This window comes from Phycicoccus jejuensis, from assembly GCF_000720925.1.
In the GTDB taxonomy this organism is placed as follows: domain Bacteria; phylum Actinomycetota; class Actinomycetes; order Actinomycetales; family Dermatophilaceae; genus Phycicoccus; species Phycicoccus jejuensis.
Window position 1 is genome coordinate 56655 of sequence record NZ_JOEE01000010.1, and the last position, 56427, is coordinate 113081.

General features: G+C 74.3%; 56 protein-coding genes and 2 tRNA genes (1 of these 58 cut by a window edge). 26 read left to right on the forward strand and 32 right to left on the reverse strand.

Features of this window, described 5'->3' with window-relative positions:
• Positions 1–2: 2 nt before the first annotated feature.
• From IG69_RS0117255 to IG69_RS0117290, 8 genes are all read right to left on the reverse strand, one after another.
• On the reverse strand, positions 3–947 hold the full coding sequence (locus tag IG69_RS0117255) for a reverse transcriptase-like protein (protein WP_030529417.1): 945 nt from the start codon (positions 945–947) through the stop codon (positions 3–5).
• Complete coding sequence (locus IG69_RS0117260) at positions 944–1684, reverse strand: zinc ribbon domain-containing protein (RefSeq protein ID WP_030529418.1); 741 nt, start codon at positions 1682–1684, stop codon at positions 944–946. Before IG69_RS0117260 ends, IG69_RS0117255 begins: the two co-directional genes overlap by 4 nt.
• Entirely contained in the window at positions 1681–2529 is an 849-nt protein-coding gene (locus IG69_RS0117265; RefSeq protein ID WP_030529419.1) for a Nif3-like dinuclear metal center hexameric protein, read from the reverse strand. The genes IG69_RS0117260 and IG69_RS0117265 overlap by 4 nt, the downstream gene beginning before the upstream one ends.
• 1 nt (position 2530) lies before the next feature.
• A tRNA-Val gene (locus IG69_RS0117270) sits at positions 2531–2603 on the reverse strand.
• A gap of 83 nt (positions 2604–2686) precedes the next feature.
• On the reverse strand, positions 2687–3166 hold the full coding sequence (locus IG69_RS0117275) for a peroxiredoxin (RefSeq protein ID WP_030529420.1): 480 nt from the start codon (positions 3164–3166) through the stop codon (positions 2687–2689).
• Positions 3167–3239: 73 nt separating this feature from the next.
• On the reverse strand, positions 3240–3680 hold the full coding sequence (locus IG69_RS0117280; RefSeq protein ID WP_030529421.1) for a DUF3052 domain-containing protein: 441 nt from the start codon (positions 3678–3680) through the stop codon (positions 3240–3242).
• Between the two features lie 12 nt (positions 3681–3692).
• Positions 3693–5210 (reverse strand): PH domain-containing protein, encoded by a 1518-nt coding sequence (locus IG69_RS0117285; protein ID WP_051750702.1) that lies wholly within the window; start codon positions 5208–5210, stop codon positions 3693–3695.
• Positions 5211–5245: 35 nt separating this feature from the next.
• Positions 5246–5779, reverse strand: a complete 534-nt coding sequence (locus tag IG69_RS0117290) for a PH domain-containing protein (protein ID WP_245616188.1) — start codon at positions 5777–5779, stop codon at positions 5246–5248.
• A 247-nt stretch (positions 5780–6026) separates the two neighbouring features.
• Between IG69_RS0117290 and fdhD the strand changes: the two genes are divergently transcribed.
• The 3 genes from fdhD to IG69_RS0117310 all read left to right on the forward strand — a co-directional run bounded on the left by fdhD (position 6027) and on the right by IG69_RS0117310 (position 10176).
• Positions 6027–6866, forward strand: coding sequence for a formate dehydrogenase accessory sulfurtransferase FdhD (gene fdhD, locus IG69_RS0117300; RefSeq protein ID WP_036830541.1), 840 nt, complete (start codon positions 6027–6029; stop codon positions 6864–6866).
• 125 nt (positions 6867–6991) lie between these two features.
• Positions 6992–9775: a pyruvate dehydrogenase (acetyl-transferring), homodimeric type gene (gene aceE / locus IG69_RS0117305; RefSeq protein ID WP_030529425.1), complete on the forward strand. Its 2784-nt coding sequence runs from the start codon at positions 6992–6994 to the stop codon at positions 9773–9775.
• 98 nt (positions 9776–9873) lie between these two features.
• Complete coding sequence (locus IG69_RS0117310; RefSeq protein WP_030529426.1) at positions 9874–10176, forward strand: thiamine-binding protein; 303 nt, start codon at positions 9874–9876, stop codon at positions 10174–10176.
• A gap of 34 nt (positions 10177–10210) precedes the next feature.
• Here the strand turns inward: IG69_RS0117310 and IG69_RS0117315 are convergent, their stop codons facing one another.
• The 5 genes from IG69_RS0117315 to IG69_RS0117335 are packed head-to-tail and all read right to left on the reverse strand — an operon-like array spanning position 10211 to position 15579.
• On the reverse strand, positions 10211–11137 hold the full coding sequence (locus tag IG69_RS0117315) for a DUF4332 domain-containing protein (RefSeq protein ID WP_030529427.1): 927 nt from the start codon (positions 11135–11137) through the stop codon (positions 10211–10213).
• On the reverse strand, positions 11134–11556 hold the full coding sequence (locus tag IG69_RS0117320; RefSeq protein WP_030529428.1) for a hypothetical protein: 423 nt from the start codon (positions 11554–11556) through the stop codon (positions 11134–11136). Before IG69_RS0117320 ends, IG69_RS0117315 begins: the two co-directional genes overlap by 4 nt.
• Positions 11557–11558: 2 nt before the next feature.
• Positions 11559–12416 (reverse strand): hypothetical protein, encoded by an 858-nt coding sequence (locus IG69_RS0117325; protein ID WP_030529429.1) that lies wholly within the window; start codon positions 12414–12416, stop codon positions 11559–11561.
• Between the two features lie 15 nt (positions 12417–12431).
• Positions 12432–13484, reverse strand: a complete 1053-nt coding sequence (locus IG69_RS0117330) for a hypothetical protein (RefSeq protein WP_051750703.1) — start codon at positions 13482–13484, stop codon at positions 12432–12434.
• Positions 13485–13515: 31 nt separating this feature from the next.
• Positions 13516–15579 (reverse strand): S8 family serine peptidase, encoded by a 2064-nt coding sequence (locus tag IG69_RS0117335; protein ID WP_030529431.1) that lies wholly within the window; start codon positions 15577–15579, stop codon positions 13516–13518.
• 73 nt (positions 15580–15652) lie between these two features.
• On the opposite strand from IG69_RS0117335, the gene argG reads away from it, so the two are divergent.
• The 6 genes from argG to fabF all read left to right on the forward strand — a co-directional run bounded on the left by argG (position 15653) and on the right by fabF (position 22084).
• Positions 15653–17080 carry an argininosuccinate synthase gene (gene argG, locus IG69_RS0117340; RefSeq protein ID WP_030529432.1) on the forward strand — a complete coding sequence of 476 codons (1428 nt, stop codon included), beginning with the start codon at positions 15653–15655 and terminating at the stop codon, positions 17078–17080.
• 170 nt (positions 17081–17250) lie between these two features.
• Positions 17251–18429: a PucR family transcriptional regulator gene (locus tag IG69_RS0117345; protein ID WP_036830544.1), complete on the forward strand. Its 1179-nt coding sequence runs from the start codon at positions 17251–17253 to the stop codon at positions 18427–18429.
• Between the two features lie 102 nt (positions 18430–18531).
• On the forward strand, positions 18532–19446 hold the full coding sequence (locus IG69_RS0117350) for an ACP S-malonyltransferase (RefSeq protein ID WP_030529434.1): 915 nt from the start codon (positions 18532–18534) through the stop codon (positions 19444–19446).
• The gene (locus IG69_RS0117355; RefSeq protein WP_030529435.1) at positions 19443–20456 is read left to right on the forward strand and encodes a beta-ketoacyl-ACP synthase III; all 1014 of its coding nucleotides are present in this window, start codon (positions 19443–19445) and stop codon (positions 20454–20456) included. The genes IG69_RS0117350 and IG69_RS0117355 overlap by 4 nt, the downstream gene beginning before the upstream one ends.
• Before the next feature lie 65 nt (positions 20457–20521).
• Complete coding sequence (locus IG69_RS0117360) at positions 20522–20767, forward strand: acyl carrier protein (protein WP_030529436.1); 246 nt, start codon at positions 20522–20524, stop codon at positions 20765–20767.
• Positions 20768–20842: 75 nt separating this feature from the next.
• Entirely contained in the window at positions 20843–22084 is a 1242-nt protein-coding gene (gene fabF, locus IG69_RS0117365) for a beta-ketoacyl-ACP synthase II (protein ID WP_030529437.1), read from the forward strand.
• Positions 22085–22207: 123 nt separating this feature from the next.
• Here fabF and IG69_RS0117370 read toward each other — a convergent pair whose 3' ends face one another.
• The gene (locus tag IG69_RS0117370; RefSeq protein ID WP_030529438.1) at positions 22208–22711 is read right to left on the reverse strand and encodes a DUF3145 domain-containing protein; all 504 of its coding nucleotides are present in this window, start codon (positions 22709–22711) and stop codon (positions 22208–22210) included.
• 202 nt (positions 22712–22913) lie between these two features.
• On the reverse strand, positions 22914–23489 hold the full coding sequence (locus IG69_RS0117375; RefSeq protein WP_030529439.1) for a hypothetical protein: 576 nt from the start codon (positions 23487–23489) through the stop codon (positions 22914–22916).
• Between the two features lie 171 nt (positions 23490–23660).
• Here IG69_RS0117375 and IG69_RS0117380 point away from each other — a divergent pair.
• Positions 23661–23737, forward strand: a tRNA-Ile gene (locus IG69_RS0117380).
• Positions 23738–23821: 84 nt separating this feature from the next.
• Here the strand turns inward: IG69_RS0117380 and IG69_RS0117385 are convergent.
• The 5 genes from IG69_RS0117385 to IG69_RS0117405 all read right to left on the reverse strand — a co-directional run bounded on the left by IG69_RS0117385 (position 23822) and on the right by IG69_RS0117405 (position 28462).
• Positions 23822–24052, reverse strand: coding sequence for a hypothetical protein (locus IG69_RS0117385; protein ID WP_030529440.1), 231 nt, complete (start codon positions 24050–24052; stop codon positions 23822–23824).
• A gap of 157 nt (positions 24053–24209) precedes the next feature.
• Positions 24210–24593: a hypothetical protein gene (locus tag IG69_RS0117390; RefSeq protein WP_157577705.1), complete on the reverse strand. Its 384-nt coding sequence runs from the start codon at positions 24591–24593 to the stop codon at positions 24210–24212.
• Between the two features lie 556 nt (positions 24594–25149).
• Complete coding sequence (locus tag IG69_RS0117395; protein WP_030529442.1) at positions 25150–27396, reverse strand: hypothetical protein; 2247 nt, start codon at positions 27394–27396, stop codon at positions 25150–25152.
• Positions 27397–27515: 119 nt separating this feature from the next.
• Positions 27516–28178, reverse strand: coding sequence for a hypothetical protein (locus tag IG69_RS0117400; RefSeq protein WP_030529443.1), 663 nt, complete (start codon positions 28176–28178; stop codon positions 27516–27518).
• Between the two features lie 53 nt (positions 28179–28231).
• On the reverse strand, positions 28232–28462 hold the full coding sequence (locus tag IG69_RS0117405; protein WP_030529444.1) for a hypothetical protein: 231 nt from the start codon (positions 28460–28462) through the stop codon (positions 28232–28234).
• 149 nt (positions 28463–28611) lie between these two features.
• Here IG69_RS0117405 and IG69_RS0117410 point away from each other — a divergent pair, with 149 nt between their 5' ends.
• From IG69_RS0117410 to IG69_RS0117425, 4 genes are all read left to right on the forward strand, one after another.
• Positions 28612–29613: an SDR family oxidoreductase gene (locus IG69_RS0117410; protein WP_030529445.1), complete on the forward strand. Its 1002-nt coding sequence runs from the start codon at positions 28612–28614 to the stop codon at positions 29611–29613.
• On the forward strand, positions 29610–29960 hold the full coding sequence (locus IG69_RS0117415) for a hypothetical protein (RefSeq protein WP_030529446.1): 351 nt from the start codon (positions 29610–29612) through the stop codon (positions 29958–29960). The genes IG69_RS0117410 and IG69_RS0117415 overlap by 4 nt, the downstream gene beginning before the upstream one ends.
• Positions 29961–30139: 179 nt before the next feature.
• Positions 30140–30307, forward strand: a complete 168-nt coding sequence (locus tag IG69_RS22240) for a hypothetical protein (protein WP_157577707.1) — start codon at positions 30140–30142, stop codon at positions 30305–30307.
• Positions 30308–30353: 46 nt separating this feature from the next.
• Positions 30354–31208: a potassium channel family protein gene (locus IG69_RS0117425; protein WP_051750705.1), complete on the forward strand. Its 855-nt coding sequence runs from the start codon at positions 30354–30356 to the stop codon at positions 31206–31208.
• Here IG69_RS0117425 and IG69_RS0117430 read toward each other — a convergent pair.
• From IG69_RS0117430 to IG69_RS0117455, 6 genes are read right to left on the reverse strand one after another with little or no spacing between them, the layout of a single operon-like run.
• Positions 31100–33007, reverse strand: a complete 1908-nt coding sequence (locus IG69_RS0117430) for a DUF6541 family protein (RefSeq protein ID WP_030529448.1) — start codon at positions 33005–33007, stop codon at positions 31100–31102. The two genes, IG69_RS0117425 and IG69_RS0117430, sit on opposite strands and share 109 nt — an antisense overlap.
• The gene (locus IG69_RS0117435; protein WP_030529449.1) at positions 33004–33735 is read right to left on the reverse strand and encodes an ABC transporter ATP-binding protein; all 732 of its coding nucleotides are present in this window, start codon (positions 33733–33735) and stop codon (positions 33004–33006) included. Before IG69_RS0117435 ends, IG69_RS0117430 begins: the two co-directional genes overlap by 4 nt.
• Before the next feature lies 1 nt (position 33736).
• Complete coding sequence (locus tag IG69_RS0117440) at positions 33737–34582, reverse strand: ABC transporter permease (RefSeq protein ID WP_030529450.1); 846 nt, start codon at positions 34580–34582, stop codon at positions 33737–33739.
• A complete protein-coding gene (locus IG69_RS0117445) occupies positions 34579–36510 on the reverse strand; it encodes a glycosyltransferase (RefSeq protein WP_030529451.1) in 1932 nt (643 codons plus the stop codon). Before IG69_RS0117445 ends, IG69_RS0117440 begins: the two co-directional genes overlap by 4 nt.
• Positions 36507–37685: a UDP-galactopyranose mutase gene (gene glf / locus IG69_RS0117450; protein ID WP_030529452.1), complete on the reverse strand. Its 1179-nt coding sequence runs from the start codon at positions 37683–37685 to the stop codon at positions 36507–36509. Before glf ends, IG69_RS0117445 begins: the two co-directional genes overlap by 4 nt.
• Entirely contained in the window at positions 37682–38632 is a 951-nt protein-coding gene (locus IG69_RS0117455) for a glycosyltransferase (RefSeq protein WP_084696899.1), read from the reverse strand. The genes glf and IG69_RS0117455 overlap by 4 nt, the downstream gene beginning before the upstream one ends.
• A gap of 169 nt (positions 38633–38801) precedes the next feature.
• On the opposite strand from IG69_RS0117455, the gene glfT1 reads away from it, so the two are divergent.
• Complete coding sequence (gene glfT1 / locus IG69_RS0117460) at positions 38802–39701, forward strand: galactofuranosyltransferase GlfT1 (protein ID WP_030529454.1); 900 nt, start codon at positions 38802–38804, stop codon at positions 39699–39701.
• A 142-nt stretch (positions 39702–39843) separates the two neighbouring features.
• Here the strand turns inward: glfT1 and IG69_RS0117465 are convergent, their stop codons facing one another.
• On the reverse strand, positions 39844–41250 hold the full coding sequence (locus IG69_RS0117465) for an NAD(P)/FAD-dependent oxidoreductase (protein ID WP_030529455.1): 1407 nt from the start codon (positions 41248–41250) through the stop codon (positions 39844–39846).
• A 141-nt stretch (positions 41251–41391) separates the two neighbouring features.
• On the opposite strand from IG69_RS0117465, the gene IG69_RS0117470 reads away from it, so the two are divergent.
• The 5 genes from IG69_RS0117470 (at position 41392) to IG69_RS0117490 (ending at position 45135) form a co-directional block, all read left to right on the forward strand.
• Complete coding sequence (locus IG69_RS0117470; protein ID WP_030529456.1) at positions 41392–41727, forward strand: cupin domain-containing protein; 336 nt, start codon at positions 41392–41394, stop codon at positions 41725–41727.
• A gap of 121 nt (positions 41728–41848) precedes the next feature.
• Positions 41849–42589, forward strand: a complete 741-nt coding sequence (locus IG69_RS0117475) for an ATP-binding cassette domain-containing protein (protein ID WP_030529457.1) — start codon at positions 41849–41851, stop codon at positions 42587–42589.
• A 63-nt stretch (positions 42590–42652) separates the two neighbouring features.
• Positions 42653–43480, forward strand: coding sequence for a glutamate ABC transporter substrate-binding protein (locus tag IG69_RS0117480; protein WP_030529458.1), 828 nt, complete (start codon positions 42653–42655; stop codon positions 43478–43480).
• Positions 43481–43570: 90 nt separating this feature from the next.
• Positions 43571–44236, forward strand: coding sequence for an amino acid ABC transporter permease (locus tag IG69_RS0117485; protein WP_030529459.1), 666 nt, complete (start codon positions 43571–43573; stop codon positions 44234–44236).
• Positions 44233–45135: an amino acid ABC transporter permease gene (locus IG69_RS0117490; RefSeq protein ID WP_030529460.1), complete on the forward strand. Its 903-nt coding sequence runs from the start codon at positions 44233–44235 to the stop codon at positions 45133–45135. Before IG69_RS0117485 ends, IG69_RS0117490 begins: the two co-directional genes overlap by 4 nt.
• A 39-nt stretch (positions 45136–45174) precedes the next feature.
• On the opposite strand, the gene IG69_RS0117495 is transcribed toward IG69_RS0117490, so the two are convergent.
• A complete protein-coding gene (locus tag IG69_RS0117495; protein ID WP_030529461.1) occupies positions 45175–45858 on the reverse strand; it encodes an AbfB domain-containing protein in 684 nt (227 codons plus the stop codon).
• Positions 45859–45874: 16 nt separating this feature from the next.
• A complete protein-coding gene (locus tag IG69_RS21290; RefSeq protein ID WP_051750706.1) occupies positions 45875–48961 on the reverse strand; it encodes a PAS domain S-box protein in 3087 nt (1028 codons plus the stop codon).
• Positions 48962–49120: 159 nt separating this feature from the next.
• On the opposite strand from IG69_RS21290, the gene IG69_RS0117505 reads away from it, so the two are divergent.
• The 4 genes from IG69_RS0117505 (at position 49121) to IG69_RS23315 (ending at position 53446) form a co-directional block, all read left to right on the forward strand.
• A complete protein-coding gene (locus tag IG69_RS0117505; protein ID WP_051750707.1) occupies positions 49121–49516 on the forward strand; it encodes a response regulator in 396 nt (131 codons plus the stop codon).
• The gene (locus tag IG69_RS0117510) at positions 49513–51606 is read left to right on the forward strand and encodes a sensor histidine kinase (RefSeq protein ID WP_030529464.1); all 2094 of its coding nucleotides are present in this window, start codon (positions 49513–49515) and stop codon (positions 51604–51606) included. The genes IG69_RS0117505 and IG69_RS0117510 overlap by 4 nt, the downstream gene beginning before the upstream one ends.
• A gap of 9 nt (positions 51607–51615) precedes the next feature.
• The gene (locus tag IG69_RS0117515; protein WP_030529465.1) at positions 51616–52386 is read left to right on the forward strand and encodes a hypothetical protein; all 771 of its coding nucleotides are present in this window, start codon (positions 51616–51618) and stop codon (positions 52384–52386) included.
• A 91-nt stretch (positions 52387–52477) separates the two neighbouring features.
• On the forward strand, positions 52478–53446 hold the full coding sequence (locus tag IG69_RS23315) for a cold-shock protein (protein WP_030529466.1): 969 nt from the start codon (positions 52478–52480) through the stop codon (positions 53444–53446).
• A gap of 42 nt (positions 53447–53488) precedes the next feature.
• On the opposite strand, the gene IG69_RS0117525 is transcribed toward IG69_RS23315, so the two are convergent.
• The 3 genes from IG69_RS0117525 to IG69_RS0117535 are packed head-to-tail and all read right to left on the reverse strand — an operon-like array spanning position 53489 to position 54559.
• Complete coding sequence (locus tag IG69_RS0117525; RefSeq protein WP_030529467.1) at positions 53489–53731, reverse strand: hypothetical protein; 243 nt, start codon at positions 53729–53731, stop codon at positions 53489–53491.
• A 49-nt stretch (positions 53732–53780) separates the two neighbouring features.
• Positions 53781–54272, reverse strand: coding sequence for a hypothetical protein (locus IG69_RS0117530; protein ID WP_030529468.1), 492 nt, complete (start codon positions 54270–54272; stop codon positions 53781–53783).
• Positions 54266–54559 carry an STAS domain-containing protein gene (locus IG69_RS0117535; protein ID WP_030529469.1) on the reverse strand — a complete coding sequence of 98 codons (294 nt, stop codon included), beginning with the start codon at positions 54557–54559 and terminating at the stop codon, positions 54266–54268. Before IG69_RS0117535 ends, IG69_RS0117530 begins: the two co-directional genes overlap by 7 nt.
• A gap of 122 nt (positions 54560–54681) precedes the next feature.
• Here IG69_RS0117535 and IG69_RS0117540 point away from each other — a divergent pair, with 122 nt between their 5' ends.
• Together IG69_RS0117540 and IG69_RS0117545 are read left to right on the forward strand one after the other, a co-directional pair.
• Entirely contained in the window at positions 54682–55392 is a 711-nt protein-coding gene (locus IG69_RS0117540) for a response regulator transcription factor (protein ID WP_030529470.1), read from the forward strand.
• Positions 55389–56427, forward strand: the 5' portion of a protein-coding gene (locus IG69_RS0117545; protein ID WP_030529471.1) for a HAMP domain-containing sensor histidine kinase. 341 nt of this gene lie beyond the right edge of the window; 1039 of the gene's 1380 nt are visible here — the first part of the coding sequence; it begins with the start codon at positions 55389–55391; its stop codon lies beyond the right edge, outside the window. The genes IG69_RS0117540 and IG69_RS0117545 overlap by 4 nt, the downstream gene beginning before the upstream one ends.

Consider the following 56427-nt stretch of genomic DNA (forward strand, 5'->3'; position numbering starts at 1 on the left):
CCTCAGGTGCGGTTGGTGAAGGCCACCGAGACGTCGCCGTCGGTCCAGACCTCGACCCCGGTGAGCGACCCCGGCGCCGCCGCGAGCCGGTCGTGGCGCTCGGCCGGCATCCCGAGGACGTGCCCCAGGGCCGCCTGCACGACGGCGGCCGGGCAGACGACGACCGTCGTGCCGCCACGGGAGACGACCCGCTCCCAGGCCGTCGGAGCAGCGGCGGCCGAGGCCCAGGCCGCGTCGACGACCGCGTCGACGCCGAGCGCGTCACCGACCTCGGCGGCCGTCTCGGTCGAGGCCTCGGTGCCCGCCTCGAGCAGGCACCGGGGCGCGCCGCCCAGCAGGCGCTCGACGGACCGCGCGGCCTGCTGCGCCGCGCTCCCCTCCGCCTCGGTCACGAGCACGACCCGCACCGGCGTGCCGTCGCGACGCGGGACCGGCGCGCACGCCGCGCCGCCCGACGCCTCGTCGTCACCACCGGCAGCGTCGGCCTCACCCGACGACGCCCCACCCCCGTGGTCGCGATGGACGGTGAGGCCGTCCATGCCGTCGTTCGAGAGGGCGTCGGCGTCCTTGTTCTCGGCGCGTGGGATCCACTCGTAGCGCACCGCCCCGCCCGCGGCCCTGATGGCCTCGACGACGTCGCGGGCCTCGAGCGCCAGCCGGCGCATGTCCTCGTGCTTGATCTTCCAGCGCCCGGCCATCTGCTCGACGACGAGCTTGGAGTCCATCCGGACGAGCACGACCGCCCCGGGGTCGATCGCGTGCGCCGCGGTGAGCCCCGCGATGAGGCCGCGGTACTCGGCGACGTTGTTCGACGCCTTGCCCAGCGGCTCCGCACGCTCGGCGAGCAGCGCGCCGGTCTCGGTGTCGCGCACCAGCGCCCCGTACCCGGCGACGCCCGGGTTGCCGCGCGACCCGCCGTCGGCCTCGACGGTGAGCCGGCGGCTCACAGCCCGGACTCGGGCGTGCGCACGAGGATCCGGTTGCACTCCTCGCAGCGCAGCACCTCGTCCTCGTCGGCCGAGCGCAGGCGCTGGATCTCGACGGGGTTGAGCTCGAGCCGGCAGCCGCCGCAACGGCGCTGGTGCAGCGCTGCCGCGCCGGTCCCGCCGGAGCTCTTGCGGATCTTCTCGTAGAGCGCGACGAGGTCCTCCCCGACCTCGGCGGCGACGGTGTCGCGCGGGGCGGCCACGTGGCCGGCCTCGTCGTCGAGGCGCGCGGTCTCACGGTCGCGGGCGGTCTCGAGCGCGGTGATGCGGGCGGTCAGCTCGCCCATCCCGCGCTCGAGCTCGGCGACGTCGTGCTCGGCGGCCTCGGCGCGCTCCATCACCTCGAGCTCGACCTCCTCGAGCTCGCCCTGGCGACGCGCGAGCGAGACGATCTCGTGCTGCAGCGCCTGGAGGTCCTTGGCCGTGCCGGTGCCCGAGTCGAGCCGGGCCTGGTCGCGCGCCGCGCGGTCGCGGACCAGCTGGACGTCGGCCTCGGCCTTGGCGACCTCGCGCTGGACGTCGCCGAGCTCGGTGCGCGAGCGGACGAGCTGGTCCTCGAGGAGGCGTGCCTTGCCGGCGAGGTCCTCGAGCTCCGCGAGCTGCGGCAGGGTCCGGCGGGCGTGCGCCAGCTGGTCCAGCCGCGTGTCGATGGCCTGGAGGTCGAGCAGCCGCTGCTGACGGGACGAGTCGGCTCTCACGGGGTACCTCCAAGGTCGGCACCGACGAGGAAGGTCCACGGGTCGGTGCGCACTGTGCTGATGTGGGTCTCCACCCTAGTCACGTCGTCGCCGAGGGCCGCACCCAGCGCCTGCTGCGCACGGGCCAGCCACAGCCACTCGCTCGCCCAGTGCCCGGCGTCGACGAGGTACGGGGTGCCGCCGCGCGCCTCCTCGCGGGCCTCGAGCGCCGGGTGGTGGCGCAGGTCGGCCGTCACGTACACGTCGGCGCCGCTGGCCCGGACCTCGTCGAACAGGTCGTCCCCCGCCCCGCCGAGCAGCGCCACGCGGCGCACCGGGGCGTCCGGCGGACCGGAGACCCGGACCCCGCCGGCGGTCGGCGGCAGGTGCCGCGCCAGCCCCTCGACGAACGCGCGCAGCGGCAGCGCCGACGGCAGGTCGCCGACGCGGCCGAGCGCCTGGCCCTCGACGACGGCCAGCGGCTCGGTCGCGGCCAGCCCGCACGCGTCGGCGAGCGCCTCGCAGACGCCCTCGTCGGCGACGTCGGCGTTCGTGTGGGCGACGTACAGCGCGACGTCCCCGACGACGAGGCCGGTCACCGTCGCGCCCTTGGCCGAGGTCGTGGCCACGGAGTGGACGCCGCGCAGCAGCAGCGGGTGGTGGGTGAGCAGCAGGTCGGCCCCGAGCGAGCGGGCCTCCTCGACGACCTCGAGCGTCGGGTCGACCGCGAGGAGGACGCGGCGAACGGGCTGGTCGGGGTCGCCGGTCACAAGACCGACCCGGTCCCACGACTGCGCGGTGGCCGGCGGGTAGAGGCGCTCGAGCACCTCGAGCACCTCGCGGAGGGTCAGGGCGTCGTCGCTCATGTGGGCCCGGCCGGGATCGAACCGACGACCGACGCGGTGTAAACGCGGCGCTCTACCAGCTGAGCTACAGGCCCCGGGCGGTGGCCCGCCGTGCGCGGCGCCACCGACCGCCGACATCATGGCAGGTCCGGGTGCGGACCGGTCGGTCCACCCGGGCTCAGACCGCCAGCGCGGCGACGGCCGAGGGGATGGCCGAGAAGTCGCGCGGCTCCCCCGGGCCGTTGACGAGCGTCCACGCGACCCGGCCGTCGCGGCCGACGAGGAAGGTGCCCCGCAGCGAGGCCCCGTTGGCCTCGTTGAGCACGCCGTAGGCGCGGGCGACCTCGCCGTGCGGCCAGGCGTCCGACAGCAGCGGGAAGAAGTAGCCCTGGATGTCGGCCCACGCGCGGTTGCTGAACACGGCGTCGCACGAGACGCAGAGCACCTGGAGGTCGTCGGTGACGTACCGCTCGAGGTGGTCGCGGATCTCGTCGAGCTCCCCGGTGCAGATGCCCGAGAACGCCCACGGGTAGAAGACGACCACCACGTTCTTCTCGGCCGTCAGCTCCGAGAGGGTCACGTCGGCGCCGTTCTGGTCGCGCAGCGTGAAGTCCGGGGCGACGTCGCCGACGGCGAGGGGGCTCGGAGCGGGGGTCATGCGTCCATCCTGCCAGTTGGGGAGTGGTCGCGGCCGACCGGTGACGAGTACCCCCCACGGTGTGCAACCCCGGTCAGCGGCGGCCGTTGCCCTTCGGGGCCACGAGCTTGTGCGCCCGCCACTCCCCCGACGCGTTGTACGTCCCCGCGAGGTGCAGGCCGGCGGTCACCGCAGCCTCGTCGATCTCGGTCGGGTCGACCTCGCCCCCCTCGCGCGGCGTGAGGAGCACGACGAACCCGCCCTCCTCGAGGACGCCGACCATGTCGACGAGCGCGTCGCCGAGGTCACCGTCCTCCTCGCGGAACCACAGGAGCACGGCGTCGGCGGCGCCGGTGTACTCGTCGTCCTCGAGCTCACCGCCACAGGCCTCCTCGACGGCGACGCGCAGCGCCTCGTCGACGTCGGCGTCCCAGCCGAACTCCTGGACGACCTGCTCGGGGGCGAAGCCGAGTCGCTCGACGGCTCCGGGGGCGCTGGACCCGGGGTCGACCGGGGGCGGCGTCGGGGTGTTCACGGTGTCAACCTCTCACGTTCGGGGATCGTTCTGGGGAAAGTCCACCAACGGCGCGTGGCCGGGTGCAAGGGGGTGGCCGGCGAGTCGCCGCGCCTCGCGGGCGCGGCGACCGACGAGCTCGAGCAGCTCCTCGGCGTCCGCCTGCGCGAGGTGCGGGACGTCCGGGCCGACCGGGCCGGGCGTGGAGACGAGGCGGGCGCTGGCGAGGCCGAGTCGCTGCTGGAGCGGACCCTGGGCCAGGCCGAGGGACTGGATGCGCGCGTGCGGCACGACGACGGTGCGCCGGGTGAACCGCCCGGTGCGCAGGTAGACGGCGTGCTCTGCGAGGGCGTAGCCGGTCCGCCGCCAGCTCCACGGGTCGAGCCAGCGCGCGACGCGCGGAGGTCCGACCCATCCGTGCTCCCCGCCGGCGCCGTGCAGGGCCTCGAGCAGGACAGGGTCCTCGGGGTGGGCGCCGAGCGCGGCGAGGACGGTGAGCGCCTCGTCGGCGGTGCCGACGGGCAGCATCACGGTCTCGTCGTCGTCGTTGTCGCCGCCGTGGACGCCGGCGACGTTGACGCGCACGCGCCACCATCCCCACGGCCGCCACCAGAGGGGCTGGAGCACCTCGACCGCCTGGACGCGGTGCACCGGCACGGTCGAGACGCGCAGGTCCGTCAGGCCGTGGCGGACGCGCAGGGCCGTGCCGGTGCGGGCGATGGAGAAGTTGCCGTGGACGAGGAGCTCCTTGACCCGGCTGACGCCGAGGCCGAAGACGACGGGCAGCAGGGCCGGCGCCCCGGCCAGGACGGCGAGGCCGGCCTCGGCGACCCCCACCGTGACGGCGGCGCCGAGCAGGATGACCCCGAGGACGATCGTCGAACCGTGGAGGATCGTCGCGACGAACAGGCGCCCGTTGGGCACGACGACGAGCGGGGGCGGCTCGACCGCCGGGGCCCGGGGCGTGGCACCGACCGGGACCCCGGGGTCGTGCTCGGCGGCAGGAGGCATCCCCGGCCGGGCGGCCTCGTCGGAGCGGCCGGCCAGCTCGAGCAGGTGCGCGCGCACCTCCTCCGCGCGGTCGGCGCCGAGGAAGGCGAGGGTCAGGTGCGAGTCGGAGCCGCCGGCGGACTGGACGACGACCTGGCTCAGCCCGACGAGGCGCGCGAGCAGCGGGCGCGTCGTCTCCACGGCCTGGACCCGCTCGAGCCGCACCTGTCGGTGCTGGCGGAAGAGGACACCGGTGCGCAGCTCGACCTGCCCCGCGGCCACGCGGAAGCGCGAGAACCGCCAGCTGACCCAGCCGACGGCCGCGACGGCGGCGATGACGACGACGAGCGCGCCGAGGGCGAGGAGCGGGTGGCTCGTCCACGCGAGCTCGTAGTCGGCGCCGGTGTCGGGTTCGGCGGTGGGGTCGAGCGAGGAGAGCACGGAGTCGACGAGGCGGCTGACGGCGTAGCCGAGCACCGCGATGAGCACGACGCCGCCGCGCAGCAGCGGCGAGAGCGGGTGCAGCCGCTGCCAGCCGTCCACGTCCTCGGAGTCCTGCACGGTCCCGATCCCGTCGGGCGCTCCCCCCGGTGTGGTCACAGACCCGCCCGCTGGGTCTCGCCGCGGGCCGCGAGCCGCGCCCGCAGGGCCTCGGCCTCCTCGGTGGGCAGCCCCGGCAGCGAGCCGCCGCTCTCGGGGGAGGCGGTGTGGATCTCGCACGAGGCGATGCCGAACGCCCGGGCCAGCGGCCCGGACTGGATGTCGACGTACTGCAGCCGCCCGTAGGGGACGCTGACGAGGCTGCGGAAGAGGCGTCCCTTGCGGATGACGAGCTCCTCGTCGAGCTCGACCCACGAGATGGCGCTCACCTGGCGCGAGATCAGCCAGGCCCCCCAGGCGCCGAGCAGGACGAGCCCGAGGGTGCCGAGCCACACCCACGGCGTGACGAGCAGCGCGACGACGACGGTCGCGAGCAGCGGCACCGCGAGGACGACCGCGAGGGTGATGAGCCGCACCGTCGCGAGCTGCGGGGCGACCGTGCGCCAGGGCAGGTCGCCGCCGCGCAGGGTGACGGGCCCGGAGGGCGCACCGGGGTCGGCGGTCACGGCGGGAGGCGGGGTCTCGGGCACGCGCCCAGTCTGCCCCAGCGCCCCGACGGCGGTGGGGTGCCCGGGCCGTCAGGGCGCGGAGAGGAAGCCGGTGACCGCCCGGTGGTCGTTGGTGCCGATGCCGTCGACGTCGACCCGCAGGCCGACCTCCGGCGGGGTCGTGGTCTCCGTCGCGCTCACCCGCTCGACGCGAGGACGCGGCCGGCCGGTCGGCACCCGCCGTTCCGCTCCGCGCAACACCGGCGGCCCGGTGTGCTCGAATGGGGCCGTGGGACGGGTGACGACACGGGTGCCGCGGACGCGGATGGACCTCGGCCGCGCGGTCGTCGACCGGCGCCCCGACACCGTGGCCGTCGAGGAGCCCCTCGAGGTCCGGGTCGACGGCAGCTCCGTGACGACGACGATGCGCACCCCCGGCGACGACTTCGACCTCGCCCTCGGTCACCTGCTCACCGAGGGGATGGTCGCCTCGGCCCACGACGTCGCGACGATGATGCACTGCACCGACGTCGGGCCCGACGGTTCGCCGACCTTCAACGTCGTCGAGGCGGCCCTCTCCCCCGGCGTCTCCCTCCTGCGCCCGGCCCGCGAGCGCACGGAGTCGATGACGAGCGCCTGCGGCGTGTGCGGCTCGGCGTCCCTCGACGCCGTGCGCACCGCGAGCCGCTTCGACGTCGCCGCCGACGCGGTGCGGGTCGAGGCCTCCGTCCTCGCCGGCCTGCCCGACGCGCTGCGCACCCACCAGGCGACCTTCGAGCGCACCGGCGGCGTGCACGCGGCGGGCGTCGCCGACGCCGACGGCACGCTGCTCGCCGTCCGCGAGGACGTCGGCCGGCACAACGCCGTCGACAAGGTGATCGGCGGGCTGGCCCGCGAGCGCGAGCTGCCGCTGTCCGGCACCGTCCTCGTCGTCAGCGCCCGGGCGAGCTTCGAGATCGTCCAGAAGGCGGCGGTCGCGGGCATCCCCGTCGTCGTCGCGGTGGGCGCGGCCACCTCGCTGGCCGTCGAGCTCGCGGCCGACGCGGGCATCACGCTCGCCGCCTTCGTCCGCGAGGGGCGCATCTCGCTGTACTCCCGCCCGGACCGGGTGCCCGACCCCCCGGCGTGACCTGCGGCTCGACGTACCGTCCAGTAGCACGGACCCGGATTGTGACGCGGGCCGCGCGAGGGTGAAGGATGGGTGGTCCGGCCCCCGACCGGGGCACGGACCGCGACCGCTGAAAGGACGTGCGCGTGGCCCTCCACGAAGACGTCGGCCCCATCCTCAACGGCATCCCGACGCACCTGCCGGACATCGACCCGAGCGAAACCGACGAGTGGCTCGCCAGCCTCGACGCCGTCATCGACGGCCCGGGACGGATGCGCGCCCGCTACCTCATGCTCCGCCTGCTCGAGCGGGCCCGGTCGATGCAGGTCGGCGTCCCGTCACTGACGACGACCGACTACGTCAACACGATCGGCCCGGAGCAGGAGCCGTGGTTCCCCGGCGACGAGGACACCGAGCGCCGCTTCCGCGCCCTCCTGCGCTGGAACGCCGCGATGGTCGTGCACCGCGCCCAGAAGCCGGGCATCGGCGTCGGCGGCCACATCTCGACGTACGCGTCGGCCGCGACGCTCTACGAGGTGGGCATGAACCACTTCTTCCGCGGCAAGGACCACCCGGGCGGCGGCGACCACGTCTTCTTCCAGGGCCACGCCTCCCCCGGCATGTACGCCCGCGCCTTCCTCGAGGGCCGGATCAGCGCCGACCGCCTCGACGGGTTCCGCCAGGAGCACAGCCACGTCGTCGACGGCTCGCCGCTCGCGCTGCCCAGCTACCCGCACCCGCGCCTGATGTCGGACTTCTGGGAGTTCCCGACGGTGTCGATGGGCCTGGGCCCGATGAACGCCATCTACCAGGCGCAGTTCGACAAGTACCTGCACAACCGCGGCATCAAGGACACGAGCCAGCAGCACACGTGGGCCTTCCTCGGCGACGGCGAGATGGACGAGCCCGAGTCGCGGGGCGCCCTGCAGATCGCGGCGCAGGAGGAGCTCGACAACCTCACCTTCGTCGTCAACTGCAACCTCCAGCGGCTCGACGGCCCGGTGCGCGGCAACGGCAAGATCGTCCAGGAGCTCGAGGCGTTCTTCCGCGGCGCCGGCTGGAACGTCATCAAGGTCGTGTGGGGCCGCGGCTGGGACCCGCTGCTCGCCGCCGACGGCGACGGCGCCCTCGTCCACCTCATGAACTCGACGTCGGACGGTGACTACCAGACCTTCCGCGCCAACGACGGCAAGTACGTCCGCGACCACTTCTTCGCGCGCGACCCGCGCACTCGCAAGATGGTCGCCGACTGGTCCGACGAGGACATCTGGTGGAAGCTCAAGCGCGGCGGCCACGACTACCGCAAGGTGTACGCCGCCTACAAGGCCGCGGTCGAGCACACCGGCCAGCCGACAGTCATCCTCGCGAAGACGATCAAGGGCTACGGCCTCGGCACCTCGTTCGCCGGCCGCAACGCGACGCACCAGATGAAGAAGTTCACGCTCGACGACCTCAAGAACCTGCGTGACTCGCTGAACATCCCGGTCAGCGACGAGCAGCTCGAGAAGGACCCGTACAACGCGCCGTACTTCCACCCGGGCGCCGACGACGAGGTCATCCAGTACGCGATGGAGCGCCGCGCCAAGCTCGGTGGCGGTGTGCCGGAGCGTCGTTCGACGCACGTCCCGATCCACCTGCCCGACGACTCGGCCTACGGCCAGGTCAAGAAGGGCTCCGGCAAGCAGCAGGTCGCGACGACGATGGCCTTCGTCCGGTTGCTCAAGGACCTCATGCGCGACAAGGAGTTCGGCAAGCGGATCGTGCCGATCATCCCCGACGAGGCGCGCACCTTCGGGATGGACAGCTTCTTCTCGACGATCAAGATCTACAACCCGCACGGCCAGCGCTACACGCCGGTCGACGCGGAGCTGATGCTCGCCTACCGCGAGGCCAAGAACGGCCAGATCCTCCACCTCGGCATCAACGAGGGTGGCTCGATGGCGGCGTTCACGGCCTCCGGCACGTCGTACGCGACGCACGGCGAGCCGATGATCCCGATCTACGTCTTCTACTCGATGTTCGGCTTCCAGCGCACCGGTGACTCGGTGTGGGCCGCGGCCGACCAGATGACGCGCGGCTTCCTCATCGGGGCCACCGCCGGCCGCACGACGCTGACCGGCGAGGGCCTCCAGCACGCCGACGGCCACAGCCCGCTGCTCGCGGCGACGAACCCCGCCGTCGTGCACTACGACCCGGCGTTCGCGTACGAGATCGCGCACATCGTCCAGGACGGTCTGCACCGGATGTACGGCACGGACGAGTCGCTGACCGACGACCAGCGCAACGTCATCTACTACCTGACGGTCTACAACGAGCCGATGGCGCAGCCGGCCGAGCCCGAGAACCTCGACCGCGAGGGCCTGCTCAAGGGCATGTACCTCTACGCCGAGGGCTCGACCGAGGGCATCGGCGACGACGCCCCGCGCGTGCAGCTGCTCGCGTCGGGTGTCGGGATGCCGTGGGCGCTCGAGGCCCAGGAGCTGCTCCGCAACGACTGGCACGTCGCCGCCGACGTCTGGTCGGTGACGTCGTGGAACGAGCTGCGTCGTGACGGGCTCCGGTGCGACGAGGCGAAGTTCCTGCACCCGGAGCAGGAGGCGCCCACCCCGTGGGTGACCTCGCAGCTGTCCGGTCGCCAGGGCCCGGTCCTCGCGGTGTCCGACTACATGCGGGCCGTCCAGGACCAGATCGCGCAGTGGGTGCCCGGTGACTTCTCGTCGCTCGGCGCCGACGGCTTCGGCTTCTCCGACACCCGCCCCGCGGCGCGTCGCTACTTCCACATCGACGGCCCGTCGATGGCGGTGCGCGCCCTGCAGGTGCTCGCCGAGCGCGGCGAGGTCGAGGCGTCGGTGCCGGCCGAGGCGGCCAAGCGCTACCGGCTGCACGACGTGACCGCCGGCGCGTCCGGCAACGAGGGCGGCGACAGCTGACCGCCCACCCCGTCGAGTGAACAGGACACGCCGCCCGCGCACCGTCGCGGGCGGCGTGTTCTCTACTCTCGACGGGTGAGCACCCCAGGAGCAGCCCGATGATCGTCGCCTTCAGCATCGCCCCCGCGCGCCCGGACGACACCGGCTCCTACGCCGAGGCCGTCGCGGAGGCGGTCGGCATCGTCCGCGCCTCCGGCCTCCCCCACGAGACGAACGCGATGTTCACCAACCTCGAGGGCGAGTGGGACGAGGTGTTCGGCGTCCTCAAGCAGTGCACCGAGGCGATGACCGCGCGCCACCCGCGCGTCTCGCTCGTCGTCAAGGCCGACATCCGACCCGGGCACACGGGGATGCTCACCTCCAAGGTGCAGCGCATCGACGAGGTGCTCGGCGAGGGCTGAGCCCCACCGCTGGTCCCGCCCGAGCGGACGCCGCTCAGGCCGGGGTGGTGGTCAGCGCGGCGGCCGCCTCGACCCAGCGGGTGGCCTCGGCGAGGCTCGGCGTCGTGCCGAGCGCCCGCCGGGGCTTCGCGGCCACCCGGTAGCGCTCGACGAGGTCCGCCGGGTCGGCGGCCGCCAAGGTCGCGACGTCGGTGACGCCGGCGTCGTGCAGCACCGCGGCGTTCGTCCGGTCGACCCCGGGGACGCCGAGCAGCCCGGCGAGCACCGTGAACCGGCCGAGCTCCTCGCGGTCGACGCCGAGCAGGCTGACGAGGCTCGCCGAGGCGGTCGCGCGGGTCGCGAGCCGGGCGAACCCGCTCGTCGTCGTCACGTGCGCCCCGCGCAGCGTCGCCACCTGGGCGTCGGTCAGCCCGTCGATGTCCTCGACCGGACGCTCGACGACCGGCGCGGCCACGACCTCGTCCGGTGGCGGCTTGGGGACCGGGACGACGGTCATCGAGACGGTCGAGAGCGCGGCCGCGTTGACCTGGTCGCCGGGGCGCACGAACTGGAAGCCGATGGTCCCGACGGCGGTGACGTCGACGTGCACCTTGGACTCCAGGGTGAACTCGCGCACGGCGAAGTTCGACGTACCGTTGCCCATCGTCCCGAGGCGCTCGGCGATGCCGTCGAGCGCGTGCTGCAACCCGTCGGCGAGGTCGTCGGACGAGCGGGGCGGGTCGGCGAGCGCGGCCAGCTTCGCCTCGAGCGCGGCGTTCTCGGCGCGGGCCGAGGCCAGCTCGCCGCGGAGGGCGTCGACGATCTTCTCGAGGTTCTCCCCGGACGCGGCGGGGTCGGCGCCCGTGACCGGCGTGAAGACACCGGTGATGCCGTCGACCGTCACGAGGCGGTCGACGCCGATGCGCTCGAGCGCGGCGAGCCGGCCGGGGTCGAGCGTCGTGCGGACCTGGGGTGGGGTCATGGCGACGGGGGTCCTTCCTCGGTCGCCGGGAGCGGGGTCGGGGCGACGCGCTGGGGGGTCAGGGTGAGCCGGACGCGGGTGCCGGCGGCGGAGCGGTAGCCGTAGACGCCCACGGTCACGGGGTTGACCGTCCGGCACAGCAGGCGCGTGCGGGCCGGGCCACCGTCGTCCGACGCGACGCGGACGGCCTCGGTCGAGAGCTCGAGGTCGACCGACGCCTCGTCGAACGCGTACCAGAGCGGCGGGAGGGTGAGGCTGCCCGGAGCGGCGGCCGCGTACTCCGCGGCCCGGGCGCGGGCGTGCTCGTCGAGGAGGTCCTGCGCCTCGACGACGGCGGTGACCGTGCCCGCGAGGAGGGCACCCAGCTCGGTCTGCCGGGTGCCGCTCCCCGCGGTCGGCGAGGGGTCGCCGGTGGCCACGGTCAGAACGTGACGGTCGTGGACTCGGACACGATGCCCTTGCGGACGCTGACGACGACGTCGACCGGGGTGCGGTCGGCGGTCTCGTCGACGAAGGTCCGGGTCAGGAGGATCGTCAGCTGTCCGTCCCCGTCGGTCTGGTCGACGCCACCGACGTACTCCCACGCCACACCCGCCGAGTCGACCGCGAGCGTCTTGCCCGGGATGGGGTCTCCGTCGACGTTCTCGTAGGTGATGACGACCTCCATCGTCCTCGACTCCGCCGGCGGCCCGCCCACGTCGGTGATCGGGCCGGCGTCGATGCTGATCGACGGCCCGACGACCGCCTGGCGCGGGCGCGGCACCCCGATGTCGTGGCGCGGCTCGAGGATGGCGTTCATCCGCAGGAGGCCGACCGAGCTCTCGGAGCGGTAGCGCGTGTCGACGTGCGCCTGCGAGGAGTCGTACTGGAAGTTGTTGTAGCCGCCCCCGAAGATCAGGCCGATGCCGGCCTGTCCGTGCGAGTCGGTGTTGCTGTGCACGTAGCTGTCGCTCGACTGCGTCGTCGCGAACTGCGACGCCGAGAAGCGGCCCTGGAGGCGCACCTGCTTCCACTCGTAGAGGACGGGGTCGACGACGTCGATGAGCGGCAGCTTCTGCGTGAAGGTCTGCGCGCCCGTCACGGTGCCGGCGTCGTCGTACTCGACCTCCTGGACCGCGATGACGTCGACGAGCGTCTGCGACAGCGCGGACGTGGTGTCCGCCGCGGTCTTGTTCAGCTCCTGCTGCGTGCTGGCGACGGCCTGCCCGGTGAGCCGGACGAGGTCGCCGAAGGCCATGCCGGCGGTGTTGAGCTGACCGCTCACGTCGGTGTCTGCCATGGGACTCTCCTTCTCTCAGATCGTGAGCGCGTAGCTCTGGCTCATCGCGCCGAGCCGGGCGACGAGGGTGACGCGGGCGCCGGCGGCGCCGGCGTTCGGGACGTTGCGGGTGACGGTGACGAGCACTTGGCCCTCCGCGTTCGTGCTGTTGCCGGTGAACGGCGCGGTGGTCGAGAAGCTGGTGCGCAGCCCCCCGGCCTCGATCCGCAGCGGCACACCGGGGTTGACGTCGCCACCGGCCTTGCGCACCGTGACGACGACGTCGACCGAGCGGTTGACGCCCGCGCCGGCGACGGCGGTCTCCTTGACCGGCCCCTGCGAGAAGACGATCTGCGGGCCGATGGCGACCTGGCTGGGCACCGGCAGCTTGCCGGTCGTGCGTGGGCCGAGGATGGCATCCAGCCGCACCTCGCCGGAGGACCAGCTGGCCTCCTGCTCGTGCGAGGTCCGCACGTCCTGGGTGTTCTCGTACCCGTACTCGTAGTTCACCCCGAGGAAGCCCCAGAACAGGCCCGCTCCCCCGATCCCGCCGCCGGACTGCTTGGCGCTGAACGTCAGCCCGTCGCTCTCGTTGAACGCCCCGCACGAGAGGTCCATCGAGAGGGCGACGCGCTTCCACTCGTGGACGGTCGGCATGAAGAAGTTGAGGACCGAGAGGTCGGTGCTCACGAGCTCGGTGTCGGCGGCGACGGGGAGGCCGTCGTCGTCGAGGTGCTGGATGACGTCGGTGACGACGGTGATGTTCGTGTCGGCGAGCTCGTTGACGGTGTCGATGACGCCCTGGTCGAGCGCGGCCTGCGAGTCGGCGACGCCGATGCCGATGGACTTCAGGACGTCGCCGAAGGTGGGCGCGACGGCCCGGAGCTGACCGCTGACGTCGGCGGCCGCGACCCCGGCCCCGAGGCCGGCGGGTGCGCCGAGGCCGGCGAGGGCCGCGGCGGGGGCCGGGACGACGGGCGCCGCGGTGCGCGGCGCCGGGGTCACCGGGACGGTGGTCGTGGGTTCGCGCTCGGGCGTGCGGGCCCGGGCGGCCGTCTTCGCCGGACGGCGGCGGGTGGTGCTGGCCATGGTGGCTCTCCTTGCGGTGGGTGGGGTGCGGTCAGCCCGCGGGCCACGTCCTGACGACGAGGGCGTAGGGCTGCGGCCCCTGGGGGATGTTCGCGCCGTGGACGGCGAGCACCCAGGTGCCGCCGGCCAGCCCGTCGACGTCGACGACCTCGACCGTGTTCACGCGGTCGGGGACGCCGGGCCGGTCGGGTCGGCCGGGCTCGTGGTTGCCGTGGACCGGCGGCGACGCAGGGAGGGGTCCGGTGAGCGAGAGGTCGAGGTCGCAGACGAGGCGCTCCCCCGGGAGGTCGTACCAGCACAGGGCGGCCCGGAGCCGGCCCCCGTCGGGGACGCGCACCCTGAAGCCACGCGTCCCGCCGGTCCGCAGGGCCTTGGAGGCGGTGGCGTTCTCGAGGATGCGCACCTCGCTGCCGTCGGCCGGCCGGGGCAGCGACCCGTCGACGTCGACGCGGCCGAAGCCGCACCAGCGCGGGTCCTCGGGGCGGGAGCCGTCGCGGCTGCGGACGGTCGTCGCCCCGACGACGAGCAGCGCCTTGAGCGTCGCCCCCGCCGGTGCGTGGCCGCCCCGCTCCCGGCGCCAGCCCTGGCGCACGAGGGCGACGGCGCCCGCGGCGGCGGCCACGGCGGCGCTCGTCCCGCCGTCGACGACGTAGTGCGGTGCGGGAGAAGCCAGCCCCCAGCCGCGGCCGGTGGCGACGGTCGAGCGGGGTCCGACGAGGTTGGTGCCCGGTGCACAGAGGTCGGGTTTGCGCCGGCCGTCCCGCGTCGGCCCGGCGGCGGACAGCGGGGCCATCCGGTCGGGCTGCCCGCTCGTGGCGTCGGCGCGGTCGCGGGGGTCGGCGAAGCGCCGGCCCTCGGTCTGCAGCCGGTCCCACGTGCCGGGGAACCCGTTCGGCGTCGACCCCTCGGTGGCCCCTACGGCGAGGACGTTCTTGGCGCAGGCCGGCGACTCGACGGACCCGGGGTCCGCGACCCGGTCGCCGCCCCGGTCGGACCCGCCGTTGCCCGCCGCGACGAGGAGCACGGTGTCGGGGTGCTCGTGGAGGAAGAGGTCGGCCTCGTAGGCGTCGTTGTCGTAGGCGCCCCCGGCGGGTGTCCCCCAGGCGGCGACGTGGATGCGCGCGCCGCGCCTGCGTCCGTCGTCGAAGAGCTCGCGCAGGTCGGTCGGACGCCCGGCGAGGGCGTGCCGTGACGGGCCGACCTCGGGGTGCCCCGGCGCGACGGCGACGAACTGCTCGATCGCCTCGACGACGACCTCGACCCCGGGGGCGACGCCGCGGTTGCGTCCGCCGCTCTGCGCGCCGTCGCCGGCCACGACGCCCGTGACGAACGTGCCGTGGCCGCTCGCGACGTCGGCGGGGCCGTCGTCCGCGCCGGGGTTGGTGACGTACGGCGTCCACGAGGGGCCGAGGGGCCAGGAGCGCAGGTGGCGCAGCCGCCCGCGCAGGTCGGCGACCGCCGTACGGGGGTCGCCCGTGTCGAACCCGGTGTCGCACACCGCCACGACCTCGCCGTCACCGTCGAGGTCGTCACGCCATCCGCCGGCCGCGGCCCACCCGAGGTCGGGGGCGAGGCCGGCGGTGGCGGTGCGCGGCAGGCGGGGCCGCTCGACGAGCTTGACGCCGACGAGGGCCCGCACCGGCGCGGGGTCCCCCGGCCACTCGATGCGCACCTTGCTGCGTCCCTGGTCGAGGACCGTCGCCCCCAGCTCGCGCAGCCGGGCCACGACGAGGGGGCGCACGGAGTGCGAGAAGCACACGACGTCGAGCCAGGTCCGCCCGGGTCCGTCGTCCGGCGGGGTGAGTGGCCTGCGGCACAGCGCCTCGTCGTACGGGACGAACCCGCTGACGAACGGCAGGCGGCCGACGGCCTCGGCGGTCCGGTCGCGCCGGACCGTGAGGCAGGCCCCCCGCGGCGGGCACCAGAAGGCGACCTCGGCGCCGGCCCGCCGCAGCGCCGGGACCCAGTGCCCCAGCACGGGTCCGCTGAAGCGGGCCACGACGCGCGGGCCGCTCCCGCGCCGCCGGGCGCCGTCGGGGACCTCGACGGGGACGCCGTTGACGTGGACCGCTGGGGGTCGGTGAGGGGTGGCCACGACGGGAGGAGCACCGGACCGGGCTCCGTGATACGAGTTTGGATGTATGCAGAACCCTGTATATCCTTGCACCATGTCCAAGGTCCTCACCTCCCTCCCCGTCGGCGAGCGCGTCGGCATCGCCTTCTCCGGGGGTCTCGACACCTCCGTCGCGGTCGCGTGGATGCGCGAGAAGGGGGCGGTGCCCTGCACCTACACCGCCGACCTCGGCCAGTACGACGAGCCCGAGATCGACACCGTCCCCGACCGCGCCGGCCAGTACGGCGCCGAGGTCGCGCGCCTCGTCGACTGCCGGGCCGCGCTCGTCGAGGAGGGCCTGTCGGCCATCGCCTGCGGCGCGTTCCACATCCGCACCGGCGGGCGCACGTACTTCAACACGACGCCGCTCGGCCGGGCCGTGACCGGCACGCTGCTCGTGCGCGCGATGCAGGCCGACGACGTCGAGATCTGGGGCGACGGGTCGACCTTCAAGGGCAACGACATCGAGCGCTTCTACCGCTACGGGCTGCTCGCCAACCCCAACCTGCGGGTCTACAAGCCGTGGCTCGACGCCGACTTCGTCCACGAGCTCGGCGGGCGGCACGAGATGAGCGCCTGGCTGACCGAGCGCGACCTGCCCTACCGGCAGAGCCAGGAGAAGGCGTACTCGACGGACGCCAACATCTGGGGAGCGACCCACGAGGCGAAGACGCTCGAGCACCTCGAGGAGTCGATGGAGGTCGTCGAGCCGATCATGGGCGTCCGCTTCTGGGACCCCGCCGTCGCCATCGAGAGCGAGGACGTGACCATCGCGTTCGTCGAGGGCCGCCCGGTCGCGATCAACGGCAAGGCGCTCGACCCCGTCGCGCTCGTGCACGAGGCCAACACCATCGGCGGCCGGCACGGCATCGGGATGTCGGACCAGATCGAGAACCGCATCATCGAGGCGAAGTCGCGCGGCATCTACGAGGCCCCCGGCATGGCGCTGCTGCACATCGCCTACGAGCGGCTGCTCAACGCCGTGCACAACGAGGACACGATCGCGAACTACCACAACGAGGGTCGCCGCCTCGGCCGGCTGCTGTACGAGGGCCGCTGGCTCGACCCGCAGAGCCTCATGCTCCGCGAGGCCATCCAGCGCTGGATCGCCTCCGTCGTCACCGGCCAGGTCACCCTGCGGCTGCGGCGCGGCGAGGACTACTCCATCGTCGACACCCGCGGTGAGAACTTCAGCTACCACCCGGACAAGCTGTCGATGGAGCGCGTCGAGAACGCCGCCTTCGGCCCGCAGGACCGGATCGGGCAGCTGACGATGCGCAACCTCGACATCGCCGACAGCCGCGCCAAGCTCGAGCTCTACGCCGAGCAGCCGAACGACCAGGGCCAGCTGCTCGTCGAGAACGGCACCCTGTTCGGCGAGCTGCCCGCCGGCGGCTACGACCGCATCACCGACAACCCGCAGGCCTCGGGCGACGCCGAGCAGGCGCTCGACCACGCGGCGCTGGAGTCCGGCACCGACTGACGCCCCACCCGCCTCGACATTTCGGGGTCACCCCGAAATGTCCACGAGACCCCGGATCCGTTCCGGGGTCTCGCGGACGTTCCGGGGTCTCGGGCCGTCGGTGTCCACCGGCCGCGCCCCGGGACGTCGCCCGCCGCTCCTTGTCCGGGCCGCACAAATAGACTCACCGCGTGCCGCCCACCGCCTCGCAGGACACCCGCACCCGGGTCAGCCGCGCCGCCGGTGACCTCGGGGCGGCCGCGGTCCGGCAGATGGAGACCGACCACGAGTGGTTCCGCGCCCTGAGCGCCGAGAACCGCTCGTGGGTCGGGCTCGTGGCGCAGGCGGGCATCACGAGCTTCATCGACTGGTTCGGCGGCGACCAGGAGCGCGCGCCGGCCACGGCCGACGTCTTCGGCACCGCCCCGCGCGAGCTGACCCGCTCGATCAGCCTCGCGCAGACCCTCGACCTCCTCCGGACGAGCATCGGCGTCGTGGAGCGCGAGATCGCCGGTATCGCCGCCCCCGGCGAGGGCGACCTCGCCCGCGAGGCCGTCCTGCGCTACAGCCGCGAGGTCGCCTTCGCCGCGGCCGAGGTCTACGCCGAGGCTGCCGAGGCGCGCGGCGCGTGGGACGCCCGGCTGGAGTCCCTCGTCGTCGACGCCGTGATCCGTGGCGAGGCGGACGAGTCGATGCAGTCGCGGGCCGCGGCGCTCGGCTGGGGCGCGGTGAGCGGCGTCGCGGTCGTCGTCGGCTCGACACCGTCGGGCGCGACCGGACCGGTGCTCGGCGAGCTGCACCGCACGGCCCGCCGCCGCGGGGTCGAGCTGCTCGTGGCCATCCACGGCCCGCGGGTGGTCTGCATCGGCGGCGGCGTCGTCGACCCCGTCGCCCTCGCCGAGACCCTCGACCCGCACCTCGGCGACGGCCCCCTCGTCGTGGGCCCGACGGTCCCCCACCTCTTCGCCGCCGGGCGCTCGGCCCGGGCGGCGATCTCCGGCCACACCGCCGCGCCCGCGTGGCCGGCCGCGCCCCGTCCGGTCCTCGCCGACGACCTCCTCGGCGAGCGCGCCCTCCTCGGCGACCTCCCGGCCCGCAACGCCCTCACCGCCCGGATCGTGCGCCCGCTGCTCGAGGCGAGCGGTGGCTCGCTGCTCGAGACCGCGCAGGCGTGGCTCGACGGGGGCGTCGGGGTCGAGGGCACCGCGCGGGCGCTCATCGTCCACCCGAACACCGTGCGCTACCGGCTCCAGGGCATCGCCAAGGCCACCGGCTACGACCTGACCGACGCCCACGACGCCCAGACGGTGCGGCTCGCCCTGGCCTTCCACCGCCTCGGCCCGGCCGCCCGCACCGCCCCGCGTCCCTGAGGCCCCGCTGACAGAGATTGTGGGGATCCCACAAAAGGCGCCCGACAGGTTCGTCCCCGCCCGTCCCGGGCCGCGACCCCGCCGGATAGCAGGCTGGGGCACGTGATCATCATCGTCTGCCCCGGTCAGGGCTCCCAGACCCCGGGCTTCCTCGCCCCGTGGCTCGAGCTGCCCGGTGCCCGCGAGCACCTCACCGCCCTGTCGGATGCCGCCGGTGTCGACCTCGTCGCCCACGGCACGACCTCGGACGAGGACACGATCAAGGACACCGCGGTCGCCCAGCCCCTCCTCGTCGGTGCCGGCCTCCTCGCCGTGCGCGCCCTCGGCGGAACCAGCCGCGTCGGCGCGCTCGCCGGCCACTCCGTCGGCGAGATCACCGCGGCCGCCGCGGCCGGGGTCCTCGCCGAGGACGACGCGATGCGCCTCGTCGCCCTGCGCGGGCGCGAGATGGCGCAGGCCAGCGCCGCGACCCCCACGGGGATGAGCGCGGTCGTCGGCGGGGACCCGACCGAGGTCCTCGCGGCCATCGAGTCGCACGGCCTCACGCCGGCCAACGTCAACGCCGCCGGCCAGGTCGTGGCCGCCGGCGAGCTCGACGCCCTGGCGGCCCTCGCCGCCGAGCCGCCCACGCGCGCCCGGGTCATCCCGCTCAAGGTCGCCGGCGCCTTCCACACCTCGTTCATGCAGCCCGCGGTCGACGCCCTGGCCAGCGCGGCCGGCGACCTGTCCCCCGCCGACGCCGCCGTGCCGCTGGTCTCCAACCGCGACGGCGAGGTCGTCACCGACGGCCGCGAGGTCCTCGACCGGATCGTCGCCCAGGTCTCCAACCCGGTCCGCTGGGACCTCTGCTCCGACCGGTTCGCCGCGCTCGGCGTCACCGCGATCATCGAGCTGCCCCCGGCGGGCACGCTCGTCGGGCTCGCCAAGCGCGCCCTCAAGGGGGTCGAGCTGCTCGCGGTCAAGGGACCCGAGGACCTCGACGCCGCTCGCACCCTCATCGAGGAGCACTCCGCATGAGCCCCACCCCCAAGGGCACCGGCCACCTCACCGCCGGCCCGGTCACGCACTCCCGGATCGCCGGCATCGGCGGGTACCGGCCGCGCCGGGTCGTCCCGAACAGCGAGCTCGTCGAGCGCATCGACTCCTCCGACGAGTGGATCCGCGAGCGCTCGGGCATCATCGAGCGCCGCTTCGCCGGCGAGGGCGAGTCGGTCATCGACATGTCCGTGCTCGCCGCCGCCCCCGCGCTCGAGATGGCCGGCATCACCGGCGCCGACCTCGGTGCGGTCATCGTCGCGACGGTCAGCTGGCCCTACCAGACCCCCGCCGCCGCACCGCTGGTCGCCGAGCGCCTCGGGTCCACGGCCGCGGCGTTCGACATCTCGGCCGCGTGCGCCGGGTACTGCCACGGCATCTCGCTCGCCTCGGACATGGTCCGCACCGGCCAGGCCGAGCACGTGCTCGTCGTCGGCGTCGAGCGCCTCTCCGACTTCACCTCCCTCGACGACCGCGGCACCGCCTTCATCTTCGCGGACGGCGCCGGCGCCGCCGTCGTCAGCCGGTCCGACACCGTCGGCATCGGCCCGACCGTGTGGGGCTCGGACGGCGCGCAGTGGGAGGCCATCTCGCAGACCGAGTCCTGGATCGACGTCCACGAGAAGCAGCTCGGCTGGCCGCACATCGGGATGGCCGGACAGACCGTCTTTCGCTGGGCGGTCTGGGGCATGGCCCCCGTGGCCCAGCAGGCGCTCGACGCCGCCGGCATCACCGCCGACCAGCTCGACGCGTTCATCCCCCACCAGGCCAACGTCCGCATCATCGACGCGATGGCCAAGAAGCTCGGGCTGCCCGCGGACCTCCCGATCGCCCGCGACATCGCGTACACCGGCAACACCTCCGCGGCCTCCGTGCCGCTGGCGATGGAGCGGATGGTCCGCCACGGCGAGATCCCGAGCGGCGGCCTCGCGCTGCAGATCGGGTTCGGCGCGGGCCTGTCCTACGCGGCGCAGGTCGTCGTCATCCCCTGACTCCCGTGGGCCCACGGGTCACCCGGGCCGAAGCACCACCCCACCCACACCGAAGGAGACAGCACATGGCTGACCAGCAGGAGATCCTCAGCGGCCTCGCCGAGATCGTCAACGAGGAGACCGGCCTCGACCCGGCCGAGGTCCAGATGGACAAGTCCTTCACCGACGACCTCGACATCGACTCGCTGTCGATGATGACGATCGTCGTTAACGCCGAGGAGAAGTTCGGCGTCCGCATCCCCGACGACGAGGTCAAGAACCTCACGACGGTCGGCGACGCGGTCACGTTCATCCAGTCCAACCAGGGCTGACCCCACCGGGCGCGGCCTCCCCGACCGGGAGGCCGCGCCGGTCCCCACCCGCACCCACAAGGAGCTGCAGCACCCATGAGCGAGCGTCGCGTCGTCGTCACCGGACTCGGTGCCACCACGCCCCTCGGCGGCACGATCGCCGAGACGTGGGAGGGCATCCTCGCCGGACGGTCCGGGGCCAAGCCCCTGCCCCAGGAGATGCTCGACCGGTACGAGATGCCGGTCCACTTCGCGTGCACCATCGCGCAGGACCCGCTCGAGGTCCTCACGAAGGTGCAGGTCCGCCGGATGGACCCGAGCGCGCAGTACGCCGTGATCGCCTCGCAGGCCGCCATGGAGGACGCCGGCTCGCCGGAGGTCGACCCGGAGCGCCTCGGCGTCGCGATCGGCACCGGCATCGGTGGCGTGTGGACGCTGCTCGACCAGTGGGACAACCTGCGCGAGAAGGGCGTCCGCCGCGTCTTCCCGCTCGCGGTGCCGATGCTCATGCCCAACACCTCCTCCGGCAACGTGTCGCTGCTGCTCGGCGCGCGCGCTGGTGCCCACACGACCGTCTCGGCCTGCGCGTCGGGTGCGGAGTCGATGGGCACCGCCTACGACATGATCCGTGACGGCCGCGCCGACGTCGTCGTCGCCGGTGGCACGGAGGCCGCGACGCACCCCATCTGCTTCGCGGGCTTCGCCCAGATGCAGGCCCTCTCGACCCGCAACGACGACCCCGCCGGCGCCTCGCGCCCCTACGACACCGGCCGCGACGGCTTCGTCATGGGCGAGGGCGCGGCCGTCATGGTGCTCGAGGAGTACGAGCACGCGAAGGCCCGCGGCGCGCGCATCTACGCCGAGTTCGCCTCGATCGGGATGTCCGCCGACGCCCACCACATCACCGCCCCGGAGCCCGAGGGCGCCGGCGCCTCCCGCGCGATGCGGGCCGCCGTCGAGCGGGCCGGGCTGACCGACAGCGACATCGTGCACATCAACGCGCACGCGACCTCGACCCCGGTCGGCGACGTGGCCGAGGCCAACGCCATCCGCCGCGCCTTCGGGTCCGCGGCCGACGCGATGCCGGTCAGCGCGACGAAGTCGATGACCGGGCACCTGCTCGGCGCGGCCGGCGCGCTCGAGGGGCTGCTGACCGTCCTCGCGGTGCACCACCGCACGGCGCCGGCGGCCATCAACATCGAGGACCTCGACCCGCAGATCGACCTCGACGTCATCCGCGGCGAGCACCGCACGCTGCCCGACGGTGACATCGCGGCGCTCAACAACTCCTTCGGGTTCGGCGGCCACAACGTCGCGCTCGTCGTCAAGAGCATCTGAGCCGCAGCCGAAACGCCCCCGGACCGACCAGGTCCGGGGGCGTTCGTCGCGCTCTGGTTGCGAGCTACACCGCAGTACGTGTCGCTGGAACGACACTTACTGCGGTGTAGCACGCGATGAGCGTCAGCCCACCTTGTGCAGCCAGCGGACCGGCGCACCCTCGCCGGCGTAGCGGAACGGCTCGAGCTCCTCGTCCCACTCGAGCCCGAGCAGCTCCTCGATCATCTCCTGCATCGCCTCGGGGCTGCCCTGGGCGAGGACGACGACCTCGCGCAGCCGGTCCTCGTTGACGACCGCGTCGCCGTTGGCCGAGGTCCACGTGTGGTGGATGCCGAGGCGGGGGGTGTGCGACCAGCGCGAGCCGTCGGAGCCGGGGCTCGGCTCCTCGGTCACCTCGTAGCGCAGGTGCTCCCAGCCGCGCAGCGCCGACGCGATGCGGGCGCCGCTGCCGGCCTCGCCGGCCCAGCTGAGCTCGCCACGGACCATCCCGGGGGCGGCCGGCTGGGCGGTCCAGTCCACGCTGACGCGGACGCCGAGGACTCCCTCGATCGCCCAGATCACGTGAGGGCACAGCGCCTTGGGCGTGGAGTGGACGTAGACCACTCCACGCGTGGTGGCGCGCTGCATCGCGGACATCCCGGTCTCCTTGTCGTGCGGTGGACGTCTTCCCCAACGTCGCCGCTCGAGCCGTGGGCCGGTTCGTGCCGTGTCTCGCGTCTGCGGGCACGCCACGCGTGCCGGTTGTCTGCGCACAGTCTGCCCCACACGACGCACCCGCACCAGAGATCACACGGATTCGTGGTGCGGGTGCCCCGGCCGCGGTGGCCCGTCAAATCGTCGTCGCGCCCGAGGTCCTCGTGCTGCTCGTGCCGTTGGCGTCGCTCGGGTCGCTCGAGCCGGTGCCCTGCCCGCCGCCGGTGCCCTGCCCGCCGCCGGGCATCCCGCCCGGGCCGCCGTGCTCCTCGGTCCCGGTGACGGCGAACTGCGCCGAGACCAGCACGTCGACACGGCCGGCGTCGGAGGTGACGGTCACCTCGTAGCTGCCGTCGGACAGGGCGCGGACGCCGCTGACCGTCCCGCCGTCGACGGCTCCCTGCGCCGCCGCGACGGCCTTGCTCGCGGCCTCGGCCGTGAGCGTGCCGCCCTCGTCCATCATCCCGCCGCGCCCACCGCCGGGCATCCCGTCGGCGCCGGCCTGACCCCCGTCGGGCAGGGTGCCGCTCGACGAGCCCCCGCCGTTGGCATCGGCGCCGGTGCCGGGCGAGGCCGACGCCGACGCCGACGGCGCGGCGGTGCTCGTCGTCGTGTCGGCCGCCCCGGCGAGCGAGGCGCCGGTGAGGCCGAGCGCGACGGCGGCGGCGATACCGACCCCGCCGATCGCGAGGGTCCTGGTCTGTCGGTCCATGGGGTGCTCCTTCGTCGTGGGGACCATCTGCACCCACGGTCACGGGCCGGGCTGTGCCGCACCTGTCGCCGCAACGTCCCTGCCCTGTGTCCTCACGGCCGCCCACCGCCGTCCGGACGACGTCGTGCCACCGCTAGGCTCGGCGCACCCGTGGCCGAAGCGTCACGGCCCGGGGCGTTAGCTCAGTCGGTCAGAGCAGCGGACTCATAATCCGTCGGTCGTCGGTTCAAGCCCGACACGCCCCACCACATATCCGCTGGTCGCGGCCCTGCTCGGGTGCCCTCACTGCATCCGGTGGCCGTTGAAGGGCTCCCAGAGGGCTCCGGTCAGGGCTACGTCCAGTCCATCATCGCGTCGCTGATGATGTTGTTGATGAGGCTTTCGATGACGACGACGGCCTCCTCGCGCCCGATCACGTAGCCCGTCGGATGTCCGCAGCGGTTCCGTGTGTCCAACTTCTCTGTCAGCAGCAGTCGCGCGTTCTTGTTGAAGACACCGGCGTCCTCGCAGAGGAGCAGGAAGTTCTTGTCATTCAGATACAGCAGGTCGTTCTTCTTGCTCACCTTGCGGTAGGTGCCCAAGAAGTGGCTAACACCAACCCGGCGATGCCCAAGACCAGCAGTGCAAAGCCCGGAAGCAGGCTTGCGCCGTACGTCTGCTCGCGGTTGGTCACGATTAGACCCTAGGTCGAAGCCACACCACCCGCGGCATTTCCGGAGGTCAGTCAAGATGTAGAGGACGGTCCGGCCACGTCTCGCTCCAGAAGTCCGTGTCGCACCACCGAGCCCAGTGGCTGCTTGCTCGCTCGTCCCCTCCGGCTAGCCAGCGCTCTGCAGCCACTCGAAGGACGCGCTGGGCGTCTTCGGGGGCCACGTGATCGAGTTTCGGAGCATCAAACAGGTCGCTGAGTCCCATCCACTGTGTGTAGACCGCACCGCCGTGCGGCAGCCAGGTCATGTCATCCACAACCGCGCCCGCTGCGTCCATTGCCGCCTCGTAGGACATCCATGGATCCTCCGCCGCGATCACTTCAAGCACCCACGGGTCCACGTTGTCGCGATAGAGCCGCGCCTCGCGGTCGTCTTCATCGTCAGAGCCAGGCATATTCATGCCTGCATATTGGCGCACGCGCGCCAGGTCTGGTCGACCGTCCCGGACGCTCGGCAGAACGTCCGCTCATCGGCAGAGTCGACCACTCACCATCGGCAGATCCGGACGTTCGGCAACCCGCACAATCGCTTACCAACTGCAAGGGCTCCGAAAGGGCTCCGGTGCTGCGTCGGTGAAGGTTGGCCGGGGTTGCCCGGCGTTGGTAGAGCCGGGGTGTCAAACCTGCTGTATTACAGCCGATTCCGGCCGTTCGGGCTGGTCGAGCGCTCGCCAGGTCGAGCAGCCGGATCGGCTCGGCGTCGTTCTCATAATCCGTCGGTCGTCGGTTCAAGCCCGACACGCCCCACCACGCCGCGCGGATGCACCGGCCGCGCCGGCCTGACCCCGTCGTGGCGCGCCCCGTGGCGCGAGACGTGGGGCGATGACCCCACCTCCGGCGCCACGTGCACCACCACCGCAGCCCGCATCGTCGGCACCCCGCGGGATCGGGGTCGAGCCGGCCGGAAACACCCGGACGCGGCCTCAGGACCACGCACCGGGTCCGACCGCGTCAGGGCAGGACGAACCTGGGCTCGACGGTGACGCCCGAGACGACCTGCACCGGTGTCGCCGTCGAGGGCGCGTCGCTGCCGTCGTTGCAGATCCGGGTCGACCCCTCGGTGACGCAGACGACGTAGCGCCCGGGCCGCAGCGGGATGGAGCTGCCGACCGCGTTCGCCTTCCCGGTGCCGTAGCCCCAGACGCGCAGGCCCGACGGGACGTGGACGTAGTCGATGCTGACGTCGGACAGGTCGCCGTCCGGGTCGACGATCGTGGGGTCGATGCGACCGGGTCGGAGCAGCGTGAGGTCCGGGACGCGCACGGTCGTCGTCGGGGCGACGACGAAGGTCCGCGCCCCGGCGGCGACGAGCTGGGCCACGGCGTCGGGTTCCTCGACCTGGCGGGGGATGCGGGTCAGCCCCGTGGCGACCTCGTTGGCGAGCGGCGACCCGTCGCCCCCGGTCTGCCAGCCCCTCTCCGTCCAGACGACGTACGTCCCACCCGGCGGCACGACCGCGCGCCACGAGGTGTCCTTCACCTCGTTGACGCCGAACGAGATCTGCATCGGCTTCATGGGCGCGTCGACCCGCTCGACCATGACGAAACCGGAGACGTCGTGCCCTCCCGTGGGACCGAGGACCTGACCGGTGAGGAGACCGCTCGGGGCGAGGGCCACGTCCGAGCGGACCAGACGCGCGCCCAGGGGCAGCGACACCCGCGGGTCGGACGGTCCGGTCCCGCCCTGGCACGCGGCGACGTACCGGCCGTCCGTCGTGAGCTCGCGGCCGTCCCAGGTGCCGGTGCCGGCGCACACCTGCACCGCATCAGGGGCGACGGGGACGAGGTCGAACGTGCCGTCCGCCCGGCCCGCGCCGTACCCCACCCGCCCGTCGGCCGAGACGAGGGGACTGCTCACCGCACGACCGGTGTCGGCATCCCTCACGGTGCCCGAGATCACGGCTCGCGGGGCGACGACGGCGAGCCGGTCGACGACCACGTGGACCGAGCCGGGGGTGACCGCCCTGATCCAGAGCCGGCCGCCACGCGGCGGGGTGGGCACGAACACGGTCGCCGTGACGGTCTCGCCGGCCGCGTAGTTGAGGAAGCTGCCGCTCCAGAGGAACGGGTCCTGGCCGCTCTCGGTGACGGCGTCGCGTTCGGCTCCGTAGCGCAGGTACCCGCTGCGGGTGCCACCGGTGACCGTCACGCTGAGCAGCGTCCCCGACGAGGCACCGGGTGTGGCGGGCAGCTGGCGGTCGGTCGTGCCCGTCAGCGGACCCGCGGAGGTGGTGCGGGTGTCGAGGATCCGCGCGGGAGTGCGCACCTCGACGCCGGCCGGCACCACCTCTCCGCCGCCGGCGACCCATCCGAAGGCGTCGGCCACCACGTGCACCGGTCGGCTGGACATGTTCCACAGCCGCACTCCCCCGGTGGGCGACACGCCGACGACGGTCAGGGCCGCCCGGTCCTTCCCGACCCGGTAGGTCAGCGACGTCGTCGACGGTCGGCTCGTCCCGGAGGGGTGGGCGACGAGGTAGCCGGCGCGGGTCGGCTTGACGGCCACGACGTCGAGGACGGCGGCCGCGGCCCCCCGCGGGATCGACCCGGCGGGGAGGGTGACGTCGCGGTAGCCGTTGGCCGGGACGGCGACGGCCGACGTGCGCGTGTCGAGGACGCGCGTGCCGCGCAGCGGGCGCAGGGACCCCGGCCGGACCGTGGTGCCGCCGGCGAGGACGTACCCCTGGAAGGAGAGCAGGACGTGGGTGCTGCCGCGCGACCCGTTCGTCACCTTGAGGGTGCGGGAGGACCCGAGCGTGACCACCGCCGTGTTGGGCACCGGGGCGCCCGGTACGTAGTTCACCGTGGAGGCGGCAGGACGGCTCCCCCCGTCGCCCCAGACCGTCAGCCACCCGTCGGCGGTCATGTCGACGGCCGTGACGGTGAGGATCACCGCGGTCGCGTCGGCCGGGACCGGACCGGTCGACCCGAGGACGTCGAGCGTCCTCGTCTCCTGCGGGCGCAGCTCGGCGCTCCTCCGCGAGTCGTAGATGACCGAGCCCACCCGGCGCAAGCTGCTCTGGTCGCCGAAGCCCACCACGCCCGCCGCCGGACCCTGCACCGTCCCCACGGCGGCGCTCGACGACCGCACGGCGTCGACGGGTGCGGGCGGTGCGGCGGCCGCGCCCGTCGGAGCGAGGGCCGTCACGAGGACGGCGGCGACGGCGAGCACGAGCCCGCGCGGGCGAGACAGCGACACGGTGATTCCCCCAGAGACGTGTGGTCCTTCGCGCGGATCATAGGCTGCCCGCGCCCCGTCGCGCCTCCCGTCGCAGGAACGACACGCACACCGGGCGCGGAGGGCCCTCGGGCAGGGCGTCAGCCGGACGGCGGCGGGTGGCCGGTCAGGGGTCCGAGGCTCGTGAGGGAGGAGACGGCGGGCTCGAGCCGCGCCACGAGCTCGTTCCCCCGCAGGAGAGCCTCTGCGGGGGCCACCACGCCGAGATCGCCGAACGCGGTGTCGCTGAGGACGTGCTCGAGCACACCGGCGCACGACGCCGACGCGAGCACCGCCTCGTCACGTGCCCCGGCCGGGGTCGCGCCGGCGACGACGGCGAGGAGGTGATGACGGAGCGGCTCGACGACCTCACGTCGCGGGCGGCAGCGCGGCGGCCTCCATCGGCGCACCCTGCGCGGCACGGCCAGCGCTGCCCCGCGCCGGACGACATCATTCCCCAGCCGGTCCCACAGGTCCGGGCCGATCGCGTCGAGCGCCTGCACGACCGGCACCGGGCCGGGGCCGGCCGCCGCCATCGCGGCGCCCCACGACGCGACGAGACCGCCGTCCCCGGTGCCGGCCGCGGGTCCCGGTCGGACCGCGGCGCCCCCGGGACCGTCGACCCACTCGGCCGCACCGCTCGCCACGACGTCGCAGAGCGCGGCGGCGCGGGCCGCGGTCACGACGGCGTGGTGGCGCGGCCGCAGCCACTGCTCGTCCTGGCCGAGCAGCCAGACCACGTGCGCGGCCGGCAGGTCATCCACGGCCCCACCCTCCCGGACCCGGTCGCCGAGAGGCGGCCGCCTGTCGTCGCCGCCTACGATCTCGCCTCCGCCCTGGACTCGCGCCGGTTGCGCAGGGCCACCTCCACCGCGGCCCCGACGACCAGCAGCTCGGCGACGACCGCCGCGGCGGCCCACCGGCCCCGGTGCTCGTGCGTCGCCTCGATGACCTTCAGTGCGCTGAGCAGCAGGCCGACCTGGATGAGCACGAGCGACACCCACCGGCGGCGTCGTCGCTCCACCGCGTCGTGCGCGTCCGACGTCATCGCTCCACCCCCGTCGCTCCCCGGCCACGGTCCCCCGGGTCCCTTCCGTCGGGGCAGTCTGCTGCCGGCCCCCGCACGCGTCAACCCGGCCCGGTCGGGGTAGCACTGGGATGACGCATCCGCGCCGTACCCGAGCGAGAGGAACCGACGTGTCCAGAGTCGTCGTCGTCACCGGAGCCAGTGGGGGGATCGGGCGAGCCACCGTCCGCGAGTTCGCCAGACGGGGCGACACGCTCGCCCTGGTCGCCCGCGGTGAGCGCGGGCTGGAGGCAGCCGCCGAGGAGGTCCGCGGGCTCGGGGCGCGAGCGCTCGTCGTCCCGACGGACGTCGCGGACGCCGACGCCGTCGAGGCCGCCGTCGAGCGCATCGAGAGCGAGCTCGGCCCGGTCGACGTGTGGGTCAACGTCGCGTTCACCTCGGTGTTCGCCCGCGTCGACGACATCCGCCCCGAGGAGTTCCGACGGGTCACCGAGGTCAGCTACCTCGGCTACGTCTACGCGACGATGAGCATCCTGCGCCGGATGAAGGAGCGCGACCGCGGCACGATCGTCCACGTGGGGTCGGCCCTGGCCTACCGCGGCATCCCCCTCCAGAGCGCCTACTGCGGCGCGAAGCACGCCATCCAGGGGTTCCACGAGGCCGTCCGCGCCGAGCTGCTGCACGAGCGCAGCGCCGTGCGGGTGACGATGGTGCAGATGCCGGCGGTCAACACGCCGCAGTTCTCCTGGGTGCTCTCGCGCCTCCCCCAGCAGGCACAGCCCGTGCCCCCGATCTACCAGCCGGAGGTGGCCGCCCGGGCGGTCGTGTTCGCGGCCGACCACCCCCGGCGCCGCGAGTACTGGGTCGGCGCGAGCACCGTCGGCACGCTGGCGGCCAACGCGGTCGTCCCGGGACTGCTCGACCGCTACCTCGGCCGGACCGGATTCGGGTCGCAGCAGACCGGTGAGCGCAAGCCCGACGACCAGCCGAGCAACCTCTGGGAGCCCGCCGACGGGCCGGACGGGCGCGACTTCGGCGCCCACGGCGCGTTCGACGACCGCGCCCACGCGCACAGCCCCCAGCAGTGGGTCGCGCAGCACTACCCGCTGCTCGCCGGCGCCGCCGCCGTCCTCGTGGCCACCGGTGCCGCGGTCGCCGGGAGGCGTCGGTGAGCGGCGGCTCCGCGCTCCTGCGGCTCGCGGGCGTCGCGGGGACCGCCTGGGGCGGGGTGCTCCTCGCACGGGGTGACGACGTGTGGCGCCGGCTCGAGGGCCGCTCGCCCGACTCCGTCGAGGAGCTCGCCATCCGGGCGCTGGGCGGCCGCCACCTCGTCCAGGGCGGCGTCCAGCTCCTCGCCCCCCGGGCCAGCCGCCGCGTCGCGGTCGGCGTCGACGTGGTCCACGCCGCGACGATGTTCGCCCTGGCCCTCGCGTCACCGTCCCGGCGCACCGTCGCCACGACCACCGGGGCCGTCGCCCTCGTCGGCGCCGCCCTCGGGGTGGCGGCCGGTCCCCGCTGACGTCCGCACCGGCCGCCGCCGGCCTCGTGCGACCGCGGAATCGCCGTGGGTGCCCGACGCCCCGGCAGCGGCGCTCGCGTGGCACTCTTCCCCCGGGGTTCGTCCACGCCATGGTCCCGGAGACCGCCCGGTCACGAGCCCACGCACCGACCACCGTCACTCGACCCCTGGGGACCTCCGTGATCCTGCTCGTCATCGCCGTGCTGCTCGTCGTCGCCGTGGTGCTCGCCTCGCGGGGCCGCCGCACGGGTGGGGCCTCGCGGCTCCCGCAGGTGCTCGCCGGTGTCGTCGTGCTCGGCGTCGTCGTCTGGGTCGTCGTCATCGCGGTGCAGGCCAACGGCGCCTGACCCGAGCGTCCACCGGCACCGACGGACCGCGTGCCAGCATGACGCCATGAGCGACGACCTGCGCCGCGCCCGGTGGGAGCGGGCGACGGAGTGGCCGCTGACCGTGGCCGCCCTCTTCTTCCTCGTGGCGTACGCGTGGCCGATCCTCGACCCGACGCTCTCCGGGGGATGGCTGACGGCCCTCGAGGTCCTGTCGCGGACGGCGTGGGCGGCCTTCCTCGTGGACTACCTCGTGCGCCTCCGGCTGGCCTCGCACCGGGTCGAGTTCGTCCGGCACAACCTCATCGACCTCGCGGTGGTCGTGCTGCCGCTGCTCCGGCCGCTGCGGCTCCTGCGGCTCGTCACCCTGCTCGCCGTCCTCAACCGCAAGGCCGGCGGGTCGCTGCGCGGCCGGGTGTCGGTCTACGTCGCGGGCGCGGCGCTCATGGTCATCCTCGTCGCGAGCCTCGCGGAGCTCCAGGCCGAGCGCGGCGCACCGGGCGCCCTCATCCGGACCTTCGGCGACGCGCTCTGGTGGGCCGCGACCACCGTGACGACGGTCGGGTACGGCGACCTCTACCCCGTGCCGACGCAGGGTCGGTGGGTCGCGGTCGGCCTCATGCTCGCCGGCATCGCGCTCATCGGTGTCGTGACGGCGACCTTCGCCAGCTGGCTCATCGAGCAGGTGGCCGAGATCGAGGAGACCTCGCGGTCGGCGACCGCCTCGGACGTCGAGGCGCTGTCGGCGCAGATCGCCCGCCTCCAGCGGACGGTCGACGAGCTGCGGGCCGGCTCCATCGGTGGTGACGCGGGTCAGCCGTCCGCGCCGGCGCCGCAGGCGGTCACCCGCCAGAGCACCATGGCACCGCCCGCGTCGACCCGCTCGAACCCCGGCGATCCCTCGACCTCGAGCCCGGCGTAGCCCTGGCGGCGACGGTCGTCCGTCCAGAAGCGCGAGCCTCCCGTCAGCACGTGGGTGACCCCGAGCCGACGGACGGCGGCGCAGACCTCGGGGCGCCGGGCGGCCTCGTCGAGCGAGCTGCCGACGAGGACGCGGTCGGGGTCCCAGGCACCGGTGAGGTGCGGGAAGAGCGCACGACGGTCGCCGAGCGGCCCGGTGAGGGCTGCGCCGTCGAACGGGTTGCCCGCGACGACGGCGTCCGGCCCGACCTCGCGCGGGAGCCGTCCGAGGAGGGCCGCGGCCGCGGGGTCGAGCATCGGCTCGGACCGGTACCACCGCGCGACGACGGACGCCGTGTCGGCCCACGACAGACCGCTCGTCGCGACCGCCACCGCGGCGAGCAGCGCGCCGCCCACGACCGCCGGGGACACCCCGCGGCGCAGGGCCGCCAGGCGCGCGGCGACCGCCTCGACGGCGAGCGCGGCCAGGGGCACGGCGCCCACCGCCGCGAGCGCGGCGAGGCGGAAGGCGTCGTCGTACCAGGGTCCGCTCGCGAGCCGCGCGACGACGGAGTCGCTGCCGGCGACGAGCGCGAAGAGCCCGCCGCCGACGACGTGCACCGCCAGGAGCCAGCGCAGGTGGGCCCGCCGCCAGGCCACGACGCACCCGACGAGGGTCAGGCCGGCGAGCAGAAGGGGCACGGGGAGCCGCTGCGGCGAGAGGAGCGCCCACTCCCCCAACGCCTGCGGAACCGTCTCGCGGGCCGGCCAGGACGTGCGCCGCGTGGCGGCGAACAGCGGTGACCACGCGACGAGCCAGACGGTGGCGGCGGCCGCGAGGAGCGCGAGGACCCGTCCGCGTCCGCCCGCCGGCCACCGGGTCACGAGGGCGACGACGACCCCGAGGACGAGCCACGTGACCGCGGTGTTGGGATGGGCGAGCACGAGCCCCGCCGCGGCGACCGGCAGCAGCACGACCGACGTGGGGGCGCCGACGGCGACCTCGCGTCCCGCCCCCAGGACCACGACGAGCAGGGCGAGCGCCGCGGGCAGCAGGGCCGTCCCCAGCGCGTTGGGCCAGAGGGTGCCGTAGGAGGAGAGGACGACCGGTGACGCGGTGACGCCGGCGGCGAGCGCCCCGGCGGCCGCGACGGCGACCGGACGGGGCCCGAGGGCGACGCGGGCGAGGGCGACGCACCCGAGCGGGTGGACGACGGCGACCACGACGAGCGCGACGGCGGTGGAGGAGACGACGACCGTCGAGCCGGCGACGCCGGCCACGAGCGCGACGAGGTCGTGCCAGGCCGCGGGGTAGAAGGCGTGCGTCAGCCCCGGCGCGTTGAGCGTGCCGAGGTCGAGCGAGGACCCGTCGCCGGTGGTCAGCACCCGCCAGGACGCCGACAGGTGGAAGACCGCGTCGAAGGTCTGCGGCCAGCGGGAGGGCTCGCCGACCCCGCGCACGTACCCGGCCGCGAGCGCCGCGCCCCCGGCCACCACGCCGACGACGGCCGCGACCCGGACGGACGCAGGCTCCGCGGCGCCCACCACCCCATCCGGCCGGACCGTCCGCACGAGCTGTCGTGCGCCGGCCGCGGCGGCCACGACGACGAGCGCCCCGACCCCGGCGACCACCGGCCCCCACGGCACCCCGAGGACGGACGCGGCGACCGCCGTCACCGCGAGCGTGCCTACGGACAGCACCGGCGCCAGGCCCACGCCGAGCACGCCCCGGACCCCCACGACCCGGCCCACCAGCAGCCCGGGCAGGAGCAGCGCGAGGAGCGCGGTGCCGACGGCCGGGGCGGTGCCCCACCACGTCACAGGACCGCCCGGAGGTGCTCGACCGCCGCGACGACGGGGCCGTCGTGCACGACGCGGCCGGCGTCGAGGACGACACCGCGGTCGCAGAGCCGCTCGACGAGCGGCAGGTCGTGGCTGACGACCACGAGCGTGCGCCCCTCGGCCGACAGCTGCCCGATCCGCGCGATGCACTTGTCCCGGAACGCCTCGTCCCCGACGGCGAGGACCTCGTCGACGAGGAAGACGTCGGGGTCGGTGTGCACCGCCACGCTGAAGGCGAGCCGGAGGAACATCCCGGAGGAGTAGAAGCGGACCTGGGTGTCGAGGAACGGACCGACGTCGGCGAACTCGACGATGTCATCGAAGCGGGCGCGGATGGCGCCCGGGTCCATCCCGAGGATCGCGGCGTTGAGGTGCACGTTCTCGCGGCCGGTGAGGTCGGGATGGAAGCCTGCCCCCACCTCGAGCAGCCCGGCGAGCCTGCCGCGCACCCTCACCCGTCCGCTGTCGGGGGACATGACCCCGGCGACGAGCTTGAGGAGCGTCGACTTCCCCGACCCGTTGCGGCCGAGCAGCGCCACCGACTCGCCCTCCCGGATGTCCAGGTCCAGCGTCTCGAGGGCCCGGAAGTCCTCGTGCCGCGGCCGGCCCTGGACCGCCCAGACCAGCCCTTCCTTGAGGGAGTGCGTGTGCCGCAGCCGGAAGTGCTTCGAGGCACCCTCGACCGAGACCGCGACCTGGTGCGCCACCTCAGAGCTCCTGCGCGAAGCGCCCGGAGAGGCGGCGGAAGACGAGCTGCCCGACCGCGAGCAGCACGAGCGACGTGGCGAGCGCGACGACCGTGCGGCCGACGAGCCCGTCGGGCAGCGCACCCGGCGCGGTCGCGGCGGGCCACGTCGCGCGGTGCACGAGATCGACCGCGACGGTCAGCGGGTTGTGCTGGTAGAGAGCGAAGCCCCACGACCCCGGCCCGAGGAGGCTCTCGACGAGGTGCGTCGGGTAGAGCACCGGCGAGGTCCACACGATGACGGCCAGCACGAGGTCGACGACGTTCTCGACGTCGCGGAAGAGGACGTCGACCGCGGACAGCACGAGCCCGAGACCCGTCGACAGGAGCGCGACGAGCACCACGCAGGCGAGCAGCGCCAGGACGCCCACGCCGTCGGGTCGCCACCCGGACACGAGCGCGCCGACGACGAGGACGAGCACCTGCGGCAGCAGGTGGACGCCCGCGACGCACACGCTGGCGACGGGGAACAGCTCGCGCGGCAGGAAGACCTTGCGCACCAGCTCGCCGTTCGTGACGACCGAGCGGGTGGCGTTGCCCACCGCCTCCGAGAAGGCCGTGACGACGACGAGCCCCCCGAAGAGGTAGACGGCGTAGTCGGCGATCGTGTTCTGCCGCAGCACGAGACCGAGGCCGACGAAGTAGACGCCGAAGGTGACCGCGGGCTTGACGTACGACCAGCCCAGCCCGAGCACGGAGGCCCGGTAGCGGACGCGCAGCTCCTTGCGGACGAGGAGCGAGAGCAAATACCGCCGCCGCGCCACCTCCGCCAGCCCACCGCCGACGCCCTGGACGACGAGCTCGCTCACCGGCGGTCCATCCCGAGCGTGCGGCGCCAGGCGTCCTCGCCGGTCAGCTCCGGCAGCGCGCCGCGGTAGCGGGAGGCGAGCTCCGGCCAGCGCTGGAGCAGCTCGCGGTGCACGGCCACGGCCTCGGCGGTCGCGCGGGCCGCCTCCCCCCGCGAGCGGCGCAGCCACGCGAGCCCCGAGCCGTCCGCCGTCGCGACGAGGGCTGAGTCCATCCGCGCGAGGGACCACCACTTGGCGTCCGCGGCGGCGAGCTCGTGCTCGGGGGCTTCGACCGCCCGGGGCGGCACCGGGCGGGCCTGGTGCACCAGCCCGGCGCCACCGGCCAGCACCGTCCCCAGCCGGCCGGCCGGCGCGGTCGTGGCCGGCTCGCGACGACGTCGTTGGCGCGGGGTCACCGGCTCGAAGTCGTGGGCGTCGGGACGGACGCGGGCGTCGTCGTGGCCGGCCCGCAGGCGGCGCACCTCGGCCAGGGTGGAGCCGAGCTCGGGGTGCAGCGCCTCGGGCCCGCGCAGCACGTCGCGCAGCGCCCGGGTGCGCAGCGCGGCCGCGCCGTACTGCATCGCGAGGACGTGCTTGACCGACACGAGCAGGCTCTCGCGGACCAGCCGCCCGCCGCGGTCGTAGCGCGAGTGCAGCAGCGCGGCGACGATCCGGTTGCGCGCGTGGAAGTACGCCTGCCAGTCGGTGCTGTCGTCCTTGTCCGTCCACGGAACGTGCCAGACCGCGGCGCCGGGCAGCGAGACCGTCGGATGGCCCGCCGCGCCGGCCCGCAGCCCGAACTCGGCGTCGTCCCACTTGATGAAGAACGGCAGCGACAGCCCGACGTCACGCAGCACGGTGACGGGAACGAGGCACATCCACCAGCCGGTGTAGTCGGCGTGGAGGCGGCGGTGCAGCCAGGGGGTGCCGCGCAGGGTCCGGCGCGCCAGGTCGTGGTCGTGCACCGACGGCCCGGCCGGCGCCCACCGGAACTGCCACGGGCGCACGACCTCGGCGACGGCGTGCAGCACCGAGCGCTCGTGCATCGAGAACATGTGGCCGCCGACGACGGTCGGGCGGCGGCAGTGCCGGGCGAAGGCGACGGCCCGCGCGATGCCCTCGGGCTCGCACACGACGTCGTCGTCGAGGAGCAGCACGTGCTCGGAGCGTCCGGCGTCGAGCGTCTCGAGCATCGCGCGCGAGAAGCCGCCCGAGCCACCGAGGTTCGGCTGACGGATGACGCGCAACCGGTCGCCGAGGAGACGCTGCGCCTCCTCGAAGCCGGGGTCCGCCTCGACCGTGCGGGTGCCCTGGTCGACGACGAGCACCTGGTCGAGGACGTCGGCGAGCTCGTGGGCGGCGCCGAGCTGGGCGAGCAGCGCGGCGCACGAGGAGGGTCGGTCGAACGTCGTGATGCCGACCGTCGTGCCGCCCGCGGGCCGCCGCCCGTCGCCGTCGACCGGCGCGGCCCAGTCGGCCTGCTCGAGGACGAGGTCCTCGTCGCCGGCCACGAGGTCGAACCAGTACCAGCCGCCGTCGGCGAAGGTGTCCAGCGGCAGGCGGAGCTCGTGCGTCGCGGCGCCCCCGACCCGGCGGGAGGTCACCCGCGCGCTCGCGCCGCGGGCCGAGGACCGGTAGACCATGAGCACCCCGCGGCCGCTCGTCCGGACCCGCAGGACGACCTCGCGCACACCGGTCCACCGGCGCCAGTACGAGGCCGGGAAGGCGTTGAGGTAGGTGCCGAACGACGTCCCCCCGCCGGCGGGGACCCGGTAGGACCGTCGGCCCAGCACCTGGTCGGGGTGCTGGTCGGACGGCAGGGACGGGGGCGGCGGCTCGTCGGCGGCCACCGGCTCCTGGACGTGGCGCCCGTCGACGTAGAGGGGCAGCACGTCGAGGTCGCCGTCCAGCGGGAGGACGACCCGCGCGACGACGTCGAGCGCGCTCACCGGGCCCCCACCGCGGAGCGCGAGACGAGAGCGTCGAGCTCGTTGTCGACGAAGGTGAGCGCCGAGGCGATCGCCATGTGCATGTCGAGGTACTTGTAGGTGCCGAGGCGCCCGCCGAAGTGCACGCCGACGGCGCGCTCGGTCGCGGCCAGCTCGCGGTAGGCGGCGAGCCGCTCCCGGTCCGCGGAGGCCGCGACCGGGTAGTACGGCTCGTCGTCGGGCCCGGCGAACCGCGAGTGCTCGCGCACGACGACGGTCCGGTCGCTCGGGTAGTGGGTGCGCTCGGGGTGGAAGTGGCGGAACTCGAGCACCCGCGTCCACGGGACCGACTCGTCGGCCTCGTTGAGGACGGCCGTGCCCTGGTGGTCGCCGACCGGGAGGACCTCCTGCTCGAAGTCCAGTGTGCGCCAGCCCAGCCGACCGTGCGCGTGGTCGAACCAGCGGTCGACGGGCGCGGTGACGACGACGGGCACCTGCCCCACGAGCCGGTCGCGGTGCAGCGCGTGACCGCGCTCGAGGACGTCGGTCTCGAGACGCACCTCGATGCGCGGGTGGTCGAGCATCCGGGTGAGCCAGGCGGCGTAGCCGTCGACCGGCAGGCCCTCCCAGGTGTCGTTGAAGTACCGGTTGTCGTAGGTGAAGCGGACCGGGAGGCGGCTGATGACCTCGGCGGGCAGCTGCGTCGGGTCGGTCTGCCACTGCTTGGCCGTGTACCCGCGGACGAAGGCCTCGTAGAGCGGCCGGCCGATGAGCGAGACCGCCTTCTCCTCGAGGTTGCGCGGCTCGCCGGTCAGCTCGGCGGCCTGCTCCGCGACGAGGGCCCGGGCCGCCTCCGGCCCGTGGGCGCTGCGGAAGAACTGGTTGAGCGTGCCGAGGTTGATCGGCATCGGGTAGACCTCGCCGCGGTGGACGGTCCAGACGCGGTGGACGTAGTCGGTGAAGGCCGTGAACCGGTTGACGTACTCCCAGACCCGCGCGTTGCTCGTGTGGAAGAGGTGGGCGCCGTACCGGTGCACCTCGATGCCCGTCTCCGGCTCGGTCTCGCTCCAGGCGTTGCCGCCGACGTGGTCCCGGCGCTCCACGACGAGCACGTCCAGGCCACGACGGGCCGCCTGCTCGGCGATGGTCAGCCCGTAGAGCCCCGAGCCGACGACGACGAGGTCCGCGCGCGTCACGCCTGCTCCTCCGCCGTCGTGCGGGCGGACGGCGGGACGGGGCGCCCCCCGGTCGGCGGGCGGTTCCGGTCCGTCGCCACGGGCAGGGTGAGCTCCGGGCTCGCCGTCGCCGTCGCGGCGGTGGTCGTGAAGGTGTGTCGGTAGGCCCGGCGGCGCAGCGTGGTCGGGACGAGGCGGTAGCCCCCGCGGACGACGGTGTTGCGCACCATCTGCGCGGGGGTGGTGAAGCCCTCGTCGTGCAGCCGACGCTGGAGCCGCAGCTCCGAGCGCAGCTGTCCCAGACCGCCCTTGCGCTCGTAGGCGCCCGCTCCGACGCGGTAGCGCACGAGGGGCTCGGCGAGGTTGGCGACCCGTGCGCCGTCGGCGATCATCCGGGCGAAGACCCAGTAGTCCTCCATGAGCGGGAGCTCGCGGTAGCCGCCGGCCGCGAGGACCGCGCTGCGCCGGTAGACGACGGTCGGGTGGTTGAACGGGTTGCGCCAGCGCGCGACCTCGGCGATCTCGCGGGGCGTGGTGGGCGGGACGCGCAGCACACCGCCCTCGCCGGCCCGCACGTCCGTCTCCTCCACCTCGAGCACCGCGGCACCGACGAGGTCGGCCCCCGCCTCGATGACGGGGAGCTGGACGAGGAAGCGGTGGGGCAGCGAGATGTCGTCGGCGTCCATCCGGGCGACCACGTCGTGGCGGCAGGCCGCCAGACCGCACTGGAGGGCCTGCGCCAGACCGACGTTGTGCGACAGCCGGAGCCGACGCACCGGCACCGGCGACCCGGACTCGAGCCACTCCAGGGTGGAGGCGAGGTCGGGCCCGACGTGGCCGTCCTGCACGACGACGATCTCGTCGGGTCGCCGCAGCTGCTCGTGCACGGTGCTGCGGAACGCCGTGACCAGGTGGTCGGGACGGTCCCCGCGGTAGACGGGGAGGAGCAGGGAGAAGGGTTCGCTCACGTCGTGGACGCTAGGGACGGCAGGGGTCCGGACGGTGAACCCGCCACGACCGGGAGGTGATCGCTGACCGGCCGTCCGCCCACGGACGCCACGGACCGACACGTCCCGCTCCCCCGCCGTTCACCTGCGGGTCGCGCCGGCGCCGCGGCGCGGTCCTAGCGTCGGGGACGTGGCACCACTCGAACCCCGCGTCGTGGCCGTCGTCGTCACCTACCGGCGACCGGAGCTGCTGTCCGTGGGCCTGGCCGCGCTCGCCGGCCAGGACCGCCGCCCGGACCACCTCGTCGTCGTCGACAACGCCGACGACCCGGCGACCCGCGAGGTCGTCGAGCGCTGCGACCTCCCGACCACCTACCTGCCGTCCTCGACGAACCTCGGCGGGGCGGGCGGCTTCGCCTACGGGGTGCTCACGGCCCGCGCCCTCGGTGCCGACCTGGTCTGGCTGGCCGACGACGACGGCCGCCCGGCGACGCCGTCGACCCTCGCCGCCCTGCTGGCCGCGGCCGACGCCGAGGGACTGGAGGTCGCCGCCCCGCTGGTCCTCGACGTCGACGCCCCGGAGCGCCTCGCCTTCGGGCTGCGCCGGGGGACGCGGCGTGCGTCGCTGCGCTCCGACCTGCCCACCACTGGCGTGGTCCGCGGAGTGGCCAACCCCGTCAACGGGATGCTCCTGTCGACCCGGGCGCTCGACGCGATCGGCGTGCCGGACCCCCGGCTCGTCGTGCGCGGCGACGAGGTCGAGATGCACCGCCGCCTCGTGCGCAGCGGCCTGCCCTTCGCGACCGTCCTCGACGCGACCTGGCTGCACCCGTCCGGCACCCGCGACGTCGTGCCGCTGCTCGGCGGGTCGGTGCCGGTCTACGTCCCCGCCGACCCGGAGCGGGCCAAGGTGGCCTACCGCAACCTCGGCTGGCTGACGAGCCAGCCCGGGATGCGCTGGCGCCGCTGGCCGGACGAGGCGCGCTACGCCTGGTACCACCTCGTCGTCCAGCGCGACCCCGACGGCTGGCGCGTCTGGCGCGAGCGCTCGGCCGCCGGGCGCCGCGAGCAGTTCACCCCCTCACCCTGACGGCGGGGAAGGCCGGCCACGCCGCAGTGCCCGACCGTGCAGCAACCGACACATCCGACGACTCCTGCACACCCCGAACCCGCCGACCGTGCAGCAATCGACACATTCGACGATTGCTGCACACCGCCCGGGGGCCGGCCGGCTAGCTGTCGAAGCCGATACCGACGGCGTCCATCGCCCGCAGCCAGAGGTTGCGGCGCCCGGTGCGGTCCTCCGCGGCGAGGCTCGCCCGGGTCAGGCGCACCCCGAGGCCGCGCACCGGCTCCGGCGGGAACGGCAGCGGCTTGCGGCGCACCATCCCGAGCCGGGTGACCTCGGTGTCGCGACCGTGGACGAGGTCGAGCGCCACCCGCGCGCCGAAGCGCGTCGAGGCGACGCCCAGGCCGGTGTACCCGACGGCGTAGGCGAGCCGGCCCCCCATCGCCGTCCCGAAGACCGGGGTGAAGCGCGACGTCGTGTCGATGACGCCCGCCCACCGGTGCGTGAACCGGACGCCCTCGAGCTGCGGGAAGATCCCGAGGAAGTGGCGGGCGAGCAGGTCGTGCGACCCCGACTGCTCCAGCCGCGGGTCGATGCGCCCCGGGAAGTGGTAGTTGGCGTCGTAGCCGCCGAAGAGCACGCGGTCGTCGAGGGTGCGCCGGTAGTAGTGGAACTGGTTGCCGGCGTCGGTCAGGCCCTCGCGCCCCTCCCAGCCGACCGACGCGAGCTGCGCCGGCGTCAGGGGCTCGGTCATGAGCACGTGGTCGTAGACGGGCAGCGTGTACAGCGCGAGCCGCTTGAGCACGCCCCTGAACGCGCCAGTGCCGAGCACGACCCGGCGCCCGTGGACGCTCCCCCACTCGGTCCCGACGCGCACGCCGTCGCCGTCCTCGTCGAGGCGGGTGACCGCGGTGTCCTCGTGCAGGCGCACCCCGAGCCGCTCGGCGGCCTCGGCCAGGCCCCACACCAGCCGCGCCGGGTCGACGAGGCCGACGGTGGGGTCGTGCATCCCGGCGAGGTAGCGCGGCGAGTCCACCCGGGCCCGCGCCTCCCGCGCCGTCAGCAGCTCCGTCGGCACCCCGTGCGCCCGGTGCAGCGCGTGCGCCTCGCGGACGGTCTCGACCTGGCGCTCGTCGAGGGCGAGGGTCAGTTCACCGGGGACGTGCAGGTCGCAGTCGATGCCGTACCGCGCGACGGTGGCGGCGAGCGCGGCGAAGTTCTCGGCCCCGAGCCGCTCGAGCGTGGGCACCTCGTCCGGCCAGCAGGCCACCCCCTGACCGAGCCCGTGCGTCAGCGACGGCGAGACGAACCCGCCGTTGCGTCCCGAGGCGGCGACGCCGAACCGCCCGCGCTCGACCAGCACGACGTCGCACGACGGGTCGTCCTCCTTGGCCTGGACCGCCGCCCACAGCCCGGTGAACCCACCGCCGACGACGACGAGGTCCGCGCGGTGGCCGTGCCCGGTGAGCGGCGCGCGGGCCGGCGGCCGCAGCGCCGGGCGGTCGGTCCAGAACACGTCCGGGACGGCGTCGGCGAGGGAGGCGTGTGCGGCACCCGGGGAGACGGCCATGCCCCGCATCATGCCCGAGCGGCACCGTCGGCGACGAGTGGTCGTCCACGGGATCCGTCACCGCAAGACGAGGACACCTCCGGATCGAGACGGTCACACGCACACCTGGCTTCTCGATCCGTCGCGTGGCAGCATCCGGGGATGCCCCAGCGCCTCCTCGCCGACGACGTGACCCGGCTGCCGCTCGCCCACGAGGCCCTGCCGGCCGAGGAGGTCGTCGACGGCGACCCGACGGCCGCCGTGCAGACGCTCGGCGCCGTCGGCGGGGTCGAGGTCGGGGTCTGGGAGATGTCCGCCGGCACCGCCCGTGACACCGAGGTGGACGAGGTGTTCGTCGTTCTGTCCGGTTCGGGCACAGTCGAGTTCGAGGACGGAGAGCGCATCCGCCTGGCCCCGGGGACGGCCGTCCGGCTGCACGCCGGCGAGCGCACGGTGTGGAGCATCGAGGAACCGCTCCGGAAGGTGTGGGTCGCCTGAGGGCTCCGGCAGGCGCTGGAGGTGCGGGGAGGTCTCGGAACGGTCACAATGCGCCCCATCCGCCCCATCGGACGACCCCGGCTTGCCACGAACCGCACCGGCATCAGTAGGTTCCCTGTGCATGAGCGAAGCCCTGGTCGTCCTCAAGGACGTCAACAAGCACTTCGGTGACCTCCACGTGCTCAAGGACATCACCCTCGAGGTCGGCCGCGGCGAGGTCGTCATCCTCATCGGACCGTCCGGGTCCGGGAAGTCCACCCTCTGCCGGACGATCAACCGCCTCGAGACCTTCGAGTCCGGCTCGATCACCATCGACGGCAAGGCCCTGCCCGAGGAGGGCAAGGAGCTCGCCGCGCTGCGGGCCGACGTCGGGATGGTCTTCCAGTCCTTCAACCTCTTCGCCCACAAGACGATCCTCGAGAACGTCACGCTCGGGCCGATCAAGGTCCGCGGGATGAAGAAGGCCGACGCCGAGAAGCGCGCCACCGAGCTGCTCGAGCGCGTCGGTGTCGCGCACCAGGCGCAGAAGTACCCCGCGCAGCTGTCGGGCGGCCAGCAGCAGCGCGTGGCGATCGCCCGCTCGCTCGCGATGGACCCGAAGGTCATGCTCTTCGACGAGCCGACCTCCGCGCTCGACCCCGAGATGATCACCGAGGTCCTCGACGTCATGGTCGAGCTCGCCAAGAGCGGCATGACGATGATCGTCGTCACCCACGAGATGGGCTTCGCCCGCAAGGCCGCCAACCGCGTCGTGTTCCTCTCCGACGGGCAGATCGTCGAGGAGAACACGCCGGAGGAGTTCTTCACCAACCCCCGCAGCGACCGCGCCAAGGACTTCCTCGGGAAGATCCTGACCCACTGACCGGGGCGGCCGACCGGGCCACCCGACGACCACGAGTCGACCAACACCAGGAGGAACACCGACATGAAGAGCACCCGGATCGGACTCGTCGCCGCGGCGGCGGTCCTCGCGCTCACGGCGAGCGCCTGTGGCTCCGACGACGGCGGGGAGGGCTCCGGCGGCGACGGCATCAAGATCGGCATCAAGTTCGACCAGCCCGGTCTCGGCCTGAAGAAGGGCAGCGACTACGCCGGCATGGACGTCGACGTCGCGAAGTACGTGGCCAAGCAGCTCGGCCACGAGGAGGGCGACATCCAGTGGGTGCAGGCCCCGAGCGCCCAGCGCGAGAACCTGCTGAGCACCGGCCAGGTCGACATGATCGTCGCGACCTACTCGATCACCGACGAGCGCAAGGAGAAGGTCGGGTTCGCCGGACCGTACTTCGTCGCCGGCCAGGACCTCCTCGTGCGGGCCGACGACTCCTCCATCACCGGCCCCGACAGCCTCGACGGCAAGAAGCTGTGCTCGGTCACCGGCTCGACCTCGGCGCAGAAGGTCAAGGACGAGGTCGCGGGCGTCAACCTCCGCGAGTTCGGCACCTACTCCGAGTGCGTCACCGCGCTCGTCTCCGGCGGCGTCGACGCGCTGACCACCGACGACACGATCCTCGCCGGCTACGCCGCGCAGGACCAGTACAAGGGCAAGCTCAAGGTCGTCGGCCAGCCGTTCTCGCAGGAGAACTACGGCATCGGCCTCAAGAAGGGCGACACCGCCACCTGCCAGAAGGTCACCGACGCCATCAACAAGATGATCACCGACGGCGACTGGCAGAAGATCGTCGACGCGAACCTGGGCCCGGCGGGCTACAAGCCGCCGGCGGGCAACCCGCCCACCCCGGACGCCTGCTCCTGACCGCAGCCCGTCCGGACCCGCGCACCGCCCGCCCCTCGGGGCGGGCGGTGCCGGTCCCGAGGGCCACCGCCCCGGCCGAAAGGTGAGGTGATGGGCGACATCATCGGCAACTACGACATCCTCGGTGCCTTCTGGGTGACGATCCAGCTCTCCGTGCTCTCCGCGCTGGGCTCGCTCGTCATCGGCACCGTGCTCGCGGTCTTCCGCGTCTCCCCCGTCCGCGTCCTGCGGGCCCTCGGGGCGTTCTACGTCAACGTCCTGCGCAACACGCCGCTGACGCTCCTCATGGTCTTCAGCATCCTCGGGATGAGCATCATCCTCGGGCTGCAGCTGAGCCAGGACCAGGCCCGCGACTCCTACTGGTGGGCGGTCATCATGCTGTCGGTCTACCACGCGGCCTTCGTCTGCGAGGCGATCCGCAGCGGCGTCAACACCATCCCCGCCGGGCAGGCCGAGGCCGCCCGCTCCATCGGGCTGACCTTCGGCCAGTCGATGCGCGAGGTGCTGCTGCCGCAGGCGTTCCGTGGCGCCATCGCGCCGCTCGGCTCGACCCTCATCGCGCTCATCAAGAACACGACGGTGGCCGCGGTCATCCTCGGCACCGCCGAGGCCGCCGGCCTCCTCGCGCAGATCACCGAGAACGAGGGCGCGAGCCTGCCGACGTTCTTCCTCTTCGCCCTCGGCTTCGTCATCCTCACGCTGCCGATCGGCCTCGCGGTCACCTCCCTCTCCCGACGTCTGGCGGTCAAGCGATGAGCAGCGACAGCGTCCTCTTCGACGCCCCCGGTCCGCGGGCCCGACTGCGGCACAGCGTCCTCACGGTCATCGGGGTCCTCCTCGTGGTCGCCGGTGGGTGGATCGTCTACCGCAAGATGTCGGAGGCCGGCCAGCTCGACCCGGCCCTGTGGACCCCCTTCGTCACGGACCCCGCCGTGTGGACCGAGTACCTGCTCCCCGGCTTCTGGGAGACCCTCAAGGCCGCGGCCGCGTCGGTCGTCCTCGCGGGCGTGTACGGCCTGGTCTTCGGGATGGGCCGCCTCTCGCACGTGCGCGCGGTGCGCTGGGTGAGCGGTGTCGTCGTGGAGTTCTTCCGCTCGGTGCCGGTCCTCCTCATGATGGTCTTCCTCTTCTTCGGCTACTTCGCGACCGCGACGTGGCTGCCCAACCAGTACGCCCCGATGGCCGCCGTCGTCGTCGGCCTGACGCTCTACAACGGCTCGGTCATCGCCGAGCTCGTGCGCTCGGGCGTGCACTCGCTGCCCGCCGGGCAGGCCGAGGCCGGCCTCTCGATCGGCCTCTCCCCCAGCCAGACCCTGCGCAGCATCCAGCTGCCGCAGGCGCTGCGCGCGATGCTGCCCGCGCTCGTCGGGCAGCTCGTCGTCGTCCTCAAGGACACCGCGCTCGGCACCGTCGTGCTCTACCCGGAGCTCCTCACCGCCGCGAAGACGCTGGGGTCCGCGTACGCCAACACGCTGCAGGCGTACATCGTCGCGGCGGCGGTGTTCGTGCTCGTCAACTACGCGCTGACCGTCCTCGCGGGCCGCGTGGAACGCTGGCTCGGCCGGCGCGGTCGCTCGGCCGGTACGCCCCGCTCGGCGGCGGTGCCCTCGGACACGGTGCCGACCGCGGAGGCCACGAGCAGCAGCGCCCGCTGACGTCTCGGTGCCGCCCCGCGATGGGGCGGCACCGAGGTCTCAGGGCACGACGGGCGGACGGGTGTTCCAGCTCGTCTCGTCGGCCCAGTTCGTGTGGTCGTCGAACCAGTTCGGGCCGCCGTCCGAGGCCAGCCACACCTCGTTGCCGTAGGAGCGCCAGTAGCGGGTAGGGGCGTCGTACGCCGACCACGAGGTGCCCTGACCGTTGTTGCCCAGGTGCGGGCAGAACGTCGCCGACTGCCTCCACGCCGAGGTCCCGTCCGGCACCTCGATGACCATCCGCATCTCGCTCGTGTGCCGGATCAGGCGGTCCGGGTAGTTCGTCGACCGGAACGAGACGCACCGGGCGTCCGCGAGCCCCGGTTCCAGGGTCCAGGTGGAGTCGTAGGTGCCGACGGGGTCGCTCATGGAGATGGGGTCGACGTAGAGGCGGAAGGCCCAGTGCCTCAGGTACGAGGTGCTGTCGCCGACCGTCGACCGCGAGAACGACCAACGGCCGCTCGTCGGCGGTCCGGTCCGACCGGCGGCGTGGTGCCGCGGGACGTCGGTGGGCGTCAGCGCGGACGTGTAGTAGGACGCGAAGGCGAGGCTGCCCGCGAGGGCCGTGCTCGACGCCTCACCCGGCCAGCGCGAAGCCAGGACCCCGTGCCCCCCGTTGCCGATCCGCCAGTACTGCGACAGGCCCGAGCTCGTCGTGACGGACGGGTCCGAAGCGACGAGCACATCCTCGTCGTCGCGCTCAGCCGGAGGTGCGACCCGTCCCCGGCAGGGGCAGCGTGAAAGTGAAGCAGGCACCGCCCTGAGCGCGCGTGCGGCCGGTCAGGTCGCCGCCGTGGAGTCGGGCGATGTCGCGGGCGATGGCCAGCCCGAGGCCCGACCCGTTGTGCGCGCGGGTGTCGCTGGCGTCGGCCTGGACGAACGGCTCGAAGATCCGCTCCTCCATGCCCGCCGGGATGCCCGGCCCCTCGTCCTGCACCTCGACCCGCACCCACCGCGCGTCGTGCGAGACCCGCACCGTGACCGGCGCCCCGGCCGGGGAGAACTTCGCCGCGTTGACGAGCAGGTTGGTGACGACCTGCACGACGCGGTCGGGGTCGACGTGCACCGGGGTCGGCTCGGCGCCGCCGTGCACGACCACGTCGGTGGCCCCCCGCGCGGTCGAGGAGTCGGCGACCGCCGACGCGACGAGGTCCTCGACGACCTCGTCACGGTGGCGCAGCACGATCCGCCCGGTCCGCAGCCGCTCGGTGTCGAGGATGTCCCCGACGAGCCGCACGAGCCGGTCCGCGCTCGCGGTCGCGACGTCGACGAGCCGGGACGCCGGCGCCGGCAGCTCACCGACCGCGCCGCCCCCGAGGAGCCCGAGCGCCCCGCGCAGCGACGTGAGCGGGGTGCGCAGCTCGTGGCTGGCCATCGCCATGAACTGGTCCTTCATCCGCTCGACCGCCCGGGCGGCCTCGACGTCGCGCAGGATGACGACCGCGCCGCGGCCGGTCTGCATCGGTGAGACCATCCACTCGGCCGCGAAGGAGGTGCCGTCGGGTCGGACGTGGCGGGCGCGCGTGGGCAGCCGCGGGTCGGACATCGCCTCGTCCGGGGCGCTCGGGCGGTTCAGCACGTCGGTGTCGAGGCTGCCGAGCACGTCCTCCCGCGCCAGCCCCAGCAGGTCCGCGCCGGCCCGGTTGACGAAGGTGACGACGCCGTGGTCGTCGACGCCGAAGATGCCCTCCTCGACCGAGTCGAGCACCGTCGAGAGGCGGTCGCTGAGGTCGCGCAGGTCGGCCGCCCGGGCCGCGAGCTCGGCCTCGGCATGGTGCCTCTCGACGCTCCGCCCGAGCTGGACGCCGACCTGCGCCATCACGTCGAGCAGGCCGGGCTCGACCTCGGTCTCCTCGCGCGAGAACACCTGCACCACACCGACGGTCCGGTCCCTGACCGTGATCGGCAGCGCCATCGCCGTGCGCAGCCCGAGGGCGCGGACGGCGTGCGCGGAGGCCGAGCCGTCCGACGCGTCGACCGCTTCCCAGGCGGGACCGCCGCGCCGCATCGCCTCGGCGACGACCGGGAGGGAGGCGACGCCGGCGGTCTCGACCTCGCGCCGCAGGCCCTCGGTGCACAGCCCGTCGACGGCGAGCCACAGGTGCGTCGGGTCCGCACCGCAGGGGCGTCCGTCCGACCGGCCGTCGCCGGACGGCGCGCCGTCCGGGGCGAGGCAGGCGTGCGCGAGGTCCCACCCCCCGAGGTCGAGCAGCGCCCGGAGGGTCTGCTGCACGGCCGACTCCACGTCCGGCGCGGCGTTCGCCGCGGACGCGACGGTGCCGAGCAGCTCGAGGACCTGGCGCTGCGCGCGCAGGGCCTCGGCCGCGGCGCGCCGGTCGGTCAGGTCCTGGGCGACCTCGGCGTAGCCCTGCAGCCCGCCCCGGGCGTCGCGCAGCGCGGTGACGGTCGAGCTCATCCAGCCGAGCGAGCCGTCCCGTCGCACCCGCCAGCCCTCGTCGCGCGAGACCCCCTCGGCGCGGGCCCGGCGCAGGATCTCCTCGGACGCCACTCCACCCTCGCCCGGGTGCAGGACGGCCACGTGCCGGCCCACCACCTCGGCCGCCTCGTAACCGAACACCTGCGTGGCGCCCGCGTTCCAGCTCGTGACGACGCCGTCCTCGTCGAGGTGGACGATCGCGTGGTCCCTGACCTGCTCGACGAGCATCCGGAACCGTTGCTGCTGCGACGAGAGCGCCTCCTGCAGCGCGCGCCCGTCGGTGATGTCCCGGAAGCTCCAGACCCGCCCGACGACCTCCCCGTCGACGGACTGGGGTCGCGAGTAGCGCTGGAAGACACGGCCGTCCTCGAAGAGGATCTCGTCGAAGCTCGTCTCCTCGGTCGCGGAGTACAGGTACTCGATGCGCGCCTTGAAGGCTACCGGGTCGGCGACCTGGGCCACGACCGCGTCGAGGACCGCCTTGTCGTCGCCGGCCGCGAGCAGCGCCGGCGGGACGCGCCACATCGTGGCCCACTTCTCGTTCCACCCCGCGAGCCGGCCGTGCCGGTCGACGACGAGGATGCCGTCGACCGTCGACTCGAGCGTGGCGCTGAGCAGGGCCGCCGACTCCAGGGAGCGGGCGCGGTCCTCGAGCATCCGCTGGGCCCGCAGGGTCATCAGCTCGAGCCACTCCAGCGTGTCGTCGGTCTCGGGCGAGGGCATCGCCACGAGCCGCACCGACTCGCCGCGCGACCCGGTCCGGGTCACGTCCTCCGGCACGGCCGCCCCTGCGTCGAACGCCGCCGCCGTCACCGAGACGTGCAGGCCGTCGCGGAAGGACACCTCGCAGCGCTCGGCCGCGCACAGCTCCATCGCCGTGTGTACGAGCGGCTCGAGGGCCTCCCCCAGGGTGCTCCCGGCGCTGGTGAGGTCGACGAGCCGGCCGTGCGCCGCCACCTTGAGCTCGGAGCGCCGCAACGAGGTCACGTCGACGAACACCCCGTCGAACACTGGGCCGTGGACGGGGTCCTCGACGACGGTCGCCTCGTCGAGCACCCACACCAGCCGGCCGTCGTGCCGCACGAAGCGGTACTCGGAGACGAGGACCCCGAGCTCGAGCCCCGCCTCCTCCCGCAGCAGCGCCGCGTCGCGGTCCGCCGGGTGCAGGCGCGACTCCCAGAAGTCGACGTCGGCGAGCAGCTCGTCGCGGTCGAGCCCGAACATCTCGCGGACGCCACCGCCCACCGACACGAACTGCCCCCGGGCGCCCGGGACCGACCGGTAGGTCATGACCCGCCGCGCGGGGACGCGGTCGACCGCCGGCGCGCGGACCGCCGTCTCCGTTGGCATCGAGGCCCCTCCTGACACCGGACGACCACCTCGCCGGTCAGGCGGCAGCGTAGGTCGCGCCCCCGCCTCCTGATGCCTCGCGCACGCAGACACTGGCCGAACGGCTGTCCCCCAGAGTTTCCGCAGACACGGCCTTGACCGGTCCTTCACACTGCCGCCATGAACATCTCAGAGGGAACGGACTCCCCCTGGCACGTGCTGGTCGTCGACGACGACGAGCTGGTCCTCGAGGTCGCGTCGCTGAGCCTGCGCGCCGTCGGAGGGTTCACCGTCGAGACGGCCGTCGACGGGACCCACGCCGTCGAGGCCTGCCGTCTCCGGCTGCCCGACCTGGTGCTGCTCGACATGATGATGCCGGGGATGGACGGCGCCGAGACGGCGCGGGCCATCAACGGCCTGCCCGGTGCCTCGGCGCTCCCCGTCGTCGTGCTCACGGCCAAGGGCGAGGCCGTGCGGGACGGCATCGACGGCACCTCCGTCCTCGCGGTCCTCGAGAAGCCCTTCGACCCGATGACGCTGCCCGACCGCCTCCGCGAGGTGCTGGTCCGCGCATGAGCACCACACCCTCGACCACCACGCCGGACGAGCTCGGGCACCCACCGCAGGCGTGGGCGGCCCGGGGCCGTCGACGCCTGACCCGCTCGCTCGGCGTTGCCCTCGTGACGTCCGTCCTCGCCCTCGGGGCCGTCCTCGCCCTGCTCGGGGCGCCCGACACCGGCTCGGGCGGACGGGCCGCGCTCGCCCTCGTCGCCGTCGTCGCCTCGGCCGCCGGGGCCGTGGTCGCGCTCCTGGCCTGCCGGTCGCTGCTGCGCGACGTCGACCGTGAGGCGGGACGGCTCCGCTCCGCCGCCGGCGCCGCCCGCGCCGCCGCCGTCGAGATGGAAGCCGCGCAGTCGCTCTCGCACGTCGGCTCGTGGTCCTGGGACCCGACGTCCGATGACGTCACCGTCAGCCCGGAGTTCCGACGGATCCTCGGGATCCGTTCCACCACAGGCCACCTCACGACGCAACAGGTCCTGAAGGCTGTGCACCCGGACGACCGCGACCGCCTCGCCGTACCCGAGCTGCGCCGCAGCACCGAGACCGGTGAACCCGTCGACTTCACCTGCCGGGTCTCCGCGCCGCGCGGCGACCTCCTCGAGGTGCGGGTCCGAGCGCGCGTCGACGCGCCGGGCGGGATCCTGCGCGGCACGCTCCAGGACGTGACCGAGGAGCGGCACGCCGAGCTGCTGCGGGCCCAGTTCCTCTCGGTCGTCAGCCACGAGATGCGGACGCCGCTGACCTCCATCCGCGGCGCGCTCGGGCTCATCACCGGTGGCGCCGCCGGTCCGGCGAGCCCGGCGGTCCACCGGATGGCCAGCGTCGCCCTCAGCGGCACCGAGCGCCTCGTCCGCACCGTCAACGGCGTCCTCGACCTCGAGCGCGCCCGCACCGGTTCGGACGGGCTCACCCTCGACCTCGTCCCCGTCGACCTCGACGAGGTGGTCCGGGCCGCCGTCGACGAGGTCGAACCCCAGGCCGACAGCCGCAACGTCCGGATCCGGGTGACCTCGGCCGGACCCACGCACCTCATGGCGGACGCCGACCGGCTCGTCCAGGCCCTCGTCAACGTCCTCGGCAGCGCCGTCCGGCACAGCCCGGTCGACGGCTCGGTGCGCGTGTCCGCGGAGATCCGCGACACGACGGCCGTCATCGCCGTCACCGACCTCGGGCCGCTCGTGTCCACCGCCGCGCTGGCGACCCTCTTCGACCGCTCGACGGGCACGTCGGGCCCGGCATCCGGCCGCGGCGGCGACGGGGCCAACCTCGGCCTGAGCATCAGCCGGGCGATCGTCGAGGCCCACGGGGGCCGGGTCGCGGCCACCTCGCGGCCGGACGCCGGGACCACCCTCACGCTCGAGCTGCCGCTGCCCGTGCCGGCCTCCGACGACGCACCGCCGTCGACGGCCGGCGTCGTCGTCGTCGACACGGACGGCGCCGCCGCCGACCGGGTCGCGGGCCTGCTCGGCGCCGCTCCCGCGGACGTCGTGAGCCGCTCCGGCCCCGCGACGGTGGCCGCCGCCGCGGCCGCTCGCCGCCCCACCGCCGTCGTGGCCGGCGACCGCGTCCCGGGCGAGCCCCGCTGGGACCTCGTCGAGCGACTGCAGGCCGACCGCCAGCTGGCCGACGTGCCCGTCGTGCTCGTCGCCGGCCCGGACGGCGTCCGCGCGGGGGAAGGTCCCGCCCCGTCGACCGAGCCCGAGGGGACCTCGGTGGCCGAGCTGCTCGCCGGGTCACGCCGGGCGCTCGTCCTCGCCGACACCGCCGACCGCGCCGAGGAGCTGCGCCAGCGCTACACCGACCGGGGCCTCCTGTGCCGCACCGTGACCCGGGCGGCGAAGGTGTCGGCGGTCGTCGACCACCACGACTTCCACCTCGTCGTCGTCGACGCGCCGCTCGCCGCGCACGACCGCAGCGGGCTGCTCCGCTCCTGCCTCGCGGCCCCCCGTCTGGCCGGCGTCCCCGTCCTCGTCGTCCTGCCCACCGCCGAGGACACCGCGGCAGAGGTCCTCGGGGCCTCCGACGCCGACGCCGCGGCGGCCGTCGCCCACACCATCGACACCCTGCGCGAGGTCCGTGCACGCCGGGCCGTCGTCCCGGCCTGAGGAGCAGCCATGATGCCCGGTCACACCCTCCCGGCGACCCGCCGGGACCGCCACGGGCGCCCGCTCACCGCGGGCGCGGTGGCGGCCCTGCTCGAGGAGGACACCTCCCCCGACTGGTGCTCGCTCCTCGACGTGGAACGGAGCTCGCGACGGGCTGCCGCCTACGGCCTGCGCGGCGTGACCTGCGTGCCCGAGCGGGTGGCGGCGGTCCGGTCCTTCCTCCCGGACGCCCAGCGCGTCACCGCCCACCTGGAGTCCACGGAGCCGCTGCGCGACTGGTGCTCGTTCCAGCTGCTCCTCGCGCAGGCCGAGGACGCCGTCGCCGACGGCGCCGACCAGGTCCGGGTGACCGCCGCCCTCGACGACCTCGACCGCCGGCATCTGCGGACCGTCGTGTCCCGGCTCGAGACGCTGCGCGACCTGACCCGCGCCGCCACCGCGGACCTGCGGCTCCACCTCGTCGGGCTCGCGGAGGACCGGGTCGACGACGTGGTCGCCGTCGCCGCCCACGTCGGGCTCGACTCCCTCGAGGTGGGAGGGACGCGGCCGGACACCCGGGTGCTCGCCCGCCTCGCCGGCACGCTCCCCGACTCCCTCGAGCTCAAGCTCACCACCCCGATGGCCGACCTCGACCGCCTCCTGCTGACCTACGCCGCCGGCGTGGACACCTTCGGCGCCGACCTCGCGACCGTCATGGCCGCGGCCCGGGCCCGCGAGGAGCGCGGCACCCTCGCCGTGCCGGACGCCCCCGCAGCGGACGAGGTCTCCGCGGCCGGCTGACGGTCACGGTCCGGCGGGACCGGTGGACGCGCGCACCCCGCCGGTCGGCGACAATGGGCGGGCACCGTCCACGCACCGCCGAGGAGTCACCGTGACCGAAGGAACCGTCCGCTGGTTCGACGCCGACCGGGGCTTCGGCTTCATCGCCCTCGGCGAGGACGCCGAGGACCTCTACGTCCACGCGTCCGACGTCGTCGGGGGTGACGGGACGCGAGTGCTGCGGGAGGGCCAGGTCGTCGAGCTCGAGGTCGGGGAGGGCGACCGCGGCCCGATCGCCCGCCGCGTCCGCGTCGTCGCCGAGCGCGACGAGTCGACGCTCGGCGTGCTCGGCACGGTCGCCTGGTACGAGCCCACCAAGGGCTACGGCTTCGTCACGCCGGACGACGGTGACGCCGAGGTCTTCCTCCACGCCTCCGCCGTCGTCGGCGGTGGCGTCGTGTCCGAAGGACAGCGCGTGGCCTTCCTCGTCGTCGACGGGCCGAAGGGGCCGCAGGCCGACCACCTCCTCCCCCTCGCCGCACAGGCCGCCGGGTCCGGCCCGGCGTCGGACGGGGCCGACGGCACCGTGTCCTGGTACGACTGGGACAAGGGGTTCGGGTTCATCACGCCGGAGGACGGTGGGCCCGACGCGTTCGTCCACGTCCGTGAGCTGGCCGACGGCCTCCAGGAGCTCGAGGAGGGCGACCGCGTCACCTACGACGTCGTCATGGGCGAGAAGGGGCCGCAGGCCCGCGACGTGCGCCTCGCCGGCCGCCCGGCTCGCCGGAGCGCGCCCGCACCGTCCGCCCGTGGGCGCTCCGACCGCGGACGGCCCGACCGCGGACGGTCCGACCGCCGGGAGTCCTCGGCCCCGCCTGCACGGGGCGGCACGGGCGTCGTCGCCCGGTACGACGACGAGCGCGGCTTCGGCTTCATCGCCCCGGACGCCGGCGGGCCGGACCTGTTCGTCCACGTGTCCGTCATCCGCGGCGCGGAGGCGCTCTACCAGGGCGACCGGGTGCGTTTCCAGGTGCGACAGAGCGACCGCGGACCGCAGGCCGACCGCGTCGAGCTCCTCTGAGCCGCAGGCCCGCTCGGCGGTCGCCGTCGAGTCGGGACCCGCTCAGCCCCGGCGCCGCCCGAGGAGGGCTCCCCCGGCCGCACCGAGCAGCACCAGGGCGAGGCCGGTCAAGGCGAGGCCAAGCCCGCGCCGTGGCGTGACGACGGTGAACCCCGGCGAGAGGACATCCACGGGGCCCGCGTACGCGAACCACCCGAACTCCACCGGCTCGGCCCACAGGACCGCCGCGGAGAGGAGGCAGGCGAGCGCGACGAGCACCGCACCGACCACCACCCGGGTTCGCACCGGCCCACCGTAGTGCGCCGCGCCGCACGGTGAGCTGTTCCGCGGTCGGTCAGGGCGTCGTGTCGATGACGGCTCCGGCGCCCCGCCCCCCGGCCTCGACGAGCGCGAGGAGCAGTGCCTCCGGGTCGTCGCTCGCGAGCGCACCGGTCCCGGAGCGCACTCCCTCGGCGAGCAGGTCGGGCGCGGCCTCGAGCGCGTCGGCCGACAGGAGGACGAGTCGTTCGCCGACGACCGGGAAGCGGCTGTCCCACAGTCGACCGTCCGCCGGCGCCGTCGAGCAGCCACCGGGGGTGACGACGATCGCCGGCGGCGCAGCCCGCACCGCCACGACGAGCTCACCGTCGTGGGTGCACGCGGCCGCCGCGTAGCACTCCCCGGCGACGCCGCCGCCGCTCTCCGTCCGGTCGCTGACGACGACCTGCGTCAGGCGGGTGCGGGGCCGGATCTCGGCCACCCCGCCCGGGTACTCGACCGTCGTGACCGTCCAGCCGCAGGCCGCGTGCCGGTGCACGAGGGCCGGTCCGACCACGTGGCTCAGCACGCGTCCGCGTCCTCGACGACGACGCCGCAGCCGCGCAGCACGCGGCGGGTCGGCCCGCGGTCCCCGACGATCGAGAAGGTGACGTTGCGTCCGGCGCAGCTGCGGCGCGCCCAGAGGATGGTCGCGACGGTCTCGGAGCTGGGCCGCTCCACGCCCGAGAGGTCGACCCGCACCGGCCGGCCCGTCCGCAGCCCCCGGGCGAGCGCCTCGCGCACCCTCCTCAGGTCCCCACCGGCCACCGCCCCGTCGAGGTGGACGGTCAGCGTCTCGGCGCTCGTCGTGGTCATCCCGCGAGGCTCCCAGCGCGGGATGACGACGGGACGGCCCGCTTCTTTGCAGTCGTGTGACGACTCACGGCCGACCGCCCTCACGAGGCGGTCCGGGCGTCGCGTGCTGGCAGACTGCCGGGATGTCCGTGAGGCTCCTGGTGCTCGATGACGACGACGGCATCCGCACGTCGCTGTCGATGGCGCTCGAGGACGAGGGCTACGCCGTCGTCGCGCACGCCAGCGCCGAGGACGCCCTCCAGGAGCCGTCGCTCGCCGAGGTCGACGTCTTCCTCGTCGACCTCATGCTCGGCGGGATGGACGGCTTCGGCTTCGTCCGCGAGATCCGCCGGCGCTCGGACGTGCCGATCATCGTCATCAGCGCCAAGGCCGACACGCACGACATCGTCGCGGCCCTCGAGGCCGGTGCCGACGACTACGTGACCAAGCCCTTCGAGATCAAGGAAGTCGGGGCGCGGCTGCGGGCCCTGCGGCGACGGCCCCCGATGGCGGCGCCGGCACCCGCCTCCCCGTCCGGTGGTGTCGTGGTCCTCGACGCCGCCCACGGACCGCTCGTCCTCGACACCCTCGCGGGCCGCGTCCGTCGCGGTGACGACGAGGTCCACGTGACGGTGACGGAGTACCACCTGCTGCGCGAGCTCGCCGAGTCCGCCGGGCGCGTCCTCAGCCGGCAGGTCCTGCTCGACCGGGTCTGGGACCGCGGCTACTTCGGGGACGAGCGCATCGTCGACGTCCACGTCCGGCGCCTGCGCACGAAGATCGAGGCCGACCCGTCGGAGCCGACGCTGCTCGTCACGGTGCGCGGCCTCGGCTACCGGCTGGACCCCGGGTGAGGCCGACGCTGCCCGTCCTCGGCATCCGCGCCACCTCCGCGGCGTCCTTCGCCCTGCTCGCCCTCACGGTGTCCGCGCTGCTCGCCGCCGGCACCTACCTGACGGCCCGGCACTACCTCGTCGGCCAGCGGGAGGCGACGGCCGCCCGCCAGGCCTTCGTCGACGCCTCGCTCGTGCGCGAGGGCCTGCTGACCGCGGGAGCTTCGGTGAGCGACGTCCTCGACGAGACCTCGCCGGCCCCGGGGGCCGTCGTCGTCGTCAACCGCGGCGGGCAGTGGTTCACCTCCTCGCTCGAGACCGGCGCCGACGACGTGCCGGACCGCGTCCGCGGGCTCGTCGCCGACGGCACGGCCGCCCGCGCGTGGACGGTGGTGCGTGGGGAGCCCGCGGTCGTGGTCGGCGTCCCCGTCCCGGCCGTCGGCGTGCAGTTCTACGAGCTGTCCCCCACGACCGAGCTCGAGTCGACCCTGCGCACGCTCGCGGTCGTCCTCGGCTCCTTCGCCCTCGTGACGGCGGCGGCCGGGGCGCTGCTCGGTGGCGCCGCGTCCCGCCGCGTGGTGGCGCCGCTGCGCGACGTGGCGTCCGCCGCGGCCGCCATCGCCGCCGGTCGGATGACGACGCGGCTGCCCCGCACCTCGGACCCGGACCTCGCCGTCATCGTCGGGTCGTTCAACACGATGGTCGAGGCGCTCGACGAACGCATGCAGCGCGACGCGCGGTTCGCCGCCGACGTCGCGCACGAGCTGCGCTCCCCGGTCACGACGCTCATGACGAGCATCGACGTCCTCGACGCCGCGCCCGAGGGGGACGCCGAGCGTCGGCGGGCCGCCACGCAGCTGGTCCGCCGTGAGGTGCGTCGCCTCCACCGTTCGCTCGAGCACCTGCTCGAGCTGGGACGGCTCGACGCGGGGGTCCTCGAGCGGCAGCCGGAGCCGGTCGACCTCGAGGAGCTGGTGCGCCACACCCTCGCGGAGACGTCGCGCCCCGACGTGCCGGTGGACGCCGACGCAGGCCTCGGCCCGGTCCTCGGCAGCA

Excerpts from the sequence above, each read along its gene's own strand:
- IG69_RS0117475 (WP_030529457.1), top strand. The coding sequence starts at position 41,849 with ATGAGCGAAGCCCTGGTCGTCCTCAAGGACGTCAACAAGCACTTCGGT.
- IG69_RS0117405 (WP_030529444.1), bottom strand. The coding sequence starts at position 28,462 with ATGACGTCGGACGCGCACGACGCGGTGGAGCGACGACGCCGCCGGTGG.
- IG69_RS0117485 (WP_030529459.1), top strand. The coding sequence starts at position 43,571 with ATGGGCGACATCATCGGCAACTACGACATCCTCGGTGCCTTCTGGGTG.
- IG69_RS0117470 (WP_030529456.1), top strand. The coding sequence starts at position 41,392 with ATGCCCCAGCGCCTCCTCGCCGACGACGTGACCCGGCTGCCGCTCGCC.
- IG69_RS0117425 (WP_051750705.1), top strand. The coding sequence starts at position 30,354 with ATGAGCGACGACCTGCGCCGCGCCCGGTGGGAGCGGGCGACGGAGTGG.
- IG69_RS0117325 (WP_030529429.1), bottom strand. The coding sequence starts at position 12,416 with ATGGCAGACACCGACGTGAGCGGTCAGCTCAACACCGCCGGCATGGCC.
- IG69_RS0117310 (WP_030529426.1), top strand. The coding sequence starts at position 9,874 with ATGATCGTCGCCTTCAGCATCGCCCCCGCGCGCCCGGACGACACCGGC.
- fabF (WP_030529437.1), top strand. The coding sequence starts at position 20,843 with ATGAGCGAGCGTCGCGTCGTCGTCACCGGACTCGGTGCCACCACGCCC.
- IG69_RS0117490 (WP_030529460.1), top strand. The coding sequence starts at position 44,233 with ATGAGCAGCGACAGCGTCCTCTTCGACGCCCCCGGTCCGCGGGCCCGA.
- argG (WP_030529432.1), top strand. The coding sequence starts at position 15,653 with ATGTCCAAGGTCCTCACCTCCCTCCCCGTCGGCGAGCGCGTCGGCATC.
- IG69_RS21290 (WP_051750706.1), bottom strand. The coding sequence starts at position 48,961 with ATGCCAACGGAGACGGCGGTCCGCGCGCCGGCGGTCGACCGCGTCCCC.
- IG69_RS0117360 (WP_030529436.1), top strand. The coding sequence starts at position 20,522 with ATGGCTGACCAGCAGGAGATCCTCAGCGGCCTCGCCGAGATCGTCAAC.
- IG69_RS0117330 (WP_051750703.1), bottom strand. The coding sequence starts at position 13,484 with ATGGCCAGCACCACCCGCCGCCGTCCGGCGAAGACGGCCGCCCGGGCC.
- IG69_RS0117275 (WP_030529420.1), bottom strand. The coding sequence starts at position 3,166 with ATGACCCCCGCTCCGAGCCCCCTCGCCGTCGGCGACGTCGCCCCGGAC.
- IG69_RS0117370 (WP_030529438.1), bottom strand. The coding sequence starts at position 22,711 with ATGCAGCGCGCCACCACGCGTGGAGTGGTCTACGTCCACTCCACGCCC.
- IG69_RS0117375 (WP_030529439.1), bottom strand. The coding sequence starts at position 23,489 with ATGGACCGACAGACCAGGACCCTCGCGATCGGCGGGGTCGGTATCGCC.
- IG69_RS0117515 (WP_030529465.1), top strand. The coding sequence starts at position 51,616 with ATGATGCCCGGTCACACCCTCCCGGCGACCCGCCGGGACCGCCACGGG.
- IG69_RS0117355 (WP_030529435.1), top strand. The coding sequence starts at position 19,443 with ATGAGCCCCACCCCCAAGGGCACCGGCCACCTCACCGCCGGCCCGGTC.
- IG69_RS0117540 (WP_030529470.1), top strand. The coding sequence starts at position 54,682 with ATGTCCGTGAGGCTCCTGGTGCTCGATGACGACGACGGCATCCGCACG.
- IG69_RS0117510 (WP_030529464.1), top strand. The coding sequence starts at position 49,513 with ATGAGCACCACACCCTCGACCACCACGCCGGACGAGCTCGGGCACCCA.
- IG69_RS0117505 (WP_051750707.1), top strand. The coding sequence starts at position 49,121 with ATGAACATCTCAGAGGGAACGGACTCCCCCTGGCACGTGCTGGTCGTC.
- IG69_RS0117265 (WP_030529419.1), bottom strand. The coding sequence starts at position 2,529 with ATGAGCGACGACGCCCTGACCCTCCGCGAGGTGCTCGAGGTGCTCGAG.
- IG69_RS0117465 (WP_030529455.1), bottom strand. The coding sequence starts at position 41,250 with ATGGCCGTCTCCCCGGGTGCCGCACACGCCTCCCTCGCCGACGCCGTC.
- IG69_RS0117390 (WP_157577705.1), bottom strand. The coding sequence starts at position 24,593 with ATGCCTGGCTCTGACGATGAAGACGACCGCGAGGCGCGGCTCTATCGC.
- IG69_RS0117315 (WP_030529427.1), bottom strand. The coding sequence starts at position 11,137 with ATGACCCCACCCCAGGTCCGCACGACGCTCGACCCCGGCCGGCTCGCC.
- IG69_RS0117535 (WP_030529469.1), bottom strand. The coding sequence starts at position 54,559 with ATGACCACGACGAGCGCCGAGACGCTGACCGTCCACCTCGACGGGGCG.
- IG69_RS0117480 (WP_030529458.1), top strand. The coding sequence starts at position 42,653 with ATGAAGAGCACCCGGATCGGACTCGTCGCCGCGGCGGCGGTCCTCGCG.